The sequence below is a fragment of the Streptomyces sp. NPDC048182 genome (assembly GCF_043202555.1).
Taxonomy (GTDB): domain Bacteria; phylum Actinomycetota; class Actinomycetes; order Streptomycetales; family Streptomycetaceae; genus Streptomyces.
Window position 1 is genome coordinate 1 of the sequence record NZ_JBIDAQ010000008.1, and the last position, 55,271, is coordinate 55,271.

Annotated in this window: 52 protein-coding genes and 1 pseudogene; 29 read left to right on the plus strand and 24 right to left on the minus strand. The window is 73.7% G+C overall.

The features are described 5' to 3' along the window. Positions 1-364: 364 nt before the first annotated feature. Positions 365-1,834 (plus strand): AlkA N-terminal domain-containing protein, encoded by a 1,470-nt coding sequence (locus ACGFZL_RS17375; RefSeq protein WP_393692948.1) that lies wholly within the window; start codon positions 365-367, stop codon positions 1,832-1,834. A gap of 20 nt (positions 1,835-1,854) precedes the next feature. Then, the gene (locus ACGFZL_RS17380; RefSeq protein ID WP_393692560.1) at positions 1,855-2,346 is read left to right on the plus strand and encodes a methylated-DNA--[protein]-cysteine S-methyltransferase; all 492 of its coding nucleotides are present in this window, start codon (positions 1,855-1,857) and stop codon (positions 2,344-2,346) included. Here ACGFZL_RS17380 and ACGFZL_RS17385 read toward each other — a convergent pair. Beyond that, positions 2,343-3,080 carry an NAD-dependent deacetylase gene (locus ACGFZL_RS17385; RefSeq protein ID WP_393692562.1) on the minus strand — a complete coding sequence of 246 codons (738 nt, stop codon included), beginning with the start codon at positions 3,078-3,080 and terminating at the stop codon, positions 2,343-2,345. The genes ACGFZL_RS17380 and ACGFZL_RS17385 overlap by 4 nt on opposite strands. Positions 3,081-3,132: 52 nt before the next feature. Next, positions 3,133-3,627, minus strand: a complete 495-nt coding sequence (locus ACGFZL_RS17390; protein ID WP_393692564.1) for an NUDIX domain-containing protein — start codon at positions 3,625-3,627, stop codon at positions 3,133-3,135. Positions 3,628-4,073: 446 nt separating this feature from the next. On the opposite strand from ACGFZL_RS17390, the gene ACGFZL_RS17395 reads away from it, so the two are divergent. Continuing rightward, positions 4,074-5,192, plus strand: coding sequence for a glycerate kinase (locus ACGFZL_RS17395; protein ID WP_393692950.1), 1,119 nt, complete (start codon positions 4,074-4,076; stop codon positions 5,190-5,192). A 263-nt stretch (positions 5,193-5,455) separates the two neighbouring features. Here the strand turns inward: ACGFZL_RS17395 and ACGFZL_RS17400 are convergent, their stop codons facing one another. The 10 genes from ACGFZL_RS17400 to ACGFZL_RS17445 all read right to left on the minus strand — a co-directional run bounded on the left by ACGFZL_RS17400 (position 5,456) and on the right by ACGFZL_RS17445 (position 18,301). Beyond that, positions 5,456-7,240, minus strand: a complete 1,785-nt coding sequence (locus ACGFZL_RS17400) for an endo-1,4-beta-xylanase (protein WP_393692566.1) — start codon at positions 7,238-7,240, stop codon at positions 5,456-5,458. Between the two features lie 226 nt (positions 7,241-7,466). Further along, entirely contained in the window at positions 7,467-8,282 is an 816-nt protein-coding gene (gene pssA, locus ACGFZL_RS17405) for a CDP-diacylglycerol--serine O-phosphatidyltransferase (protein WP_393692568.1), read from the minus strand. A gap of 22 nt (positions 8,283-8,304) precedes the next feature. Further along, the gene (locus ACGFZL_RS17410) at positions 8,305-8,961 is read right to left on the minus strand and encodes a phosphatidylserine decarboxylase (protein WP_393692570.1); all 657 of its coding nucleotides are present in this window, start codon (positions 8,959-8,961) and stop codon (positions 8,305-8,307) included. Positions 8,962-9,142: 181 nt separating this feature from the next. Then, positions 9,143-10,348, minus strand: coding sequence for an acyl-CoA dehydrogenase family protein (locus ACGFZL_RS17415; protein ID WP_355170207.1), 1,206 nt, complete (start codon positions 10,346-10,348; stop codon positions 9,143-9,145). A 2-nt stretch (positions 10,349-10,350) separates the two neighbouring features. After that, entirely contained in the window at positions 10,351-10,863 is a 513-nt protein-coding gene (locus tag ACGFZL_RS17420; RefSeq protein WP_393692572.1) for a MaoC family dehydratase, read from the minus strand. A 5-nt stretch (positions 10,864-10,868) separates the two neighbouring features. Beyond that, on the minus strand, positions 10,869-11,831 hold the full coding sequence (locus ACGFZL_RS17425) for an HpcH/HpaI aldolase/citrate lyase family protein (protein ID WP_393692574.1): 963 nt from the start codon (positions 11,829-11,831) through the stop codon (positions 10,869-10,871). Continuing rightward, positions 11,828-13,879, minus strand: a complete 2,052-nt coding sequence (locus ACGFZL_RS17430; RefSeq protein WP_393692576.1) for a protein meaA — start codon at positions 13,877-13,879, stop codon at positions 11,828-11,830. Before ACGFZL_RS17430 ends, ACGFZL_RS17425 begins: the two co-directional genes overlap by 4 nt. Positions 13,880-13,886: 7 nt before the next feature. Then, the gene (gene ccrA, locus ACGFZL_RS17435; protein ID WP_393692952.1) at positions 13,887-15,221 is read right to left on the minus strand and encodes a crotonyl-CoA carboxylase/reductase; all 1,335 of its coding nucleotides are present in this window, start codon (positions 15,219-15,221) and stop codon (positions 13,887-13,889) included. A 307-nt stretch (positions 15,222-15,528) separates the two neighbouring features. After that, entirely contained in the window at positions 15,529-16,350 is an 822-nt protein-coding gene (locus tag ACGFZL_RS17440; RefSeq protein WP_393692578.1) for a TetR/AcrR family transcriptional regulator, read from the minus strand. Between the two features lie 136 nt (positions 16,351-16,486). After that, positions 16,487-18,301, minus strand: a complete 1,815-nt coding sequence (locus tag ACGFZL_RS17445; RefSeq protein WP_393692580.1) for a 3-hydroxyacyl-CoA dehydrogenase family protein — start codon at positions 18,299-18,301, stop codon at positions 16,487-16,489. 392 nt (positions 18,302-18,693) lie between these two features. Here ACGFZL_RS17445 and ACGFZL_RS17450 point away from each other — a divergent pair, with 392 nt between their 5' ends. After that, a complete protein-coding gene (locus ACGFZL_RS17450; protein WP_393692582.1) occupies positions 18,694-19,287 on the plus strand; it encodes an adenylosuccinate lyase in 594 nt (197 codons plus the stop codon). Between the two features lie 4 nt (positions 19,288-19,291). Here ACGFZL_RS17450 and ACGFZL_RS17455 read toward each other — a convergent pair whose 3' ends face one another. The 4 genes from ACGFZL_RS17455 to ACGFZL_RS17470 all read right to left on the minus strand — a co-directional run bounded on the left by ACGFZL_RS17455 (position 19,292) and on the right by ACGFZL_RS17470 (position 23,054). After that, complete coding sequence (locus tag ACGFZL_RS17455; protein WP_393692584.1) at positions 19,292-19,831, minus strand: GNAT family N-acetyltransferase; 540 nt, start codon at positions 19,829-19,831, stop codon at positions 19,292-19,294. Next, entirely contained in the window at positions 19,828-20,226 is a 399-nt protein-coding gene (locus ACGFZL_RS17460) for a RidA family protein (RefSeq protein WP_393692586.1), read from the minus strand. Before ACGFZL_RS17460 ends, ACGFZL_RS17455 begins: the two co-directional genes overlap by 4 nt. A 61-nt stretch (positions 20,227-20,287) precedes the next feature. Further along, positions 20,288-21,874 carry an alpha/beta hydrolase gene (locus tag ACGFZL_RS17465; RefSeq protein WP_393692588.1) on the minus strand — a complete coding sequence of 529 codons (1,587 nt, stop codon included), beginning with the start codon at positions 21,872-21,874 and terminating at the stop codon, positions 20,288-20,290. A gap of 148 nt (positions 21,875-22,022) precedes the next feature. After that, a complete protein-coding gene (locus ACGFZL_RS17470) occupies positions 22,023-23,054 on the minus strand; it encodes an Rv2578c family radical SAM protein (RefSeq protein ID WP_393692590.1) in 1,032 nt (343 codons plus the stop codon). Positions 23,055-23,214: 160 nt separating this feature from the next. On the opposite strand from ACGFZL_RS17470, the gene ACGFZL_RS17475 reads away from it, so the two are divergent. The 9 genes from ACGFZL_RS17475 to ACGFZL_RS17515 all read left to right on the plus strand — a co-directional run bounded on the left by ACGFZL_RS17475 (position 23,215) and on the right by ACGFZL_RS17515 (position 35,976). Next, positions 23,215-23,658: an SRPBCC family protein gene (locus tag ACGFZL_RS17475; protein ID WP_355170229.1), complete on the plus strand. Its 444-nt coding sequence runs from the start codon at positions 23,215-23,217 to the stop codon at positions 23,656-23,658. A 169-nt stretch (positions 23,659-23,827) separates the two neighbouring features. Then, complete coding sequence (locus tag ACGFZL_RS17480) at positions 23,828-26,242, plus strand: MFS transporter (protein ID WP_393692592.1); 2,415 nt, start codon at positions 23,828-23,830, stop codon at positions 26,240-26,242. Positions 26,243-26,320: 78 nt separating this feature from the next. Then, positions 26,321-27,154 carry a M55 family metallopeptidase gene (locus tag ACGFZL_RS17485; protein ID WP_393692594.1) on the plus strand — a complete coding sequence of 278 codons (834 nt, stop codon included), beginning with the start codon at positions 26,321-26,323 and terminating at the stop codon, positions 27,152-27,154. Next, complete coding sequence (locus ACGFZL_RS17490) at positions 27,147-28,490, plus strand: M20/M25/M40 family metallo-hydrolase (RefSeq protein WP_393692596.1); 1,344 nt, start codon at positions 27,147-27,149, stop codon at positions 28,488-28,490. Before ACGFZL_RS17485 ends, ACGFZL_RS17490 begins: the two co-directional genes overlap by 8 nt. After that, entirely contained in the window at positions 28,490-30,478 is a 1,989-nt protein-coding gene (locus ACGFZL_RS17495; protein WP_393692598.1) for a prolyl oligopeptidase family serine peptidase, read from the plus strand. Before ACGFZL_RS17490 ends, ACGFZL_RS17495 begins: the two co-directional genes overlap by 1 nt. After that, entirely contained in the window at positions 30,475-31,398 is a 924-nt protein-coding gene (locus tag ACGFZL_RS17500; protein WP_393692600.1) for an LD-carboxypeptidase, read from the plus strand. The genes ACGFZL_RS17495 and ACGFZL_RS17500 overlap by 4 nt, the downstream gene beginning before the upstream one ends. A 159-nt stretch (positions 31,399-31,557) precedes the next feature. Next, complete coding sequence (locus ACGFZL_RS17505) at positions 31,558-33,369, plus strand: CocE/NonD family hydrolase (RefSeq protein ID WP_393692602.1); 1,812 nt, start codon at positions 31,558-31,560, stop codon at positions 33,367-33,369. Between the two features lie 39 nt (positions 33,370-33,408). Further along, a complete protein-coding gene (locus tag ACGFZL_RS17510; protein ID WP_393692604.1) occupies positions 33,409-33,963 on the plus strand; it encodes a GNAT family N-acetyltransferase in 555 nt (184 codons plus the stop codon). Positions 33,964-34,008: 45 nt separating this feature from the next. Continuing rightward, the gene (locus ACGFZL_RS17515) at positions 34,009-35,976 is read left to right on the plus strand and encodes a DUF5107 domain-containing protein (RefSeq protein WP_393692606.1); all 1,968 of its coding nucleotides are present in this window, start codon (positions 34,009-34,011) and stop codon (positions 35,974-35,976) included. 5 nt (positions 35,977-35,981) lie between these two features. Here the strand turns inward: ACGFZL_RS17515 and ACGFZL_RS17520 are convergent, their stop codons facing one another. Continuing rightward, on the minus strand, positions 35,982-36,332 hold the full coding sequence (locus ACGFZL_RS17520) for a VOC family protein (protein ID WP_393692608.1): 351 nt from the start codon (positions 36,330-36,332) through the stop codon (positions 35,982-35,984). A gap of 34 nt (positions 36,333-36,366) precedes the next feature. Between ACGFZL_RS17520 and ACGFZL_RS17525 the strand changes: the two genes are divergently transcribed. After that, on the plus strand, positions 36,367-36,825 hold the full coding sequence (locus ACGFZL_RS17525) for a phage holin family protein (protein ID WP_393692610.1): 459 nt from the start codon (positions 36,367-36,369) through the stop codon (positions 36,823-36,825). A 7-nt stretch (positions 36,826-36,832) separates the two neighbouring features. Here the strand turns inward: ACGFZL_RS17525 and ACGFZL_RS17530 are convergent, their stop codons facing one another. After that, positions 36,833-37,792 (minus strand): LLM class F420-dependent oxidoreductase, encoded by a 960-nt coding sequence (locus ACGFZL_RS17530; protein ID WP_355170249.1) that lies wholly within the window; start codon positions 37,790-37,792, stop codon positions 36,833-36,835. A 163-nt stretch (positions 37,793-37,955) separates the two neighbouring features. Between ACGFZL_RS17530 and ACGFZL_RS17535 the strand changes: the two genes are divergently transcribed. The 13 genes from ACGFZL_RS17535 (at position 37,956) to ACGFZL_RS17595 (ending at position 47,939) form a co-directional block, all read left to right on the plus strand. After that, positions 37,956-39,710: an FAD-dependent oxidoreductase gene (locus ACGFZL_RS17535; protein WP_393692612.1), complete on the plus strand. Its 1,755-nt coding sequence runs from the start codon at positions 37,956-37,958 to the stop codon at positions 39,708-39,710. Next, positions 39,707-41,554, plus strand: coding sequence for a transketolase (locus ACGFZL_RS17540; protein WP_393692614.1), 1,848 nt, complete (start codon positions 39,707-39,709; stop codon positions 41,552-41,554). The genes ACGFZL_RS17535 and ACGFZL_RS17540 overlap by 4 nt, the downstream gene beginning before the upstream one ends. Continuing rightward, positions 41,551-42,495 (plus strand): non-homologous end-joining DNA ligase, encoded by a 945-nt coding sequence (gene ligD / locus ACGFZL_RS17545; protein WP_393692616.1) that lies wholly within the window; start codon positions 41,551-41,553, stop codon positions 42,493-42,495. Before ACGFZL_RS17540 ends, ligD begins: the two co-directional genes overlap by 4 nt. 87 nt (positions 42,496-42,582) lie before the next feature. Continuing rightward, the gene (locus ACGFZL_RS17550; RefSeq protein WP_393692618.1) at positions 42,583-42,960 is read left to right on the plus strand and encodes a gas vesicle protein; all 378 of its coding nucleotides are present in this window, start codon (positions 42,583-42,585) and stop codon (positions 42,958-42,960) included. A gap of 56 nt (positions 42,961-43,016) precedes the next feature. After that, positions 43,017-43,463 carry a gas vesicle structural protein GvpA gene (locus ACGFZL_RS17555; RefSeq protein WP_355170259.1) on the plus strand — a complete coding sequence of 149 codons (447 nt, stop codon included), beginning with the start codon at positions 43,017-43,019 and terminating at the stop codon, positions 43,461-43,463. Continuing rightward, positions 43,460-44,230, plus strand: coding sequence for a GvpL/GvpF family gas vesicle protein (locus tag ACGFZL_RS17560; protein WP_393692620.1), 771 nt, complete (start codon positions 43,460-43,462; stop codon positions 44,228-44,230). The genes ACGFZL_RS17555 and ACGFZL_RS17560 overlap by 4 nt, the downstream gene beginning before the upstream one ends. A 6-nt stretch (positions 44,231-44,236) precedes the next feature. Continuing rightward, positions 44,237-44,485, plus strand: a complete 249-nt coding sequence (locus tag ACGFZL_RS17565; protein ID WP_355170263.1) for a gas vesicle protein GvpG — start codon at positions 44,237-44,239, stop codon at positions 44,483-44,485. A 12-nt stretch (positions 44,486-44,497) separates the two neighbouring features. Beyond that, the gene (locus ACGFZL_RS17570; protein WP_355170265.1) at positions 44,498-45,103 is read left to right on the plus strand and encodes a DNA primase; all 606 of its coding nucleotides are present in this window, start codon (positions 44,498-44,500) and stop codon (positions 45,101-45,103) included. Continuing rightward, a complete protein-coding gene (locus ACGFZL_RS17575) occupies positions 45,103-46,335 on the plus strand; it encodes an SRPBCC family protein (RefSeq protein WP_393692622.1) in 1,233 nt (410 codons plus the stop codon). Before ACGFZL_RS17570 ends, ACGFZL_RS17575 begins: the two co-directional genes overlap by 1 nt. Then, on the plus strand, positions 46,332-46,688 hold the full coding sequence (locus ACGFZL_RS17580) for a gas vesicle protein (protein ID WP_393692624.1): 357 nt from the start codon (positions 46,332-46,334) through the stop codon (positions 46,686-46,688). Before ACGFZL_RS17575 ends, ACGFZL_RS17580 begins: the two co-directional genes overlap by 4 nt. Next, positions 46,685-47,473 carry a GvpL/GvpF family gas vesicle protein gene (locus ACGFZL_RS17585; protein ID WP_355170271.1) on the plus strand — a complete coding sequence of 263 codons (789 nt, stop codon included), beginning with the start codon at positions 46,685-46,687 and terminating at the stop codon, positions 47,471-47,473. Before ACGFZL_RS17580 ends, ACGFZL_RS17585 begins: the two co-directional genes overlap by 4 nt. After that, a complete protein-coding gene (locus tag ACGFZL_RS17590) occupies positions 47,470-47,658 on the plus strand; it encodes a gas vesicle protein (RefSeq protein WP_393692626.1) in 189 nt (62 codons plus the stop codon). The genes ACGFZL_RS17585 and ACGFZL_RS17590 overlap by 4 nt, the downstream gene beginning before the upstream one ends. Then, positions 47,655-47,939 carry a gas vesicle protein K gene (locus ACGFZL_RS17595; protein ID WP_355170275.1) on the plus strand — a complete coding sequence of 95 codons (285 nt, stop codon included), beginning with the start codon at positions 47,655-47,657 and terminating at the stop codon, positions 47,937-47,939. The genes ACGFZL_RS17590 and ACGFZL_RS17595 overlap by 4 nt, the downstream gene beginning before the upstream one ends. Positions 47,940-47,960: 21 nt before the next feature. Here ACGFZL_RS17595 and ACGFZL_RS17600 read toward each other — a convergent pair whose 3' ends face one another. Both ACGFZL_RS17600 and ACGFZL_RS17605 read right to left on the minus strand, forming a co-directional pair. Then, positions 47,961-48,776, minus strand: a complete 816-nt coding sequence (locus ACGFZL_RS17600) for a class I SAM-dependent methyltransferase (RefSeq protein WP_355170277.1) — start codon at positions 48,774-48,776, stop codon at positions 47,961-47,963. Between the two features lie 167 nt (positions 48,777-48,943). After that, a complete protein-coding gene (locus tag ACGFZL_RS17605) occupies positions 48,944-50,470 on the minus strand; it encodes a bifunctional phosphatase PAP2/diacylglycerol kinase family protein (protein ID WP_393692628.1) in 1,527 nt (508 codons plus the stop codon). A gap of 123 nt (positions 50,471-50,593) precedes the next feature. On the opposite strand from ACGFZL_RS17605, the gene ACGFZL_RS17610 reads away from it, so the two are divergent. Continuing rightward, positions 50,594-52,213 (plus strand): ATP-binding cassette domain-containing protein, encoded by a 1,620-nt coding sequence (locus ACGFZL_RS17610; protein WP_393692630.1) that lies wholly within the window; start codon positions 50,594-50,596, stop codon positions 52,211-52,213. 14 nt (positions 52,214-52,227) lie between these two features. Here ACGFZL_RS17610 and ACGFZL_RS17615 read toward each other — a convergent pair whose 3' ends face one another. Further along, positions 52,228-53,352, minus strand: a complete 1,125-nt coding sequence (locus tag ACGFZL_RS17615; protein WP_393692632.1) for a Vms1/Ankzf1 family peptidyl-tRNA hydrolase — start codon at positions 53,350-53,352, stop codon at positions 52,228-52,230. A 60-nt stretch (positions 53,353-53,412) separates the two neighbouring features. Between ACGFZL_RS17615 and ACGFZL_RS17620 the strand changes: the two genes are divergently transcribed. After that, positions 53,413-53,685, plus strand: a complete 273-nt coding sequence (locus tag ACGFZL_RS17620; protein ID WP_355170285.1) for a DUF6158 family protein — start codon at positions 53,413-53,415, stop codon at positions 53,683-53,685. A gap of 35 nt (positions 53,686-53,720) precedes the next feature. On the opposite strand, the gene ACGFZL_RS17625 is transcribed toward ACGFZL_RS17620, so the two are convergent. The 3 genes and pseudogenes from ACGFZL_RS17625 to ACGFZL_RS17635 all read right to left on the minus strand — a co-directional run bounded on the left by ACGFZL_RS17625 (position 53,721) and on the right by ACGFZL_RS17635 (position 55,099). Further along, positions 53,721-54,263 (minus strand): type 1 glutamine amidotransferase domain-containing protein, encoded by a 543-nt coding sequence (locus tag ACGFZL_RS17625; protein WP_355170287.1) that lies wholly within the window; start codon positions 54,261-54,263, stop codon positions 53,721-53,723. Between the two features lie 4 nt (positions 54,264-54,267). Continuing rightward, positions 54,268-54,687 (minus strand): CBS domain-containing protein, encoded by a 420-nt coding sequence (locus ACGFZL_RS17630; RefSeq protein WP_393692635.1) that lies wholly within the window; start codon positions 54,685-54,687, stop codon positions 54,268-54,270. Between the two features lie 3 nt (positions 54,688-54,690). After that, positions 54,691-55,099: pseudogene (locus ACGFZL_RS17635) on the minus strand (DUF2795 domain-containing protein). Positions 55,100-55,271 lie beyond the last annotated feature (172 nt).

Sequence of the window (55,271 nt, forward strand, 5' to 3'; positions counted from 1 at the left end):
CAGCTCCACCACACCGGAGGTCTTCGCCATGATCAAGCACCCACGCGTGTCAACAACGCTCGTGATCAATACACCTAGGGCGTGTCCGCAAAGTCGCGTCGTCCGCCCGTAGGGCGGGCCGCGCGGCGTCCGGTGCGTGCTCTCGGTGTGCCGGGCGGACGCCCGCGTACTGGTTGTACGCGGGTGTTCGGCCGGTGCGGCGAGTGGGGGTCCCCCCTGCTCGAAGAGCTTGGGGGAGCGTGCCGGGCGTCGCCAGGCAGGCGGGACTTTGCGGACACGCCCTAGCAGCCAGCGCCACCACGATGTCGGATTCTCGCCAGCCCGGCCCGCCCCGATGGGCGATCCTTGACCCATGCCTACGGGGATGCACACCGACACCGAGCGCTGCGCGCGCGCCGTGCGGTCCAAGGACGCGCGGTTCGACGGCTGGTTCTTCACGGCCGTCCTGACCACCGGGATCTACTGCCGGCCCAGCTGCCCGGTGGTCCCGCCCAAGCCCGAGAACATGACCTTCTACCCGAGCGCCGCCGCCTGCCAGCAGGCCGGCTTCCGGGCCTGCAAGCGCTGCCGCCCCGACACCAGCCCCGGCTCCCCGGAGTGGAACCGGCGCGCCGACCTCACCGCCCGCGCCATGCGGCTGATCGCCGACGGCGTCGTGGACCGCGAGGGCGTGCCCGGCCTCGCCGCGCGCCTCGGCTACAGCACCCGGCAGGTGGAGCGCCAGCTCCTCGCCGAGCTGGGCGCCGGACCGCTCGCGCTCGCCCGCGCGCAGCGCGCCCAGACCGCCCGGCTGCTCATCGAGACCACCCCGCTGCCCTTCGCCGACATCGCCTTCGCGGCCGGCTTCTCCTCCGTACGCACCTTCAACGACACGGTCCGCGAGGTCTTCGCCCTCAGCCCCGGCGAGCTGCGCGCCCGTGCGCCCCGGCGGCAGGCCGGAGCGGCGCCGGGCGCCCTCGCCCTCCGCCTGCCGTTCCGCGCGCCCCTCCACCCCGACAACCTCTTCGGCCACCTCGCCGCGACCGGCGTCCCCGGCGTCGAGGAGTGGCGGGACGGCGCCTACCGCCGCACCCTGCGCCTGCCGCACGGCCACGGCGTCGTCGCGCTCGCCCCGCGGCCGGACCACATCGCCTGCCGCCTGGTCCTGAGCGACCTGCGGGACCTGCCCGTCGCCATCAGCCGCTGCCGCCGGCTGCTCGACCTGGACGCCGACCCGGAGGCGATCGACGCGCAGCTGAGGACGGACGAGGTGATGGCGCCGCTGGTGGACAAGGCACCGGGCCGCCGCGTCCCGCGCACGGTCGACGAGGCGGAGTTCGCCGTGCGGGCCGTCCTCGGCCAGCAGGTCTCCACGGCGGCGGCCCGCACCCACGCCGCCCGCCTGGTCCTCGCGCACGGCGACCCGGTCGAGGACCCGGAGGGCGGCCTCACCCACCTCTTCCCGTCGGCCGAGGCGCTGGCCGGGGTGGACCCCGAGGCCCTGGCGATGCCCCGCACCCGCCGCACGACGCTCACCACCCTCGTCTCCCACCTCGCCGACGGCTCCCTCGCCCTGGGCCCGGAGAGCGACTGGCCGTCCGCCCGCGAACGGCTCCTCGCCCTGCCCGGCTTCGGCCCCTGGACCGCCGACGTCATCGCGATGCGCGCCCTCGGCGACCCCGACGCCTTCCTCCCCACCGACCTCGGCGTCCGCCACGCCGCCCGCGACCTGGGCCTGCCCTCGACCCCGGCGGCGCTGACCGCCCGGGCGGCGGCCTGGCGGCCGTGGCGGGCGTACGCGGTCCAGTACCTGTGGGCGACCGGCGACCACCCGGTCAACTTCCTGCCCGCCTGATCCCCGACCGAGGAGAACCCGTGCGCCACCACACCGTGATCGACAGCCCGTACGGCCGGCTCACCCTGGTCGCCGAGGACGACGCCCTGTGCGGCCTCTACATGCCCGACCAGCGCCACCGCCCCGCCCAGGAGACCTTCGGCCCGCGGTCGCCCGCGCAGGATCCGCCCTTCGCGGAAACCGCCGCCCAGCTCGGCGCCTACTTCACCGGCGACCTGACCACCTTCACCGTCCCCCTCACCCTCCAGGGCACCCCGTTCCAGCGCACCGTCTGGAACTCCCTGCGGGCCATCCCGTACGGCGAGACCCGCACCTACGGCGAACTCGCCGCCGCCCTCGGCAACCCGGCCGCCTCCCGCGCGGTCGGCCTGGCCAACGGCCGCAACCCGGTCGGCATCATCGTCCCCTGCCACCGCGTCATCGGCGCGAGCGGCTCCCTGACCGGCTACGGCGGCGGCCTGCCCCGCAAGCGCCGGCTGCTGGACCTGGAGCGCGGCACGGCCCTCTTCTAGCCGCCCTCCGCCGCCACCCGCCGCAGCAGCGCGGGCAGCGCGGTGCCGATGGGCTCCCGGACCACCTCGTCGGCGACCTCGTCGTACGGCGTCGGCTCGGCGTTGACGACGACGAGCCGGGCACCGTGGTCGGCGGCGACCCCCGCGAGCCCGGCCGCGGGCTGCACCTGGAGACTGCTGCCGACGGCGACGAACACCTGGCACGCCTTGCTGATGGCGACGGCCTGCCCCAGGACCTCCGGGTCGAGGCGCTCCCCGAACATCACGGTCGCGGACTTCAGGATCCCCCCGCACGCGAGGCACGGCGGATCGTCCTCACCGCCCGCGACCCGCCCGAGCGCGTCCTCCATCGGCCCGCGCACGTGGCAGCCGGTGCAGACGTACTCCCGCGCGGTGCCGTGCAGCTCCAGCACCTTGCGGGCGGAGAGCCCGGCCAGCTGGTGCAGCCCGTCCACGTTCTGCGTGATCACCCGCACCGGCACCCCGGCCCGCTCCAGCTCGGCGACCGCGCGGTGTGCCGCGTTCGGCTCGGCCCCCAGCGCCCGGCTGTCCCGGCGCATCAGCCAGGACCGCCGCCGGATCTCGGGATCGCCCATGTAGTACTCGTACGTCACGAGCTTCTCCGCCTCGGGATCCCGCCGCCACAGCCCGTTCGGCCCGCGGTAGTCGGGAATGCCGGAATCGGTGGAGATCCCGGCACCGCTGAGCACGGCGACGAGTGGCTTGGAGGTCATGCGGACGAGGGTAGGGCGCGGGGCCCCGCCCGGCGACGCGATATCCGCGACCTCACCGGTCCACCCGGCGGCCGTCCTCCAGCTCCGCCGGACCCGAGCCGTCCGCCAGGACGTCCAGGGCGGCCAGGACGCGCCCGCACAGGGCGTCGAGCAGGTAGCCGGACAGGTCCTCGCGGGGGACGGTCCGCCAGGAGTCCAGTTCCTCCTGCTGGAGCCGGATGGCGCCGAGCTGCTCGCGGGTGAGCACCCCGCCGTCGTAGACGTACGCCACCAGCGGCGGGCGCCCGGGCCCTGACACCCAGTCCACCGCGAGCAGCCGCCCCGGCGGGACGTCGAGCCCGACCTCCTCCAGCGCCTCCCGCCGCGCCCCCTCCCGGGGGGTCTCCCCGGTGTCCGACTCGATCGTCCCGCCGGGCAGCGCCCAGCCCTCCCGGTAGTTCGGCTCGACCACCAGCACGTGCCCCCGCTCGTCCCGGAACAGCACGGCGGCGCCGGCGAGGACGCGGGGGAGACCGGCGATGTACGTGGCGTAGTCAGCAGTGCTCATCCCGGCAGGGTAGCGAGGGCCGGTGTCACGGGGCGGACAGCGCGTCCAGCTCCGCGCCGAGCGCCGCCCGCAGTGAGTCGTGCCGGGAGCCGAGCCGGTGGCGGGGCTCGGTCCAGTGGCCGACCGGGCAGCGCCACAACGGGCAGGGGTCGAGGCGCCCGCAGACGTGGAGGAACGAACGTCCCCGATGACCGCGAAACCCGCCGCCAGGCGTCGCAGCACCGTGGGGTTCTCGCCCCGCAGCACGGCGCCGATCCGGTCCGTCCGCCAGTCGTCGGTCACGGTCGGAAGGGTGTCGGGGGCGGGTATCACGGTGCGGGCCGGGCATGACGGGGTGGGTGTCCTCCGGTTATGGTCGCTGCGGCGCGACTGCCTTGACGTGCGCAAGGCTCGGAGAGCAAGGGGAAATCAAGGTGGCTGACGCTTCAGTGGACGGGGCCCGCCGGGTGCTCGTCGCCGCGGACAAGTTCAAGGGCTCGCTCACGGCCGTGGAGGTCGCCCAGCGGGTGACCGCCGGGCTGCGCCGGGTCGTGCCGGACGTCGAGGTCGAGGCGCTGCCCGTGGCCGACGGCGGCGACGGCACGGTGGCCGCGGCGGTCGCGGCCGGGTTCGAGCGGCGGGAGGTCCGCGTCACCGGGCCCGTCGGCGACCAGGTCACGGCGGCGTTCGCGCTGCGGGACGGTACGGCGGTCGTGGAGATGGCCGAGGCGAGCGGGCTCCAGCGGCTGCCGGACGGCGTGCTCGCGCCGCTGACCGCGTCCACGTACGGCTCGGGCGAGGTGCTGCTCGCCGCGCTGGAGGCCGGGGCGCGGACCATCGTGTTCGGGGTCGGCGGCAGCGCCACGACCGACGGCGGCGCGGGGATGCTGGCCGCGCTCGGTGCGCGGTTCCTGGACGGGCGCGGGGAGCCGGTGGCGCCCGGCGGGGGCGGGCTCGCGGAGCTGGCCTCGGCCGATCTGTCGGGGCTGGACGCGCGGCTGTCCGAGGTCGAGCTGGTGCTCGCCAGCGACGTGGACAACCCGCTGACCGGGCCGAAGGGCGCGCCGGCCGTGTACGGGCCGCAGAAGGGTGCCTCCCCGCAGGACGTGGAGGCGCTGGACGCCGCGCTCGGGCACTTCGCGAAGGTGCTGGAGGGGGCGGTGGGTGCTCGGGCCGCCGAGTTCGCCGCGTCGCCGGGGGCGGGGGCCGCGGGTGGGATCGGGTTCGGGGCGATGCTGCTGGGCGCGCGGTTCCGGCCCGGAATCGACGTGATGCTCGACGTGCTGGGCTTCGCGCCCGCCGTGGAGCGGGCCGAGCTGGTGATCACGGGGGAGGGGTCGCTGGACGAGCAGACGCTGCACGGGAAGGCCCCCGCCGGGGTCGCGGCGGCGGCGCGGGCCGCGGGCAAGGAGGTCGTCGCGGTGTGCGGGCGGCTGGCGCTGCCGGTGGAGAAGCTGGGGCGGGCGGGGATCCGCCGGGCGTATCCGCTGACAGACGTCGAGCCGGACGTGGCGAAGTGCATCGCCGACGCCGGGCCGATCCTGGAGCGCGTCGCGGAGCGCATCGGCCGGGATTTCCTGAGCTGAGGCCGAGGAGGGCGGGCGCCGGGGGCTTCTTCTCGCCCCCGCCGCCCCTACCCTTCCCGTCCCCGGGGGCTGCCGCCCCCGGACCCCCGCTTCGGCCCTTGATGGGCCTCGTCCTCAAACGCCGGACGGGCTGAAGCCCTTGAACGCGGGGTGGGCTGAACGCCCTCGACCTCGCCCATGTCCCCACCCGCACGGGCGGTGGGTGGGCATAGGTCCGGGGGTCTGGGGGCGGCAGCCCCCAGTGACCCGCGCCTCGGGCAGGCTCAGGGCTCGATGCCGTGGACCAGCACCCCGTCCACGTACGCCGTCACCTTTGGCGCGTCCGCGTACGAAGACGCCACCCGGTAGCTGTGATCGTCGGCCTCGGTGAACGCCGACCAGTCGGCCTTGTTCACACGGAGCTGGATCTCCCCGGTGGAGGCCCCCGCGGCCAGGCTCCCCGAGGCGAACGACACCTCCAGGTAGTGGTCGGCCCCGGGCCGCCCGGCGGGCAGCGCGACCACCTTCTCCCGCACCGCCCCGCACCCGACCGCCGCGTAGTCGCACCACGCGCTGAAGGCGGACGACCCCCCGTCACCGGTGAACCAGTAGCGCAGCGTGACACGCGACAGGTCGGCAGCCGCACCACCCCGGTTCACCAGCCGCAGCCCCGGCTTGATCTGGTTGTCCGTCGCCGACTGGTCGTTCACACGGTGCTGGACGACGAGCCCCGGCCCCCCACCACCGCCGGCAGCCGTCGTGGCCGTCGCCTCCGCGGAGGCCGCCGAGACGTTGCCCGCGGCATCCCGCGCGCGCACCGTCCAGCGGTAGGCCGTGGAAGGGCTGAGACCCGTGTCGGTGTACGAGGTCGCGGCGGCCGAGCCGACGCGCGCACCGTCGCGGTAGACGTCGTACCCGGTCACCCCCGTGTCGTCGGTGGCCGCCTGCCAGGCGAGGGTCGCCGACGTGGCCCCGGCCGCCGTGGCGGTGAGACCGGTGGGAGCCGACGGCGCCCGGGTGTCGGGCGGCGTCGTGCTGCCGCCGAGGGCCTGGCGGACGGCGTCGTACGCGGCCTTGGGGCGGTACTGCTCGTCGTAGAGCGCGGCGGATCCCTGCCCGGGGAAGGCGGAGGGCACCCAGCTGTACTTGTCGGTGAAGTCCCACACCGTGACCGACTCGCACCGCGTCACGCCCAGGCACGCCTCCACGGCACGCCGGTAGTAGTCGTTCTGCACGGCCGTCTTCGCGGCGTCGACGGGCAGCGGCATGCGGACGTCCAGCTCGGTGATCGCCACGTCGAGGCCGAGGTCGGCGAAGCGCTGGAGGTTGGCCTGCATGCCGTACGGGAAGCCGTACTGCGTCGCCAGGTGGACCTGGAAGCCGACGCCGTCCAGCGGGACGCCCTGGGCCTTCAGGCGGCTCGCGAGGCGGTACATGGCGTCGGCCTTCGCCCCCGAGCCCTCGGTGTTGTAGTCGTTCAGGTAGAGCTTGGCGTCCGGGTCGGCCGCGCGGGCGGCGCGGAACGCGTACGCGATGTAGTCCTCGCCCATGGCGGCGTAGAAGGGGCTCGTGGTGCGGAAGGTGCCGTCGTCGTTGAAGGGCTCGTTCACCACGTCCCAGGTGTGGATCTTGCCCTTCCAGTGGCCGGCGACCTGCGCGATGTGGTTCTCCATCGCCCCGCGGACCTGGGCGGCGGGAAGCGCGGCCACCCAGCCGGGGAGCTGGCTGTGCCAGACCAGGGTGTGGCCGCGCACCTGCTGCCCGTGCGCGCGGGCGAAGTCGACCAGGGCGTCGCCCCGGGCGAAGGAGAACGCCCCCTGCCGGGGCTCGACGGCGTCCCACTTCATGGCGTTGGCGGGGGTGACGCGGCCGAATTCGCGGGCGGCGACGGTGGTGTAGGCGGGGTCGGCCAGCCCCGCGTCGTCGACGGCGGTGCCGAAGCGGCGGCCCTGGGCGGCGGCGAGGGCGTCGAGGGAGCCGGGCTCGGCGGCGCCGGCGGGCGCGAGTGGGGTGAGCAGCAGGGCGGCTCCGGCGGCCAGGGCCACCAGACGTAAGCGGGGTAAGGGCATGACAGTCCTCCGCGGCTCGGAAGAGGTGCTTGGGAGCGCTCCCACGGTGCGGGAGAGTCGTGCACCTGTCAATATGTGCGGGGCATTGCAGCACCGGTTGCTGGGGGCTCCGCCCCCAGACCCCCGGCCTGTGCCCACCCACCACCCGTGCGGGTTGGGAAATTGGCGCCCACAAACAGAAGAGCCCCGAACCTCACCCAGGTCCGGGGCCCCACCCAGCGGAGCGCTACGGCTGGGCCGCCCGCGCCTCCCGCCGGTTGTCGCGGAAGTTGTTCACCCGGCGGGCCGTGGCGAACAGCGGGATCACCGCGCCCATCACCAGCTGTAGCGCACACCCGGTCTGCAGCAGCAGCTGCCCGCTCGGCGCGTCGAACGCCCAGCCGGCCAGCAGCCCCATGGAGAGGACGATCCAGCCGAGCATCGCCACCGCGAGGCGCCCCCGCGGCTTCGGGTACTCCACCCGGCTCACCATCAGCCAGGCCGTCCCCAGGATGGCGAGGAGCGTCGCCGGGAACGGCAGCTCCAGGAGCACGATGGAGACCACCGTCAGCGCCCCGAAGGGCGACGGCATGCCCTGGAAGGTGCCGTCCTTGAGCGTGACGCAGGAGAAGCGCGCCAGGCGAAGGACCACCGCGAGGAGCACCACGATCGCGCCCACCGCCGCCACCCGCTGGTGCGCGTCGTCCGCCACCATGCCGTAGACGAGGACGAAGTACGCCGGGGCCAGGCCGAAGCTGATCAGGTCGGACAGGTTGTCCAGCTCCGCGCCCATCGGCGAGCTGCGCAGCTTGCGCGCGACCAGCCCGTCGAACAGGTCGAAGATCGCCGCGCACAGCATCAGGATGACCGCCGTGGCCGCGCTGTGCCGGGCCATGCCCGACTCCTGGCTGCCCATGAGGTGCGGGATCAGGATGCCGGTGGTGGTGAAGTACACCGCCATGAAGCCGCACGTGGCGTTGCCGAGGGTGAGGGTGTCCGCTATCGACAGGCGCATCGAGAGGGGCATCTCCTCCTCGTCGTCCACCTCGTCGGCGTCGGGCATCCAGCCACCCTTGGTCTGCGGATCAACCACGGTCAATGCGAGTCACCCCAGCCACCGTCTTCTGGCCCACCTCTACGTCTACTTCCACGCCCTCGGGAAGATAGACGTCGACGCGCGAGCCGAAGCGGATCAGACCGATCCGGTCACCCTGCTCGACCTTCGTGCCCTGCGGCACGTACGGGACGATGCGACGGGCCACCGCGCCGGCGATCTGGATCATCTCGATGTCGCCCAGCTCGGTGTCGAAGTGCCACACCACCCGCTCGTTGTTCTCGCTCTCCTTGTTGAAGGCGGGAACGAAGCCACCGGGGATGTGCTCGACCGACGTCACGGTGCCGGCCAGCGGCGCGCGGTTGACGTGGACGTTGAGCGGGCTCATGAAGATGGCGACGCGGGTGCGGCCGTCCTTCCACGGCATGATGCTCTGCACCACTCCGTCGGCGGGCGAGATGACCCGGCCCTGCGCGATCTCGCGCTCGGGGTCGCGGAAGAACCACAGCATCCCCGCCGCCAGCGCGGTGGCGGGGACGGCGACGGCCTTGGCCGCGCCGGATCGACGCGACCGGGCCAGGCTGAGGGCTGCGGTGGCGACGGTCGGCAGAAGCCACGGCGATGCTCCGCGCGCGAGGCGTACGCCGGCGAGGCTGTCGCGAAATGCAGAGGTTTGGCTGTGGGGCATGGATGACCTTCGTAGCGGATGATGCCGCGCTCTGACGGGGGACGGCGGCTTTTAGCCGATCGTAGCGGCTTCCTGTCGCAACTGGGTAAGCCAGGAAGCCGAGTCGGCGGCCGAAGAGTGCCTACGGGGTGTGACCTTCTTCTCCATCGAACCGCGATCAAACCACCCCGTATCGGGACATTCAGCCCTGGAATCGATACTCTTCGAGCAACCTGCGCCCGATGATCATTTTCTGGATCTCGGCGGTCCCTTCACCGATCAGGAGCATCGGGGCCTCGCGGTAGAGCCGCTCGATCTCGTACTCCTTGGAGAAGCCGTACCCGCCGTGGATCCGGAAGGCGTCCTCCACGACCTCCTTGCAGTACTCGGAGGCCAGGTACTTCGCCATCCCCGCTTCCAGGTCGTTTCGTTCGCCCGAGTCCTTTTTGCGTGCGGCGTTGACCATCATCGCATGCGCCGCCTCGACCTTGGTCGCCATCTCGGCCAGCTTGAACTGGATGGCCTGGTGCTGCGCGATGGCCTTGCCGAAGGTGTGGCGCTCCTGGGCGTAGCGAACGCCCAGCTCGAAGGCGCGCTGGGCCACGCCGCAGCCGCGGGCGGCGACGTTGACGCGGCCGACCTCGACGCCGTCCATCATTTGGTAAAAACCGCGTCCGGTGGTGCCGCCGAGGACGCGGTCGGCCGGGATGCGCAGGCCGTCCATGATCAGCTCGGTGGTGTCGACGCCCTTGTAGCCCATCTTGTCGATCTTGCCAGGGATGGTGAGACCCGGGCGGACCTCGCCGAACCCGGGCTCCTTCTCCACCAGGAAGGTCGTCATCGACTTGTGCGGGGCGGTGCCCTCGGGGTGACCCTCGTCACTGCGGACCAGGACGGCCACCAGGGAGGAGGTGCCGCCGTTGGTCAGCCACATCTTCTGGCCGGTCAGGACGTACTCGTCGCCGTCGCGGACCGCCTTCGACGTGATGGCCGACACATCGGAGCCGAGCGCCGGCTCCGACATGGAGAACGCGCCCCGGATGTCTCCGGCCGCCATGCGCGGCAGGAAGTGGTCCTTCTGCTCCTGCGTGCCGTGCTGCTTGAGCATGTACGCCACGATGAAGTGCGTGTTGATGATGCCGGACACCGACATCCAGCCCCGGGCGATCTCCTCCACGCACAGGGCGTAGGTCAGCAGCGACTCGCCCAGGCCCCCGTACTCCTCGGGGATCATCAGTCCGAAGAGGCCCAGCTCCTTCAGGCCGTCCACGATCTGCTGGGGGTACTCGTCGCGGTGCTCAAGCTCGGTGGCGACCGGGATGATCTCTTTGTCGACAAAGCCCCGGACGGTGGAGAGGATCTCCTGCTGGACGTCGGTCAGACCGGCGGTCTGCGCGAGACGGGCCATGGCTACTTCTCCTGCGCCTTCAGCTCCGGGCGGCCCGGCTGCTCGCCGCCGCGCTCCTTGATGTACGTCTCGGTCGGCACCATGACCTTGCGGCGGAAGACGCACACCAGGGTGCCGTCCTGCTTGTAGCCCTTGGTCTCCACGTGCACGATGCCGCGGTCGTCCTTCGACTTCGACGGCCACTTGTCCAGGACCGTCGTCTCGCCGTAGATGGTGTCGCCGTGGAAGGTCGGCGCCACGTGCTTCAGCGACTCGATCTCCAGGTTGGCGATCGCCTTCCCTGACACGTCCGGGACGGACATGCCGAGCAGGAGGGAGTAGACGTAGTTGCCGACCACGACGTTCTTACCGAAGTCCGTCGTCCGCTCCGCGTAGTGCGCGTCCAGGTGGAGCGGGTGGTGGTTCATGGTGAGGAGGCAGAAGAGGTGGTCGTCGTACTCGGTGACCGTCTTGCCGGGCCAGTGCTTGTAGACCGCGCCGACCTCGAACTCCTCGTAGGTGCGTCCGAACTGCATCGCGCTCAGACCTCCGGGATCTCGAACGTGCTGGTGCGCCGCATCCCGGCGGCGCGGCCCTTGCCGGCCACGACCAGGGCCATCTTGCGGCTGGCCTCGTCGATCATCTCGTCGCCGAGCATCGCCGAGCCCTTCTTGCCGCCCGCCTCGGACGTGCAGTACTCGTAGGCGTCCAGGATCAGCTCGGCGTGGTCGTAGTCCTCCTGGGAGGGCGAGAACACCTCGTTGGCCGCCTCGACCTGGCCGGGGTGCAGCACCCACTTGCCGTCGAAGCCGAGCGCGGCGGCACGGCCGGCGACCTCGCGGAAGCCGTCCACGTTCTTGATCTGGAGGTAGGGGCCGTCGATGGCCTGGAGGTCGTTGGCGCGGGCGGCCATGAGGATCTTCATCAGGATGTAGTGGTAGGCGTCCGCCGGGTAGCCGGGCGGCTGCTCGCCCACGACGAGGGACTTCATGTTGATCGACGCCATGAAGTCGGCCGGGCCGAAGATGATCGTCTCGATGCGCGGGGAGGCTTCGGCGATCGCGTTGACGTTGTTGAGGCCCCGGGCGTTCTCGATCTGCGCCTCGATGCCGATCCGGCCCACCTCGAAGCCCATGGTCTTCTCGATCTGGGTGAGGAGGAGGTCGAGGGCCACGATCTGTCCCGCGTCCTGGACCTTGGGCAACATGATGCAGTCAAGATTGGGGCCGGCACCCTCAACAACCGTCACGACGTCCCGGTACGTCCACTCTGTCGTCCAGTCATTGACGCGCACCACGCGTGTCTTGCCCGTCCAGTCGCCCTCGTTGAGGAACTTGACGATGGTGTGCCGCGCGTCCGGCTTGGCGAGGGGCGCGCAGGCGTCCTCCAGGTCGAGGAAGACCTGGTCGGCCGGGAGGCCCTGCGCCTTCTCCAGGAAGCGCGGGTTCGAGCCCGGCACGGCCAGGCAGGAGCGCCGGGGGCGAAGGCGGTTGACGGACGTCATGCGGGGACCTCCAGGGGGTCGAGCTTGTTGGCGCTGCGGATCTCGTCGACGATACGGCCGATGATCCCGGTGATGTCGAAGTCCTTCGGGGTGAAGACGGCGGCCACTCCGGCGGCCTTGAGCTGCGCGGCGTCGGCGTTCGGGATGATCCCGCCGGCGATCACCGGGATGTCGGTCGCGCCGGCCGCGCGCAGCCGCTCCAGGACGTCGGGGACCAGCTGGGCGTGCGAGCCGGACAGGATGGACAGGCCCACCGCGTGCACGTCCTCCGCGAGGGCGGCGTCCACGATCTGCTCCGGGGTGAGCCGGATGCCCTGGTAGACCACCTCGAACCCGGCGTCGCGGGCCCGCACGGCGATCTGCTCGGCCCCGTTGGAGTGGCCGTCAAGGCCGGGCTTGCCGACCAGGAAGCGCAGCTTGCCGACCCCGAGGTCGCGGGCGGTGGCGTCCACCCGGCTGCGCACCTCGCCGAGCGCGGAGCCCGCCTCGGCGGGGATCGCCACCGGCGCCGAGGACACCCCGGTCGGGGCGCGGAACTCGCCGAACACCTCGCGCAGCGCCCCGGCCCACTCGCCGGTGGTGACGCCGGCGCGGGCGCACTCCAGGGTGGCCTCCATCAGGTTCTCGGTGCCCTTGGCGGCCTCCTTCAGGCGGTCCAGGGTCTGCGAGACGGTCGGGTAGTGGAAGGGGTCGCCCATGCCCTGCCGGTCGGAGGACTCCTGGCGCGTGGTGCGCCACTCCTCGACGGCCTTGACCACCCGCGCCTCGGTCTGCGGGTCGACCGTCATGATGGCGGTGTCCAGGTCGGCGGTGAGCGGGTTGGGCTCGGTGCCCTCGAAGGCGTTGACCCCGATGATCTTCTCCTGGCCGGACTCGATCCGGGCCCGGCGCTCGGCGTGCGAGGAGACCAGCTGCGACTTGAGGTAGCCGGACTCGACGGCCGCCATCGCGCCGCCCATCTGCTCGATGCGGTCCATCTCCTCCAGGGCCGCGTCGACCAGCTCGTCCACCTTGGCCTCGACCACCTTCGAGCCCTCGAAGAGGTCGCCGTACTCCAGGAGGTCGCTCTCGTAGGCGAGCACCTGCTGGATGCGCAGCGACCACTGCTGGTCCCAGGGACGGGGCAGGCCGAGGGCCTCGTTCCAGGCGGGCAGCTGCACGGCCCGGGCGCGGGCGTCCTTGGAGAGGGTGACGGCCAGCATCTCCAGGACGATCCGCTGGACGTTGTTCTCCGGCTGCGCCTCGGTCAGGCCGAGCGAGTTGACCTGGACGCCGTAGCGGAAGCGGCGGTGCTTGGGGTTCGCGATGCCGTAGCGCTCGCGGGTGACGCGGTCCCAGATGCGCCCGAAGGCCCGCATCTTGCACATCTCCTCGACGAACCGCACGCCGGCGTTGACGAAGAAGGAGATCCGGCCGACCACGTCGCCCATCCGCTCCTCGGGCACCTGTCCCGAGTCGCGCACCGCGTCCAGGACGGCGACCGCCGTGGACATCGCGTACGCGATCTCCTGCACCGGCGTGGCGCCCGCCTCCTGGAGGTGGTAGCTGCAGATGTTGATCGGGTTCCACTTGGGGATGTGGGCGACCGTGTACGCGATCATGTCGGTCGTCAGGCGGAGCGAGGGCCCGGGCGGGAAGACGTGCGTGCCGCGGGACAGGTACTCCTTGACGATGTCGTTCTGGGTGGTGCCCTGGAGCTTGGTGATGTCCGCGCCGTGCTCCTCGGCGACCACCTGGTAGAGCGCCAGCAGCCACATGGCGGTGGCGTTGATGGTCATCGAGGTGTTCATCTGCTCCAGGGGGATGTCCTGGAACAGCCGGCGCATGTCACCGAGGTGGGCGACCGGCACCCCGACCCGGCCGACCTCGCCGCGGGCGAGGACGTGGTCGGAGTCGTAGCCGGTCTGTGTCGGCAGGTCGAAGGCGACCGACAGACCCGTCTGGCCCTTGGCGAGGTTGCGCCGGTACAGCTCGTTGGACGCCTCCGCCGTGGAGTGGCCGGCGTAGGTCCGCATGAGCCACGGCCGGTCCTTCTGGCGCTCGGTCATGGCGGCCTCAGATGTTCCGGAAGCGGTTGATGGCGTCGACGTGCTGGGCGCGCAGCTCGTGGTCGCGCACGCCCAGGCCCTCCTCGGGGGCGAGGCACAGCACGCCGACCTTGCCCTGGTGGAGGTTGCGGTGCACGTCGTGGGCGGCCTGGCCGGTCTCCTCCAGGGAGTACACCTTGGACAGGGTCGGGTGGATCTTGCCCTTGGCGATCAGGCGGTTGGCCTCCCACGCCTCGCGGTAGTTGGCGAAGTGCGAGCCGATGATCCGCTTCAGCGACATCCACAGGTAGCGGTTGTCGTAGACGTGCTCGTAGCCCGAGGTCGAGGCGCAGGTGACGATGGTGCCGCCCTTGCGGGTGACGTAGACGGAGGCGCCGAAGGTCTCGCGGCCGGGGTGCTCGAAGACGATGTCGACGTCCTCGCCGCCGGTCAGCTCGCGGATGCGCTTGCCGAAGCGCTTCCACTCCTTGACGTCCTGGGTGTGCTCGTCCTTCCAGAACCGGTAGTCCTCGGCCGAGCGGTCGATGATCAGCTCGGCGCCCATCTTCCGGGCGATCTCGGCCTTCTGCTCGCTGGAGACGACGCAGATCGGGGTGGCGCCGCCGGCCAGCGCGAACTGGGTGGCGTAGGAGCCGAGGCCGCCGCTGGCGCCCCAGATCAGCACGTTGTCGCCCTGCTTCATCTGGGCGCCGTTGCGGGAGACCAGCTGGCGGTAGGCGGTGGAGTTGACCAGGCCCGGGGCGGCGGCCTCCTCCCAGCTGAGGTGGTCCGGCTTGGGCATCAGCTGGTTGGACTTGACCAGCGCGACCTCGGCGAGGCCGCCGAAGTTGGTCTCGAAGCCCCAGATGCGCTGCTCCGGGTCGAGCATCGTGTCGTTGTGCCCGTCGCTGGACTCCAGCTCGACGGAGAGGCAGTGCGCGACGACCTCGTCACCGGGGTGCCAGGCGTTGACGCCGGGGCCGGTGCGCAGGACGACGCCCGCGAGGTCGGAGCCGATGATGTGGTAGGGCAGGTCGTGCCGCTTGGTCAGCTCGCTGACCTTGCCGTACCGCTCCAGGAAGCCGAACGTCGACATCGGCTCGAAGATCGAGGTCCACACCGAGTTGTAGTTCACCGAGGAGGCCATGACGGCCACCAGGGCCTCGCCGGGGCCCAGTTCGGGCAGCGGCACCTCGTCCAGGTGGATCGACTTGCGCGGGTCCTTGTCGCGGGTGGCGAGGCCCGCGAACATCTCGGTCTCGTCCTTGCGCACGGTGATCGCGCGGTACGACTCGGGGAGCGGAAGGGCGGCGATGTCGGCCGACGTGGCGTCGGACTGGATCGCGTCGAGGATGTCCTTCACGGTCACGGTGTTGCCTCCGGCGGTGAGCGCCCTGAGGGAGGGGCGCTTGGGGTTTGCGGCGGGTGCCTGTGACGCAGGCGCCGGACGCGCAGACGAGGGGTGGAGGTCTGCGGGGACAGCCCGGACACCTTCAACGTATGGCACCCCGTGTCACCTCGCAAGGCACTGCGTGCCAGAAGTTGCTCTCAGATGAAATCTTTACGCAACAGATGAGCGATGATCGATCGAATGGCCCGCCAAAAGGGTCCTGACATGCGAAAACGGCCACCCGGAGGGTGGCCGTCGTCACCAACGGAGGGGTGCGGGGTCAGCGCTCCTTGAGCGCCTGCTCGATGGTGCGCATGACCTCGTGCAGCGGCGCGTCGGTGCGGGCGACCGTCACCAGCACCTCGTCGTGCGCCGCGGCGGTGACCGCCGGGGCGCCCTCGGCCGGCTTCGCGTCGGCGGTGTGCCCCGCGCCGATGCCGGAGCCGAAGGTGCGGCGCACGATGGCGAAGGCGTGGTCGAGCTGCGCCTCCACGTCGCCCTGCCCGCCCGCGCGCAGCCAGCGCCGCAGCACGTGGTTGTGCGCGGTGACCACCGCGGAGGCGGCGACCTCCGCGAGCAGCGGGTCGTCGTTGGCGTCGTCGGCGTGCACGTGCTCGTCGAAGTGGCCGAGCAGGTAGCGGGTGAACAGCCGCTCGTAGCGGGCCACCGAGGCGATCTCCGCCTCCCGCAGCGTGGGCACCTCGCGGGTCAGCTTGTAGCGGGCCACCGAGATGTCGGGGCGCGCCGCGTACATCCGCATGACCTCCTTGATGCCCCGGCACACCGTGTCCAGCGGATGCTCGTGCGCGGGCGCGGCGTTGAGCACCGCCTCGGCGCGCACCAGGGTGTCGTCGTGGTCGGGGAAGATCGCCTCTTCCTTGGAGCGGAAGTGGCGGAAGAAGGTGCGGCGGGCGACGCCGGCCCGGGCGGCGATCTCGTCGACGGTGGTCGCCTCGTAGCCCTTGGCCGCGAACAGTTCCATGGCCGCCGCCGCCAGCTCCCGGCGCATTTTCAGCCGCTGGGCAGCGGCTCGGCCGCCGGCCGCGCTCTCCGGAGCGTCGGACCTGGCTGGGGTTCGTGAGGACTTGACGGCCTTGGGCATGACCCGAACGTACTGCATGCGTGCGGTGCGCTGCGCGGGACCGGGCGCCCCACCGGGCCCGGGAGCCGGGGCACTCCCGGTCGGATCGAGCAGCCCGCCCCAGTCGCGGGCCGCCCGGAACCGGCCGCCCGGCCGCTCAGCGCCGGGCATACTCGCGGAAGCCGCGCCCGGTCTTGCGGCCGAGGCAGCCCGCGGCCACCAGGTGTTCGAGCAGCGGCGCCGGGGCGAGCCCGGGGTCGCGGAACTCCCGGTGCAGCACCTTCTCGATGGCGAGCGAGACGTCCAGGCCGACCACGTCGAGCAGCTCGAAGGGGCCCATCGGATAGCCGCCGCCCAGCTTCATCGCCGCGTCGATGTCGTCCAGCGTCGCGTAGTGCTCCTCGACCATCTTCACCGCGTTGTTCAGGTACGGGAAGAGCAACGCGTTGACGATGAAACCGGCCCGGTCGCCGCAGTCCACCGCGTGCTTGCGGATCTTCGCGCAGACCTCCCGGACGGTGGCGTGCACGTCGGGGGCGCTCAGCACGGTGCGGACCACCTCGACCAGCTTCATGGCCGGAGCGGGGTTGAAGAAGTGCATGCCGATCACGTCCTGCGGGCGCGAGGTGGCGCGGGCGCAGGCGATGACGGGCAGCGAGGAGGTGGTGGTGGCAAGGACCGCGCCCGGCTTGCACACCTTGTCGAGGGTGGCGAACAGCTGCCGCTTGACCTCCAGGTCCTCGGCGACCGCCTCCACGGCCAGGTCCACCTCGGCGAAGTCGTCGTACGTGCCCGTCGGCGCGATCCGCTCCAGCGTCGCGGCGGCGGCCTCGGGGGTCAGCCGGCCCTTGGCCACCGAGCGGGACAGCGAGGCGCCCACCCGGGCCTTGGCGGCGTCCGCCTTCTCGGCGGTGCGGGCGGCGAGGACCACCTGGTAGCCGGCCTTGGCGAAGACCTCGGCGATGCCGGACGCCATGGTGCCGGAGCCGGCCACGCCCACCGAGCGGACGGGACGGCCCGGCAGCCCGGCGCCCTCCGGGTCGGGGGTCAGCGCGTCGGGCACGGTCACGGCGCTGCCGGGCGCCGCGTAGGTGTAGAAGCCGCGTCCCGCCTTGCGGCCGGTCAGGCCCGCCTCGCTGAGCTGGCGCAGGATCGGCGCGGGGGCGTGCAGGCGGTCGTGCGAGGCGGCGTACATCGCGTCCAGGACGGTGCGCGCGGTGTCGACGCCGATCAGGTCGAGCAGGGCGAGCGGGCCCATCGGCAGGCCGCAGCCGAGCCGCATCGCGGCGTCGATGTCCTCGCGGGAGGCGTAGTTCGCCTCGTACATCGCGGCGGCCTGGTTGAGGTAGCCGAACAGCAGCCCGTCGGCGACGAACCCGGGCCGGTCGCCGACCGCGACGGGCTCCTTGCCGAGGTCCAGGGCGAGGTCGGTGACGGCCGAGACGGCGGCCGGCGCGGTCAGCACCGAGGAGACCACCTCGACGAGCCTCATCGCCGGCGCCGGGTTGAAGAAGTGCAGGCCGAGGACCCGCTCGGGGCGGGCGGACTCGGCGGCGAGCCGGGTCACCGACAGCGCGTTGGTGCCCGTCGCGAGAATCGTGTCCGGACGGACCAGGGCGTCCAGCTCGCGGAAGACCTGTTGTTTGATCTCGTACGACTCCGGGACGACCTCGATCACCAGGTCGGCCTCGGCCGCCGCCCGCAGGTCGGCGCAGGTGCGCACCCGGGCCAGCAGGCCGGCGCGCTCCTCCTCGGTGAGGCGGCCCCGTTCGACCGCCCGGGCGGCCGACGCCTCCAGGGCGGCGGCGGCCCGGGCCGCCTGGGCCTCGCTGATGTCGATGCCGACGACGTCGCGGCCGGACCTGGCGAGGACCTCGGCGATGCCGGTGCCCATGGTGCCGAGGCCGACGACGGCGACGGTCCGGAACGGGGAGGAGGAGGGAGGGGTGGCGGACGACGGGGGAGTGGCCATCGCGGGACTCCAGGAATGAGGGTGACGACGGAAGCACGCCCGGGTGCGCCGAGGCGGCGCACCGGGTGCGTGCGGAGATGAGGGGTGCGAAGCGCGGGTGTGGCCGGGCTGACGAGCGCACACGCCCGGTGCCGTCCGAGGAGGGTGTGCACACGCCCTCGGGGCGGCGGTGTCCGACCGACAGCCCTGTCCCGGGGCCGGGTCGTCCTGCGGTGCCCGGAGGCACCGCACCGACTGGCACGCACGGCGGTTGCGTCACCAGACCGCCGTGCGGAAAGAGTGCGAGTGGGTGACTCGCTCGTCTGAGCTTAACCCGCCGGTAACGAGCGCGCCAGCCCCCGGTGTTCGCGAGGACGGTCCCGCCGGCCGCGGCGGAGCCCTAACCTCGTCACATGGACGAGGAGTTGCGGGCGCTCACGGAGCGCGCACGGGCCGAGGCGGCCGCGTCGGGCGGCCCGGAGGCCGTGGCGGCGTGCGAGCGCCTCGCGCGGGGCGCCGACACCGGCGCGCTGGCGGCGGTGCTCACCGAGTCCGGGCAGCCGCTGTGGGCCCGCGAACTGGCCGCGTTCCGGCTGGGGGTGGCCGGGGACCGGCGGGCCTTCGAGGCGCTGGTGCTGCTCCTCAACCACCGCGACCCGCCGCGCTGCGCCACCGCCGCCTACGCCCTGGCCCGCCTCGGCGACCCGCGCACCGCCCGGGCCGCCGCCGCCCTGGCCACCAACGAGCTGCGGGTCGCCTACGCGCTGCACCCGGTGCGGCTCCTGGTCGCGCTGCGCGCCCCCGAGTCCGTGCCCGCCCTCGTCACCACCCTGCGGCGGCGGCTGCGCCCGCACGACCCCTACCGCCGGGTCGCCCTCGCCTGTGTCGACGGGCTCGGCGAGCTGGGCGACGAGCGGGCCGCCCCGGTCCTCAACGACGCCCTCGCCCATCCGGCGCTGGCCGAGGCCGCCGTACGCGCCCTGGCCCGGCTGCCGGGCGGGCGGTAGGCCGTCAGCGGGTCGGTACGCCGGTGAGGTCGCGGGCGTACCGCACCTCCGGCACCTCGGTGCCCGCCACCTCGAACGGCTCCTCGGCCCCGTCCGCCCGGAAGCCGGCCCGCTCGTAGAACCGCCGGGCCCGGGCGTTGTCCCGCAGCACCCACAGCAGCATGCGCGCCCGCCCGGCCGCCGCGCACCGGCGCACCGACTCGGCGAGCAGGGCCCGGCCGACGCCGGTGCCGAGGTGCGCGGGGTCGACGTACACCGCGTACAACTCGGCGTCCGCGGTGCGCCGTCCGTCCTCCCGGTACGGCCCGTGGCAGGCCCAGCCGGTGAGCCGCCCGGCGGCGTCCTCCGCGACCAGGTTCACCACCGCCGGGTCGGCCCGGGCGAACAGCGCGCGGCGCCGCTCGGTCTCCTCGGCGAGGCCGAGCCCGTCCAGGTACGCCTGCGGCATCAGCCCCCGGTAGGCGTGCCGCCAGCCGCCGATCCGGATCGCGGCCACGGCCTCGCAGTCGGCGAGCGCCATCTCCCGCACCCGGGGCCCGCTCACGGCGCCACCACCGCCAGGGCCTCGACCTCCAACAGGAACTCCGGGCGGACCAGGGCGGCCACCTGGACCGCCGAGGCGGCCGGGAGGCGGTCGTCGGGTATGTGCGCGGCGCGGGCCGCGCGGACGGCCGGCATGTGGGCCATGTCCGTGACGAAGTAGGTCAGCTTCAGCACGTCGTCGAAGGTCGCCCCGGCCGCCGCCAGGCAGCGGCGCAGGTTCTCGAAGACCTGCCGGGCCTGCGCCCCCGCGTCGCCCGGGCCGACCAGGGCGCCGTGCTCGTCCAGCGCGAGCTGTCCGGAGACGGCCACAAGCCGCCCGGTGCCGGTGACGACATGGGTGTACTGGGTGGCGGGGGCGACGCCCTCGGGCGCGGCGATCCTGGTCGGCTCGGTCATGGCCCCATGCTGCACCACGGATCTGACAACGCCCGCATCGATTGACCGCGGTGACGCCCGCTCAGCCGCGGAAGCCGAGCAGCCCGTGCAGCGTGGAGCCGCGCGAAGACGTGGACGCCGCCTTGGACTGGAGCGGCTCGGGCTCCGGCAGCGCCGCGCACACCGCGTCCGCCGCGCCGCTCCCGGCCCGCGGCGGCAGGGTCCCGTCGGCCAGGTAGGCGGCGAGGCGGTCGTCCAGGCAGGCGTTCCCGCTGAGCGTGACGCCGTGGTTGCCGCCGCCCTCCTCCACCACCAGGCGCGAGCCGCCCAGCTCCCGGTGCATGCGCACGCCGCCCGCGTACGGGGTGGCGGCGTCGTCGGTCGCCTGGAACAGCAGTGCCGGGGGCAGTGCGTCGCTCGCGACGTCCACCGGTTCGGGGCGGGCGGGCACCGGCCAGAAGGCGCAGGGCGCGTTGTACCAGGCGTTGTTCCACGTCATGAACGGCGCCTTCTCGTAGGCGTCCCAGTTGTCCTCGCGCCAGTCGTCCCAGTCGCGGGGCCAGCGGGCGTCCCGGCACTGCACGGCGGCGTAGACGCTGTAGTTGTTGTCGCCGGCCGCGTCCACCGCCCCGAAGTCCTCGTACGCGTCGGCCAGCGGGCCCGTCTCGCCCCGCTTCGCGTACGCCGCGAACGCCTCGGCGAGGTAGGGCCAGTAGCCGTTGTAGTAGCCGCCGGGCACGAAGGTGTCCTCCAGCTCCGCGGCGCCCACCCGCCCCTCGGCGGGCCGCTTCGCCAGCGCCGCCCGCATGGCGTACCAGCGTGCCTCGACCGCCTCGGGGTCGGTGCCGAGCCCGTAGGCCGCGTCGTGCCGGGCGACCCAGGCCAGGAAGGCGCGATGCCGGTCGTTGAAGGCGGTGTCCTGGCTCAGGTTGGCCTCGTACCAGACGCCGTCGGGGTCCACCACGGAGTCGAGCACCAGGCGCCGCACCCGGTCCGGGTGCAGCCGGGCGTAGACGGCGCCGAGGTAGGTGCCGTACGAGTAGCCGAAGTAGCTGACCCGCTCGGCGCCCAGGGCCGCGCGGATCGCGTCCAGGTCCTCGGCGGCGTCGACCGTGCCGATGTACGGCAGCACATCGGCGTACTTCGCGCCGCAGGCGTCCGCGAACGCCTTCGCACGCGTGAGGTTCGCCCGCTCGGCGGCCGGCGTGTCCGGCAGGGTGTCCGGGCGGACCGGCGCGAAGTGGCCGGGCCGGCAGTCCAGGGCGGGCTCGCTGCGGCCCACGCCCCGGGGGTCGAAGCCGATCACGTCGTACTGGGCGGCCACCGCCTTCGGCAGCGAGGACGCCACGAACCCGGCCAGCGTCAGGCCGCTGCCCCCGGGGCCGCCCGGGTTCACCAGGAGCGGCCCCTGCGAGGCGGCGGCGGTGTGCGGGACGCGGGACAGGGCGAGGGTGATGTGCCGGCCGTCGGGGCGCCCGTGGTCGAGCGGCACCTCCAGGGAGGCGCACTGGAGCGTCGGGTAGTCGTCGGTGGCGCACGCCTTCCAGGCGAGGGGCGCGGGCGCCGGCGGGGCGACGGGCCGGGGGGCGCCCGCCTCGGCGGGGGCCGCCGCGAGGGTCCCGGCCACGACGGCGACGGCGGCGCACAGTGCGGCTGCGCGGTGTCTCATGGAGTCCTCCCAGGACGCTGCGGCGGCGGTCCGCGTGCTCGCGGTCCGCCCCGCCGCATCGTCCCGGGATGCGCGCCCCGGGGAACGTCTTCCGTGCCGACGTGACCCGTTCGGGTCGCCGGATGCCCTCGAATGCTGCCCGGACCCCTCAGAGCAGCGACAACTGCTCGGGGGCGGTGGCCCCGGGTTTTTCGGGCGCCGCGCGCCGCGCCTGACGGGTGCCGCCCGCGGGCCCGATGCCGTACTCGCGGGCCAGGTCGTGCACCTGGCGGGTGATCCGGCGCTGGTACCACTTCGGGGCGTAGGCGCCGTCCGCGTACAGCCGCTCGTAGCGGCGCACCAGGTGCGGATGGTGCCGGCCGAGCCAGGCCATGAACCACTCCCGGGCGCCGGGCCGCAGGTGCAGCACCAGCGGCGTCACCGAGGTGGCGCCGGCGGCGGCGACGGCCCGCACGGTGGCCCGCAGCTGGGCCGGCTCGTCGCCCAGGAAGGGGATGACCGGGGCCATCAGCACGCCGACCCCGATGCCGTGCTCGCCCAGGGTGCGCACGACGTCCAGGCGGCGCTCGGGCGCCGGGGTGCCCGGCTCCACGGTGCGCCACAGGTCGGTGTCGGTGAAGCCCACGGAGACCGAGATCCCGACGTCGGTCACCCGGGCCGCCCGGGTCAGCGGCTCCAGGTCCCGGAGGATCAGCGTGCCCTTGGTGAGGATCGAGAAGGGGTTGGCCCGCTCGGTCAGCGCCTCGATGATCCCCGGCATCAGCCGGTAGCGGCCCTCGGCCCGCTGGTAGCAGTCCACGTTGGTGCCCATCGCCACGTGCTCGCCCTGCCAGCGGGGCGAGGCCAGCTGGCGGCGGAGCAGCTCGGGCGCGTTCACCTTGACCACGATCTGCGAGTCGAAGCCCAGGCCGGTGTCCAGGTCGAGGTAGCTGTGCGTCTTGCGGGCGAAGCAGTAGACGCACGCGTGCGTGCAGCCCCGGTAGGGGTTCACCGTCCATTCGAACGGCATCCGCGAGGCGCCCGGCACCCGGTTGAGGATCGAGCGGGCCCGCACCTCGTGGAAGGTGATGCCGCGGAACTCGGGCGTGTCGAAGGTACGGGTGACGACCGCGTCCGCGTCGAACAGCGCGGCGTCTGCCGCCCGGGCGTGCCCGGAGTCGGTGAGGTTGTCCCAGCGCATGGCCGCCTCCTCGGTAGTGCTCGGTCCGACAATAGAACATGTGTTCCCATGATCGTGCGGGGGCGAGCGCGCGGCCGGGTCCGCGCCGCCGGATTTGGAGCCCGGTCGCGGGGGTGGTTGGCTGGCCCGAACATCGAGCAACAGGCCCTGGAGGAACCCGATGGCGCAGGTCGAGGCGGCGACGGAGCGGATCGTCGCGGCGGACGCGGAGAAGGTGTTCGACGCGCTCGCCGACTACAGCGGCACGCGCGAGCGGCTGCTGCCCGAGCACTTCAGCGAGTACGAGGTGCGCGAGGGCGGCGACGGCGCGGGCACTCTGGTGCACTGGAAGCTCCAGGCCACCAGCAAGCGGATCCGGGACTGCCTGCTGGACGTGAGCGAGCCCACCGAGGGCGAGCTGGTGGAGAGGGACCGCAACTCCTCCATGGTCACCACCTGGCGGGTCACCCCGGCCGGCGAGGGCCGGTCGCGGGTCGTGGTGACCACCACCTGGCAGGGGGCCGGCGGCATCGGCGGCTTCTTCGAGAAGACCTTCGCGCCCAAGGGGCTCGGCCGGATCTACGACGCGATGCTCACCAAGCTCGCCGCCGAGGTCGAGAAGTAGCCGTAAGCGACCAGAAGTCGCCAAGGAGGCCGAATCCGACCGGTGTTGAACGCCTCACCGGTTCGAGTGATCTCCGCCCGGTCGCGCCGTACGCCGTAACTCGCCGCACTTGTTCGTAGTTGACGCCTCAGGCGGCAATTGCGGACAAGTACGGCGACGGGAGCGGTACGTGGGCGGGATCACTCTGGTGCAGGACGACGAGCCGGTCACCGCCGTCCAGGCGGCCATCGCGCCGGTCGAACCGGACCCCGGACCCGGTCCGGAACTCGGCCCGCGCCGGGTGCGGCTGGTCTTCGTCGGCCTGATGCTGGCGCTGCTGCTCGCCGCCCTGGAGCAGATGATCGTCGCCACCGCGCTCCCGAAGATCGTCGGCGAGCTGCACGGCCTGGAGAAGATGTCCTGGGCGATCACCGCCTACCTGCTGACCTCCACCATCGGCCTGCCGATCTACGGCAAGCTCGGCGACCTCTTCGGGCGCAAGGGCGTCTTCCAGTTCGCCATCCTCGTCTTCGTCGTCGGCTCCGCGCTGGCCGGCCGGGCCCAGACGATGGACCAGCTCATCGCCTTCCGCGCGGTGCAGGGCACCGGGGCCGGCGGCCTGATGATCGGCGTGCAGGCGATCATCGCGGACATCGTGCCGCCCCGGCAGCGCGGCCGGTTCATGGGCCTGATCGGCGCCGCCTTCGGGCTCGCCTCGGTCGCCGGCCCGCTGCTCGGCGGGTACTTCACCGACCACCTGTCCTGGCGCTGGTGCTTCTACATCAACGTGCCCTTCGGCCTGCTCACCCTCGCCGTCGTCACCGCCGTGCTCAAGCTGCCCAAGCGGCGCGGCAAGCGGCGCCTGGACGTCCCCGGCGCGCTGCTGCTGGCCGCCGGCTCCACCTGCCTGGTGCTGCTGACCAGTTGGGGCGGGACCGAGTACGCCTGGGGCTCCGCCACCATCCTCGGTCTCGGCGCGGGAGCGGTCGCGGCCACCGTCCTGTTCCTGGTCGCCGAGCGCTTCGCACCCGAACCGCTGATCCCGCCGCGGCTGTTCCGCGACGCCGTCTTCAACGTCTCCGCCCTGGTCGGACTCGTCGTCGGCGTCGCCCTGTTCGGCGCCGCCAGCTATCTGCCGACCTACCTCCAGATGGTCGACGGCGCCAGCGCCACCGAGTCGGGGCTGCTGATGCTGCCCATGATGGGCGGCCTCGTCGTCGCCTCCATCGGCTCCGGCCAGCTGATCAGCCGCACCGGCCGCTACCGGGTCTACCCGGTCGTGGGCTGCGCGCTCGGCGCCCTTGGCATGTGGCTGCTCTCCCGGCTGGACATCGACACCCCCCGCTCGCACTACAGCCTCTGGATGGCCGTGCTCGGCGCCGGCATCGGCCTGGTCCTTCCGGTCCTGGTGCTCGCGGTGCAGAACTCCGTGCGCCCCGCCGACCTCGGCACCGCCACCAGCGCCAACAACTACTTCCGGCAGATCGGCGGCAGCGTCGGCGCCGCCGTCTTCGGCACCCTCTTCGCCGACCGGCTCACCGACGCCCTCGCCGACCGCGTCCCCGCCGGCGCGGGCACCGGGCTGCCCGACGCCGAGTCGCTCACCCCGCAGCTCGTCCACACCCTGCCGCCGGCCCTGCGCGACGCCTACATCGCGGCATACGCCGACGCCATGCCGCGGATCTTCCTGTACCTGGTGCCGGTCCTCGTCGTCGGCCTGCTCATCGCCTGCTTCCTCAAGGAGAAACCCCTGGTGTCCCACAACGCCCCCGTCACCGACCCGGACTCCGCGCAGCTCCCGCAGGCCGCGAACGGCCAGCTCCCGACCTCCCGCGCCGCGCACGCGGCCGGCGTCCCGGTCTGCGGCACCGTCCGGCACTCCGACGACACCGTGGTGCCCCGCGCCGCCCTCACCCTCATCGACGTGGCCGGCCGGCAGATCGGCCGGGGCGCCAGCGGCGACGACGGGCGCTACGCCCTGGCCACGCCGGGCGCCGGCTCGTACGTCCTGATCGCGGCGGCCGGCGGGCACCAGCCGCAGGCGGTCTCGGTGACCGTCGGCGAGCGCCCGGTCGACCTGGACGTGGTCCTCGGCGGCGCGGGGCGGCTGGCCGGCTGCGTGCTCACCGCCGACGGCAGCCCGGTGCGCGAGGCGACCGTCACGCTCACCAACGTGCACGGCGAGGTGGTGGCCACCACCCGCAGCGGTCGTGAGGGCGGCTACGTCATCACCGAACTCGTCGCCGGGGAGTACACCCTCGCCGCCAGCGCCCCCGCCTTCCGCCCGGCCGCGCTGCCGGTCAGCGTCCAGGCCGCCCGGGAGACCCGCCAGGACGTCGAGCTGGCCGGCGGCGCGGTGCTGCGCGGCACGGTGCGGGCCGGCGGCGGCCGGGCCGTCGAGGACGCGCGGGTGACCCTGCTCGACGCGGCCGGCAACGTGGTGGACACCCTCACCACCGGGCCGGACGGATCCTTCCGCTTCGTCGACCTCTCCTCCGGCGAGTACACGGTCATCGCCGCCGGCTACCCGCCCGTCGCCACCGTCCTCCAGGTCGCCGGCGGCGGTCGCACCGAACGGGACCTCCAGCTCGGCCACGCGGACTGACCCGGGCCCGCCACGAGGACCGGCCCGGGCGCCCCACCTCGTAGCCCTCCCGCGCCGCGACGCGTAACGTGGCGCCCCATGAAGATCCTCATCAGCGCCGACATGGAGGGCGCCACCGGCGTCACCTGGCCGGCCGACGTGCTGCCGGGGACGCCGCAGTGGGAGCGGTGCAGGGCGTTCTTCACCTCCGACGTGAACGCCGCCGTGCGGGGCTTCCACGACGGCGGCGCCGACGAGGTGCTCATCAACGAGGCGCACTGGACCATGCGCAACCTGCTCCTCGAACAGCTCGACGAGCGCGCCCAGATGCTCACCGGCCGGCACAAGGCGCTCTCCATGGTGGAGGGCGTCCAGCACGGCGACGTGGACGGCATCGCCTTCGTCGGCTACCACGCCGCCGCCGGCATGGAGGGCGTCCTCGCCCACACCTACCTCGCGGGCCAGATCACCGGCGTCTGGCTGAACGACGTCCGGGCCAGCGAGGGCCTGCTCAACGCGCACGTCGTCGCCGAGTACGGGGTGCCGGTGATCCTGGTCACCGGCGACGACGTGGCCTGCGAGGACGCCCTCGGCTACGCGCCCGAGGCACGGAAGGTCGCCGTCAAGGACCACGTCTCGCGCTACGCCGCCGTGTGCCGCACCCCCGCCAGGACCGCCGCCGACATCCGGGCCGCGGCCAAGGACGCGGCGGCGCTCGCGGTGCGCCACGAGCCGGTGCGCGGCGGGCCGTTCACCGTCGCCGTGGAGTTCGACGCCGAGCACCTGTCGGCCGCCGCCACCGTCGTGCCGGGCGTGGCCCGGATCGGCGAGCGCAAGGTGGCGTACACCCACGAGACCATGTACGACGCGATCCGGACCTTCAAGGCGGTCACCACGATCGCCTCGGCCGCGGTGGAGGAGCAGTATGGCTGAGCAGGCACAGGGCCTCGACGCACAGGCCGTCGAGGTGGACGGGCAGGCCCTCGACGAGGTCGTCCGCTTCACCTCGGACCTGATCCGCCTCGACACCACCAACCGCGGCGGCGGCGACTGCCGGGAGCGCCCGGCGGCCGAGTACGCGGCGGCGCGCCTCGCCGAGGCGGGGATCGAGCCGACGCTGCTGGAGCGCACCGAGGGCCGCACCAACGTGGTCGCCCGGATCGAGGGCACCGACCCGTCCGCCGACGCGCTGCTCGTCCACGGCCACCTGGACGTGGTGCCCGCCCAGCCCGCCGACTGGAGCGTCCATCCGTTCTCCGGCGAGATCCGCGACGGCGTCGTGTGGGGGCGCGGCGCGGTCGACATGAAGAACATGGACGCGATGATCCTGGCCGCCGTGCGGTCCTGGGCCCGGCGGGGCGTGCGGCCCCGGCGCGACATCGTGATCGCCTTCACCGCCGACGAGGAGGACAGCGCCGTCGACGGCTCCGGCTTCCTCGCCGACCGGCACGCCGAGCTGTTCGAGGGCTGCACCGAGGGCGTCAGCGAATCCGGGGCGTACACCTTCCACGACGGCGCGGGCCGGCAGCTCTACCCGATCGCGGCGGGGGAGCGGGGCACCGGCTGGATGCGGCTCACCGCGCGCGGCCGGGCCGGGCACGGCTCCAAGGTCAACCGGGAGAACGCGGTCAGCCGGCTCGCGGCGGCCGTCACCCGCATCGGCGAGCACGAGTGGCCGCTGCGGCTCACCCCGACCGTCGAGGCGGCCCTCGCCGAACTCGCCGCGCTCTACGGCGTCGAGACCTCGCCCGCCGACACCGACGCGCTCCTGGAGAAGCTCGGCCCGGCCGCCCGGCTGGTCGAGGCCACCGTCCGCAACAGCGCCAACCCGACCATGCTGGACGCCGGTTACAAGGTCAACGTCATTCCCGGCGAGGCGGTCGCGCACGTCGACGGGCGGTTCCTGGCCGGGTACGAGGAGGAGTTCCGGGCCACCCTGGACCGGCTCACCGGACCGGACGTGGACTGGGAGTTCGTGCACCGCGAGGTCGCCCTCCAGGCGCCGGTCGACGCCCCCGTGTTCGCGCGGATGCGGGCCGCCGTCGAGGAGTTCGCCCCGGAGGGGCACGTCGTGCCGTACTGCATGTCCGGCGGCACCGACGCCAAGCAGTTCTCCCGGCTCGGCGTCACCGGCTACGGCTTCGCGCCGCTGAAGCTGCCGGAGGGCTTCGACTACCAGGCGCTCTTCCACGGGGTGGACGAGCGCGTGCCCGTCGAGGCGCTGCACTTCGGGGTCCGCGTCCTCGACCGGTTCCTGCGCACGGCCTGATGGAGATCGACGAGAGGGAGGCGGGGCAGCCGGTGCGGACCCTGGCGTACGGATCATGGCCCTCGCCCGTCGACGCGGCGCTGGCCGCCGCGCACGACGGGCGTCCGGAGGACGTCGGCTTCGTCGGCGACGAGGTGTGGTGGACCGCGCCCCGGCCCGCCGAGGGCGGCCGGCGGGCCCTGGTGCGGCGGCGCGCGGACGGCACCGAGGAGACGGTGCTGCCCGCGCCGTGGAACGTGCGCAGCCGCGTCATGGAGTACGGCGGCCGGCCCTGGGCCGCCACCGCCACGGACGCCGGGCCGCTGGTGGTCTTCGTCCACCACGCCGACCAGCGGCTGTACGCGCTGCGGCCCGGCGAGAGCGACCCGCGCCCGCTCACGCCCCTGTCGCCGGTCGGCGGCGGACTGCGCTGGGTCGAGCCGCAGTTGCGCACCGAGCGCGGTGAAGTCTGGTGCGTTCTGGAGGAGTTCACCGGCGAGGGCCCCTCCGACGTGCGCCGGGTGCCGGTCGCCGTGCCGCTGGACGGCTCGGCCGCCGAGGACCGGGCCGCGGTGCGCGAACTGACCGCCGAACGGCACCGGTTCGTCACCGGCCCGCGCCTCTCGCCGGACGGCCGGCGCGTCGCCTGGCTGGCCTGGGACCACCCCCGCATGCCCTGGGACGGCACCGAGCTGATCGTCGCAGCCGTCGCCGCCGACGGCGTCTTCGCCGAGCCGCGCACCGTGGCCGGCGGCCCCGAGGAGTCCGTCGCCCAGGCCGACTGGGCCGCCGACGGCGCCCTGCTGCACGCCTCCGACCGCACCGGCTGGTGGAACCTGTACCGCGACGGGCGGCCCCTGTGCCCCCGCGAGGAGGAGTTCGGCGGGCCGCTGTGGAAGCCGGGCCTGACCTGGTTCGCGCCGCTGGAGAGCGGGCTGGTCGCCGTCGTGCACGGCCGCGGCGCCACCGCCCTCGGCATACTCGACCCCGAGACCGGCGAGGTGGTCGACGCGGCCGGGCCCTGGACCGAGTTCGCGCCCGCCCTCGCCGTGCACGGCGACCGGATCGCCGCCGTCGGCGCCGGCCCGCGCAGCGGCTACGAGGTGATCGAGCTGGACGCCCGCACCGGCCGCGCCCGGGTCGTCGGCGCCGCCCACGAGGACGCGGTCGACCCCGCCCACTGCACCGAGCCCGAGATCCGCACCTTCACCGGACCGGACGGCCGCGAGATCCACGCCCACCTCCACCCGCCGCACCACCCCGGGTACAGGGCGCCCGAGGGCGAGCTGCCGCCGTACGTCATCTGGGCGCACGGCGGACCCACCAGCCGCTCCCCGCTCGTCCTCGACCTGGAGATCGCCTACTTCACCTCCCGCGGCATCGGCGTCGCCGACGTCAACTACGGCGGCTCCACCGGGTACGGCCGCGCCTACCGCGAGCGGCTGCGCGAGCAGTGGGGCGTGGTCGACGTGGCGGACTGCGCCGCCGTGGCCCTCGCCCTGGCCGAGGAGGGCACCGCCGACCGGGCCCGGCTCGCCATCCGGGGCGGCAGCGCGGGCGGCTGGACCTCGGCCGCCTCCCTCGCCACCACCGACGTCTACGCCTGCGGCACCGTGATCTACCCGGTCCTCGACCTCACCGACTGGGCGGCGGACGGCACCCACGACTTCGAGTCCCGCTACCTGGAGACGCTGATCGGCCCCTACGCCGAGGTGCCCGACCGCTACGCCGAGCGCTCGCCCACCGAACACGCCGACGGGATCACCGCGCCCTTCGTGCTGCTCCAGGGACTGGACGACCCGATCTGCCCGCCCGCGCAGTGCGAGCGGCTACTCGCCAAGATGGCCGGCCGGGGCGTCCCGCACGCCTACCTCACCTTCGAGGGCGAGGGCCACGGCTTCCGCCGCGTGGAGACTCTGGTGCGCGCGTTGGAGGCGGAACTCGCCCTCTACGCCCGGGTGTTCGGTTTCGATGCGCCCGGCATCGCACCCCTGGAGATGACCGCGTGAAGGCCCTCCTCCGGCCCGAACGGCTCGCGCCCGGCGCCCGGGTGGCCGTCGTCGCACCCAGTGGGCCGGTGCCCGAGGAGCGGCTGGCGGCCGGACTCGACGTGCTGCGCGGCTGGGGACTCGACCCCGTCGTGGGCCCTCATGTCCTGGACCGGCACCCGGACTTCGGCTACCTGGCCGGCACCGACGCCGACCGGGCCGCCGACCTCCAGGCCGCCTGGTGCGACCCGTCCCTTTCCGCCGTGCTGTGCGCCCGGGGCGGCTACGGCGCCCAGCGCATGGTCGACCTCCTCGACTGGGAGGCGCTGCGCGCGGCGGGGCCCAAGGTGTTGCTGGGCTTCAGTGACATCACCGCGCTGCACGAGGCGTTCGCGGTCCGCCTCGGCCTGGTCACGCTGCACGGGCCGATGGCGGCCGGCGTCGACTTCCTCAAGAACGCCCGGGCGCAGGAGCACCTGAAGGCCACCCTGTTCGACCCGGAGAGCGTCCGCGTCATCGCCACCGGCGGCACGCCGATGGTCCCCGGCCGGGCGCGGGGCGTCACCCATGGCGGCTGCCTGAGCCTGCTCGCCGCCGACCTCGGCACCCCGCACGCCCGGCGCTCGGCGGAGGGCGGGCTGCTGTGCCTGGAGGACGTGGGGGAGGAGACGTACCGCATCGACCGGTACCTCACCCAACTCCTGCGCGCCGGTCGGCTCGACGGCGTGCGCGGGGTGCTGCTCGGGTCGTGGGAGGAGTGCGACGCCTACGAGGTGCTCCGGCCGCTTCTCGCCGACCGGCTGGGCGGACTCGGCGTGCCGGTCCTGGAGGACGCCGGGTTCGGGCACTGCGCGGACGCGCTGACGATCCCGTTCGGCGTCGAGGCCGAATTGGACGCGGACGGCGGCACCTTGACGCTGGCCGAGCCGGCGCTGCGCTGACCGGGTGCGGGAAGCCGCTTCGCTGAACTTCCGTCAAAGAACCACCGGCACGGTCATTGACCCCGCTCTGACACGTGTCACACCATGACGTCCGGCCGGTACCTACCGGTCGGTAAGCCGGGCTGCCCCCGACCCCGGGCCCTCAGCGTGGAGGTCTCCTTGCCCCGTCGTGTCCTCAAGCACCGCGCCCCGCACCCCCGCCACCCCGCCCGCACCGCCTGCGCCCTCGCGCTCGGCGCCGCGCTCACCGTGCCCCTCGGCCTCACCGCGCCCGCCGCCGCGGCGGCCGACCCCTACACGGTGACCGCGCTGAAGTTCACCGTCCGGGCCGGCGACCGCACCTGCGCGGTGGACGCCGACCTCTACCGACCGGCCGGCGTGGACGACGCCCACCCGGCCCCCGCCGTGCTCGCCACCAACGGCTTCGGCGGCAGCAAGTCCGACGGCGGGACCGCCGCCATCGGCAAGGCGTTCGCCTCGCGCGGCTACGTCTCGCTGGTCTACTCGGGGCTCGGCTTCGGCAAGTCCGGCTGCCTGGTCTCCCTGGACGACCCCGCCATCGACGGCGCCGCCGCCTCCCGGCTCGTCGACTTCCTGGCCGGAGACCGCGCCGCCGACGACGGCACCACGGCCGGCTACGTCACCCGGGACGGCGCCGGGGACCCCCGCGTCGGCATGATCGGCGGCTCCTACGGCGGCGCCGTGCAGCTGGCCACGGCCGCCGTGGACCACCGCGTCGACGCCCTTGTGCCGATGATCACCTGGCACGACCTCGCCTACGCCCTCGACCCCAACAACGCCACCGGCGCCCCCGACGTCCCCGGTGCCTTCAAGTGGCAGTGGTCCAACGGCTTCTACCTCATCGGCGAGGGCCAGCCGCTGCTCACCCCGAGCCTCGACCCGTCCCGCATCAACGGCCTGGCCTGCCTGCACTTCGTCACCCGGGCCTGCGACACCATCCGCACCCTCAACTCCGGCAGCTACCCGGCAGACAGGACCGCCGCCCTGCTGTCCTACGCGCGCAGCGTCTCCCCGGTGTCCTACCTGGACCGGGTGAAGGCGCCGACCCTGCTGGTGCAGGGCCAGACGGACAGCCTCTTCAACCTCAACGAGGCCACCGCCACCTACCGCACCCTCACCGCCCAGGGCACCCCCGCCAAGATGATCTGGCAGTCCGCCGGGCACAGCGGCGGCCTCACCGACCCCGCCACCGGTGAACTCAACATCGGCGCGGGCAACTTGGAGACCTCCTACGTCGGCCGCCGCATCCTCTCCTGGTTCGACCGCTACCTGCACGGCGACCAGGACGCCGACACAGGCCCCGCCTTCGCCTACTACCGGGACTGGATCGCCGACCCGCAGCAGACCTACGCCACCGCCGACCGCCTCCCCGCCGCCGCCCGCGAGCTGTACCTCTCCGGCGACGGCAAGCTCGTGGACAACCGGGCGAAGGTGGCCCGCGGCAGCCGCACCTACACCAACTGGCTGATCCCCACCAGCCACTCCGAGAGCAGCCTCGCCGGACTCATCGGCCTCCCCGACCCGGCCCCCTACGACACCCCGGGCACCCACCTAGACTGGACCGGCGAGCCGCTCGCCGCCGACCTCGACGTGGTCGGCGCCCCCGAGGCCACCCTGCGCGTCGTCTCCCCGGCGGCCGTGCGCGACCAGCGCTCCCGGGACGCCGCGGGCAAGCTGGTGCTCTTCGCCAAGCTGTACGACGTGGCGCCCGACGGCAGTCAGACGCTCGTGCACCGCCTCGTCGCCCCGGTCCGGGTGCCCGACGTGACCAAGCCGTTCACCGTGACCCTGCCCGGCATCGTGCACCGCTACCAGCAGGGGCACCGGCTGCGCTTCACCGTCGCGGCGAGCGACGACGCGTACTTCGGCAACCGGGGCGTCAAGCCGGTCACCGTGGTCAGCGCCCCCGGCGACACCGGGGTGCTCCGCCTCCCCGTCGCCGGGGACTGACGGAGGGCCCGCCCGGCGCACCCGTCGTAGGGTGGCGGCATGCCGCACAACGCATCCCGCCACCTCGCCGAGGGCCCCCGGGTGGGCATACGGCACTTCACCCTCGACGACGCCGAGGAGTTCACCGCCCGGGCCCGGGAGAGCAAGGACCTGCACCACCCCTGGCTCTTCCCGCCGGACGGCGCCGAGGCGTACGCCGCCTACGCGGGGCGCCTGATCCGCGAGCCGGACCGGGCCGGGTTCCTGGTGTGCGAGAAGGACGGCGGCGCCATCGCCGGCTTCGTCAACGTCAACAACATCGTCCAGGGCGGCTTCCGCAGCGGGGCCCTCGGCTACGGCGCCTTCGCGCACGCCGCCGGGCGGGGCCTGATGCGCGAGGGCCTCGGCCTGGTCGTGGCGCACGCCTTCGGGCCGATGCGGCTGCACCGCCTGGAGATCAACGTCCAGCCCGGCAACGCCGCCTCCATCGCCCTCGCCCGCGCCACCGGGTTCCGCCTGGAGGGCTTCTCGCCCCGCATGCTGCACATCGACGGCGCCTGGCGCGACCACCAGCGCTGGGCGCTGACCGCCGAGGACGCGACGACCAGGAGCTGAGACGGCTGGTCCTGCCCCTGTTCAGGGGGCCGGTGAGCGGCTTCCATGGAGATCGTGACGACGATCCGACGCGAGGTCCTGACCCTGCCCGCCGCGCCGCTCGGCCCGGACAACCCGCTGCCCCCGCTGCGCCCCCTGGACGAGGCCCACCGCATCGACGACCGCGACCGGGCCGCCCTGCCCCGCGACATGGCCCGCCAGGTCGGCTACGAGCCCCTGCGCAGCCTGCTGCCCGCCCCGGTCAGGGACGGCTACGACCGCGCCCGCACACCGGTGGACCTGGACGCCCTGGTCATCGAGAACGACCGCCTCAAGGCCACCGTCCTGCCCGCGCTCGGCGGCCGGATCGCCTCCCTGCGCCACAAGCCCGCCGACCGCGAACTCCTCTACGTCAACCCCGTCCTCCAGCCCGCCGACTTCGCCCTCAACGGCGCCTGGTTCTCCGGCGGCGTCGAGTGGAACATCGGCGCCACCGGCCACACCACCCTGTCCTGCGCCCCCGTCCACGCCGCCCGCGTCCCCGCCCCCGACGGCGGGGAGATGCTGCGCCTGTGGGAGTGGGAGCGGCTGCGCGACCTGCCCTTCCAGGTCGACCTGTGGCTGCCGGAGGGCTCGGACTTCCTCCACGTCGGCGTGCGGATCCGCAACCCGCACGAGCGGCCGGTGCCGACGTACTGGTGGTCCAACATCGCCGTCCCCGAGGACCGCCGCGTGCTCGCCCCGGCCGACGCCGCCTACCACTTCGGCTACGAGCGCCGGCTGCGCCGCATCCCCGTCCCCGAGCACGAGGGAGCCGACCGCACCCACCCCCTGAACAGCGTCTACGCCGCCGACTACTTCTACGACGTGCCGGACGGCCGGCGCCGCTGGATCGCCGCGGTGGACGGGGACGGGCACGGCCTGGCGCAGACCTCCACCGACGCGCTGCGCGGCCGCAAGCTGTTCGTGTGGGGCTCCGGACCCGGCGGCCGGCGCTGGCAGGAGTGGCTCACCGAGCCCGGCACCGGCGGCTACTGCGAGATCCAGGCCGGCCTCGCCCGCACCCAGTTGGAGCACGTGGAGCTGGAGCCCGAGAGCGAGGTCAGCTGGCTGGAGGCGTACGGGCCGCTCGACACCCCGGCCGGCGGGAGCGACTGGGCCGGTGTGCTGCGCACCGCCGAGGAGCGCCTGGCCGACGCCCTGCCGCGCGCCGCCGTGGACGCGGCGTACCGGGCATGGCAGCCGTACGCCGACGCCGACCCCGGCGAGCGGCTGGCCGACGGGTCCGGCTGGGGCGCCCTGGAGGTGCTGCGCACCGGCTGGAAGCTGCCCGGCACGCCCTTCGCGGAGCACACCCTCGGCGACGAGCAACAGCCCTGGCTGCACCTGCTGCGCGCCGGGTCGCTGCCCGCCGCCGCGGTGAGCCGACCGCCCGGCCCCACGCTGGTGGCCCGGCCCTGGCGGGACATGCTGGAGACCGCCCCCGCCACCCCGGACACCGAGTACCACCTCGGCGTCGCCCAGTGGCACGCCGGCGACCGGGCGCAGGCCGAGCGCAGCTGGGAACGCGGCCTGCCGGCCGCCGAGGCGCGCTGGCCGCTGCTGCGCTGCCTCGCCGTCGCCGACCGGGAGGGCGGCCACCCCGAGCGGGCCGCCGACCGGTACGCGGCGGCCTTCGACGACCTGTGCGGCGGGGCGGCGGAGGACGGCGGGCCGCACGAGCCGGTCGCCGCCGCGCTGGGCAGGGAGGCGATCGAGGCGCTGCTCGCCGTCCGGCGCACCGCCGACGCGCGCGCCGTCTTCGACCGCCTGCCGGCCGCGACGCGGGCCCGCGGCCGGTTCCGGCTGATCGAGGCGGGACTGCTGGCCGCCGAGGGCCGCCGCGAGGAGGCCCGGGCCGTCTTCGCGGCGGGCTTCGAGGTCGCCGACCTGCGGGAGGGCTCGGAGGCGATCGGCGAGCTGTGGGCGCGGGTCGGCGACGGGCCGCTGCCGGCCCGCCACGACTTCCGGATGCGGCCGGACGACGCCGGCTGAGGTGCCTACCCGGTGCGGCGGTCCACGTACTCGTAGACCGTGCCGTCCGGGTGGCGCGCGATGAGGTTGCGGCCCGCCGGGGTCGGCACCGGGCCCGCGATGATGTCGGCCCCGAGCGCGCTCAGCGTCCGGTGGGCCTCCTCCACGTCCGACACGGCGACGGTGGCGGTGACCTTGCGCAGCAGCTCCAGCTCCGACTCGGGGCCGCTCATCAGCAGGAAGCAGCCCACGGCGGCGACTTGGACGCCGCCTCGTCCGAAGCGCAGCGCGGGGCCGCCGGCCAGGCCCTCGTAGAAGGGGATCGCCCGGTCCAGGTCGTCGACGTAGACGCGCAGTGTGGCTCCCAGAATCTCCATGCGGCGAAGCCTAGTTGGGGGGTATCCGTAGGGCATGGACCGCATGGAGCAGATGCCGCAGCCGGACAGACGGCTGGTCGAGGAACTGGCGCGGGTGACCCGTGAGACCGTGCGCGAGGAGCTGCGCGAGCAGACCCGCAAGCAGCGCCGCACGGCCCTGCTGTACGCCGCCTCCGGCGCCACCGCGCTCTACGCCGGCGCGGCCGTCGCCCTCGCCGTCGGTCTGGCCCTCGCGCTCGGGCTGCCGGACTGGGCGGCGGCGCTGGTCACCGCGGCCGTCCTGGGCGTGGCCGCCTACCTGCTGCGCAACGCGGCCCGCCCGCACGCCGGGAAGCCGGGCCACACCGCGGGTGGCGACGCGCCCGGCGCCCCGCCGAGCGGGCTCGGCACGGCCTACCCGCCGATGCCGGCGGCTCCGCCCGCGGCGGACGAGGCCGGTCCGGCGGCGCCCCGGCAGGACGACGTCGACCCGGAGGCGCGCGAGCGCGAGTGAGGCCGGGTCAGGCGCCCTGGAGCTGCGGCAGCACCTTCGTGCGGTACAGGTCGAAGAAGCCGCGCAGGTCGGGCCCGATCTGGTTGACGTAGACCCGGTCGAAGCCGGCGTCGGCGAACTGCCGCAGTTCGGCGACGTGTTCGTCGACGTCGTCGCCGCACACCCGGTTCTCCCGCACCATGTCCTCGGTGACCAGGGTCTGCGCCTGCTCGAAGTGCTTGGGGGAGGGGAGCACCTGGGGCAGCTCACCGGGCAGCAGCTCGTTGGCCCACAGCCGGTGCACGGTGCGCACCGCCTCCTCCCGGTCCTGGTCGTAGCAGACCTTCGTGCCGCCGCTGACCAGGTGCGAGCCGCCCCCGCCCTTGCGGTACTGCTCCACCATCGAGGCGTCCGGCATCATCGTGATGTAGCCGTCGCCCACCCGGGAGGCCAGCGCGGTCGCGGCCGGGCCGAAGCCGGAGATGTCGATCGGCACGGGCTCGTCGGGCACGGTGTACAGGCGGGCGTTCTCCACCGTGTAGTGCGTGCCGTGGTGGCTGACCTCCTCGCCGGTCAGCAGCCGGCGGATCACCTGGACGGCCTCCTCCAGCATCTCCAGGCGCACATGCGCCTGCGGCCAGGCGTCGCCGAGGATGTGCTCGTTGAGCGCCTCGCCGGTGCCGAGGCCGAGCCGGAAGCGGCCGTCCGTCATCACCGCGCTGGTCGCCGCGGCCTGCGCCACCACCGCGGGGTGGATCCGCACGGTCGGACAGGTCACCGCCGTCTCGATCGGCAGGGACACCGCCTCGGACAGCGCGCCGATCACCGACCACACGAAGGGGCTCTGGCCCTGCGCGTCGTTCCAGGGGTGGTAGTGGTCGGAGATCCACAGCGCCTGGAAGCCGGCCTGCTCGGCCATGCGCGCCTGCTCGACCAGCTCGGCGGGGCCGAACTGCTCGCAGGAGAGGAAGTAGCCGTACTCGGGCATCGGGGAGCGCCTCTCGGGTGTCGGGCGGACGGAACCCGGGCCGGGTTACCCGGGGGCGGGGCCGGAAACCGGCGCCGGGGGCGGCGCGGCGCGTGTTTGGGCGCCCCCGCCCCGGGGACGCGGATGGCCTGCCGACGTCCACGCGACAGCCCGGAGGCGCACCGTGAGCGGACCCCGCATCGTGATCATCGGTGCCGGCTTCGCCGGATACCGAACGGCCCGCGAACTGTCCCGGCTCTCCCGGCACCAGGCCGACATCACGCTGCTCAACCCGACCGACTACTTCCTCTACCTCCCGCTGCTGCCCCAGGTCGCCGCCGGGGTGCTCGAACCGCGCCGGGTCACGGTGTCCCTGTCGGACACGCTGCCGCACGTCCGGCTGGTGCTCGGCGAGGCGGACGGCCTCGACCTGGACGGGCGGACCGTGCGCTACACCGGCCCCGAGGGGCGGACGGGCACCCTGTCCTACGACCGGCTGGTGCTCGCCGCGGGCAGCGTGAACAAGCTGCTGCCCATCCCCGGCGTCGCCGAGCACGCGCACGGCTTCCGGGGCCTGCCCGAGGCGCTCTACCTGCGCGACCACGTGACGCGGCAGATGGAGCTGGCCGCCGCGAGCGACGACCCCGCGGAGTGCGCCGCCCGGTGCACCTTCGTCGTGGTCGGCGCCGGGTACACCGGCACGGAGGTCGCCGCGCACGGGCAGATGTACACCGACGCGCAGGTGCGCAGGCAGCCGCTGCGGGCCGGGATGCGGCCCCGCTGGATGCTGCTCGACGTCGCGCCCCGGGTCCTGCCCGAGCTGGACGAGCGGCTCTCCCGCACCGCCGGCCGGGTGCTGCGGCAGCGGGGCGTCGACGTGCGGACGGGGACCTCGGTGCGGGAGGCCACGCACGACGGGGTGCTGCTGACCGACGGCACGAAGGTGGACACCCGCACGCTGGTGTGGTGCGTGGGGGTGCGGCCCGACCCGCTCGCAGGGTCCCTCGGACTGCCTCTGGAGCGCGGCCGGCTGCTGGTCGACCCCTACCTCCAGGTGCCGGGCCGCCCCGAGCTGTTCGCCTGCGGCGACGCCGCCGCGGTGCCCGACCTCGCGGACCCGGGCCAGTACACGCCGATGACCGCGCAGCACGCCTGGCGGCACGGCAAGGTCTGCGCGCGGAACGTCGCCGCGTCGCTGGGCGTCGGCGAGCGCAGGCCCTACCGCCACCGCGACCTCGGCTTCGTCGTGGACCTGGGCGGCACCCAGGCCGCCGCCAACCCGCTGGGCGTCGCCCTGTCGGGCCCGGTGGCCGGCGCGGTCACCCGCGGCTACCACCTCGCGGCGATGCCGGGCAACCGCGTCCGCGTCGCCGCGGACTGGCTCCTGGACGCGGTCCTGCCCCGTCAGGCGGTCCAGCTGGGCCTGGTCCGCGGGTGGGCGGTCCCCTTGGAGTCGGCGTCACCGGAACTGGCCCGGTCCCCGCAGGCCGCCGCGGGCCGTCCCGGTGGGGAGCCGGCCAAGGGGCATGCCGGTGGGAAGCCCGCCAAGGAGCACTCCGGGGGCGAGACCGCCCCAGGGCATCCCGGCGGTGAGCCCGCGCAGGGACGTTCCGGTGGCGAGTCCGGCAAGGGGCGTCCCGGCGAGGCGCCTGCCGAACGGCATCCCGGTGGCAAGCCCGGCAAGGGCCGCCGTGCCCAGCCCGCCAAGCAGCATCCCGGGGGCGAACCGGCCAAGTCGCACCCCGGGAGTGAGCCCGCGAGGCAGCACCCGGGCGGGAGCGGGAAGAAGGAAGGCGGCGGCGCGTCCGCCGGTGGGCCGCGGCACGGCGCCGTGCCCGGCCCCGACCTCGAACCCCCGGCCGACCAACCGCCCCCCGGACCAGACATCGCACCCGGCCCCGTCAAACGACACGACGGCCGCACGCAAGGAGACTCATGAACACCGACGAACTCGTCGAACTCGGCCAGCAACTGCGCGTGGACAGCGTCCGGACGTCCAACGCCGCGAACTCGGGGCACCCCACGTCCTCGATGTCCGCCGCCGACCTGATGGCCGTGCTGCTCGCCAACCACCTCCGCTACGACTTCGAGCGCCCCGCCCACCCCGGCAACGACCGCTTCATCCTCTCCAAGGGCCACGCCTCGCCCCTGCTGTACTCCGCCTACAAGGCGGCCGGCGCCATCGACGACGAGGAACTGCTCACCTTCCGCAAGCTGGGCAGCCGGCTCGAGGGCCACCCCTCCCCGCAGCGGCTGCCGTGGGTCGAGACGGCCACCGGCTCGCTCGGCCAGGGGCTGCCCGTCGGCGTCGGCATCGCCTGGGCCGGCAAGCGCCTGGACCGCGCCGACTACCGGGTGTGGGTGATGTGCGGCGACAGCGAGCTGGCCGAGGGCTCCATCTGGGAGGCCGCGGAGCACGCCGGACACGAGCAGCTGGACAACCTGATCGTGATCGTCGACGTCAACCGCCTCGGCCAGCGCGGCGAGACCCGGCACGGCCACGACCTGGACGCCTACGCCCGCCGCTTCCGGGCCTTCGACTGGCACACCATCGAGATCGACGGCCACGACGTGGACAAGATCGACCGCGCCTACGGCGAGGCCCTGTCCACCACGGGCCAGCCCGTCGCCATCATCGCCCGCACCCTCAAGGGCAAGGGGGTCAAGGCCGTGGAGGACCAGGAGGGCAAGCACGGCAAGCCGCTCCCGGACGCCGACGAGGCCATCGCCGAGCTGGGCGGGCAGCGCGACATCCACGTCAAGGTGCACGAGCCGCCGTCCGCGCGGTCGCTGCACTCGACCGGTTCCGGGGAGATCGAGCTGCCCCGCTTCGACAAGGGCGACGAGGTGGCCACCCGCGACGCCTTCGGCAAGGCGCTGGCCGCCCTCGGCACCGCCCGCGGCGACGTCGTCGCCCTGGACGGCGAGGTCGGCGACTCCACCCGCGCCGGGCTGTTCGCCGAGGACCACCCCGAGCGCTACTTCGAGTGCTACATCGCCGAGCAGCAGATGGTCGCCGCCGCGGTCGGCATGGCGGCCCGCGGACGGGTGCCGTTCGCCACCACCTTCGCCGCCTTCCTGACCCGCGCCTACGACTTCGTCCGGATGGCAGCGATCAGCGGCTCCGGCATCAACCTGGTCGGCTCGCACGCGGGCGTCGCCATCGGCGAGGACGGGCCCAGCCAGATGGGCCTGGAGGACCTGGCGATGATGCGCGCCCTCCAGGACACCACCGTGCTCTACCCGGCCGACGCCAACCAGACCGCCCGCCTGGTCGCCGAGATGGCCGGCCTGGAGGGCATCCGCTACCTGCGCACCTCGCGCGGCGAGAGCAAGGTCATCTACGGGCCCGACGAGGAGTTCCCGGTCGGCGGCAGCAAGGTGCTGCGCTCCTCCGGCGACGACCGGCTGACCGTCGTGGCCGCCGGCGTCACCCTGCACGAGGCGCTGGCCGCCGCCGACACCCTCGCCGCCGACGGCATCCCGGTCCGGGTGATCGACCTGTACTCGGTCAAGCCCGTCGACCGGGAGACCCTGCGCAAGGCCGCCGAGGAGACCGGCTGTCTGCTCACGGTGGAGGACCACCGGCGCGAGGGCGGCATCGGCGACGCGGTCCTCGACGCGTTCCTCGACGGCCGCCCGGTCCCGCGCCTGGTCCGGCTCGCCGTCGGCACGATGCCCGGTTCGGCCTCCCCCGACCAGGAGCTGCACGCCGCCGGCATCGACGCCGAGGCCATCACCGCCGCCGCCCGGATGCTGGTGGAGCAGGCGATCGTGCCGTGAGCGACGACCCCGCGCGCACCGTCCGGGCCGGCCGGCACTCCGTGCGGGTGCACCGCCCGGACAAGGTGCTGTTCCCGGGCGGTGCCGGCGGGGACGGGGGCGGCGCGGGGGAGGAGTACACCAAGGGCGACCTGGTCGACTACTACCGGTCGGTCGCCCCGCTCATACTGCCCCACCTGCGCGGACGCCCGCTGATGCTGGAGCGCCACCCGGACGGCGTCGGCGGGCCGCGCTTCATGCAGAAGAACACCCCGGACCACTACCCGGAGTGGATCGAGCGGGCCGAGGTCGGCAAGGAGGGCGGCACCGTCCGCCACACGGTGTGCGAGGACACCGCCACCCTCCTCTACCTGGCCGACCAGGCCGCGCTCACCCTGCACCGCTGGCTGTCCCGCGCGGCCCACCCCGACCACCCCGACCGGCTGGTCTTCGACCTGGACCCGGCCGGCGACGACTTCGAGGCGGTCCGCGAGGCGGCCGGCCTGCTGGGGGAGCTGCTGGACGAACTCAAACTGCCTTCGGCGCTGATGACCACCGGCTCCCGCGGCCTGCACGTGATCGTGCCGCTGGACGGGAGCCGGGACTTCGACACCGTGCGCGGGTTCGCCCGGGACGTCGCCGACACGCTCGCCGCCGCCCACCCCGACCGGCTGACCACCGCCGCCCGCAAGAAGGACCGCGGCGACCGCCTCTACCTCGACGTGCAGCGCAACGGCTACGCGCAGACCGCGGTCGCCCCGCTCACCGTCCGGGCCCTGCCCGGCGCACCCGTCGCCACCCCGCTGGCCTGGGACCAGCTGGCCGACCCCGCGCTGCACGCCCGCCGCTGGACCATCGCGGACGCCGCCGAGCAGGCCCGCACCCGGCCCTGGGAGGGGATCACCCGCCGGGCCCGTTCGCTGGGCCCGGCCCGCCGCCGCCTGGACGCCCTGCGCGGCTGACCGGCGTCGCCGCGTCACCCGTACAGACCAGTCGGCACGTGGAGGTTTGGCGAACACACTTGCGGCCACACGGGAGGGGAGGTGGCCATGTCGAACACAAGAAACACATCGAACTCGGCCGACGCAGAAGAGTCGGAAGAGGGTTCACAAGACACACGAGAGACACACAAGACCCAAAAGGAGCAGGAAGCGCGCAAGCCCCGGCGGCCCAAGCCGATGGAGGTGCTGCGCGAGGCACGCGCCCAGCTCGCCGAGCTGACCGGCATGACGGCCGAGTCCGTCTCGTCCTTCGAGCAGACGGAGGACGGCTGGTCGCTCCTGGTCGAGGTCCTGGAGCTGGAGCGGGTGCCCGACACCATGAGCCTGCTGGCGAGCTACGAGGTCGAGCTGGACGAAGAGGGCCAGCTCACCGGCTACCGCCGGGTCAAGCGCTACGAGCGCGGGCGCTCCGACAACCGCCGCTAGGGCCGTTCGTCCGGAGCCGCTCCCACACCCTTGAACACGATGGAGGGACACCAAGAATGTCAGTCGTACCGGCACAGCAGTCCGGCGGCGGAGGCGGCAGCAGCGGCCTCTACGACGTGCTGGAGCTCGTTCTCGACCGGGGGCTCGTCATCGACGCCTTCGTGCGCGTCTCCCTCGTCGGCATCGAGATCCTGAAGATCGACGTCCGTGTCGTCGTCGCCAGTGTCGACACCTACCTGCGCTTCGCCGAGGCCTGCAACCGCCTCGACCTGGAGGCCGGTGGGCGCAAGGACCCGGGCCTGCCCGACCTGGTCGGCCAGATGACCGAGTCCGGCGCCAAGGGCAAGTCGAAGGGCGCCCTGTCCGGCGCCGCCGAGACCATCTCGGACGCCTTCAAGCAGTCCCGCGAGGAGGGTGAGTCCGAGCGCTCCGAGCGCCAGACCACCTCGCGTCCGCGCGCCCGCAAGACCGCCGCCTCGCGCCGCAAGGAGGAGCAGGAGTGAGCACGTACGTCTACGGCATCACCGCCGTCTCGCACACCCTCCCCGAGGGTCTGACCGGTGTCGGCGACCCGGCCCGCGAGGTGCGCGTGCTGGAGGCCGGCGAGCTGGCGGCCGTCGTCAGCGACGCCCCGGAGGACCTGCGCCCCAAGCGCCGTGAGCTGCTCGCCCACCAGAACGTGCTGAGCGAGGCGGGCACGGGCGGCTGCGTGCTGCCCATGCGGTTCGGCAGCGTCGCCCCGGACGACAACGCGGTCACCGCGGTCCTCCAGGAGCGCGCCGAGCACTACCAGGAGCGGCTGGCGGCGCTCGACGAGCGCGTCGAGTACAACATCAAGGCCACGCACGTCGAAGAGGCCGTCCTGCACCACGTGATGGCCGAGAGCCCGGAGATCCGGTCCCTCGCCGAGTCCAACCGGTCCTCCGGCGGCGGCAGCTACGAGAACAAGATCCAGCTCGGTGAGCTGGTCGCCGCCGCCGTCAAGGACAAGGAGGCCGAGGACGCCCGCGCGCTGGAGAGCGCCCTCGAGCCGGCCGCCGACGCGGTCAGCGTCGGCCCCGAGTCCACCGGCTGGCTCGCCAACATCTCGTTCCTGGTGCCGCAGGACTCCGCCGAGGAGTTCCTGGCCGCCGTGGAGCGGGTCCGCAGGGAGCTGCCGCACCTGGAGGTGCGGATCAACGGCCCCCTGCCGCCGTACAGCTTCGTCGAGCCCGGGCCGGCCGAGCCGGCGGGCGCCGCGGCCGGCGGGGCGGACGCCGGATTGGGGTGAACCGACGTGGGACTGCTCTCGGAGATCCTGCTGCTGCCGCTCGCCCCGGCGCGCGGCAGCGCCTGGGCCATCAAGCAGGTGGTGAAGGAGGCCGAGCGGATCTACTACGACCCCGGGACGGTGCGAGCCGAACTCGCCCGTCTGGAAGAGCAGTTGGACGCCGGTGAGATCACTGAGGAGGAGTTCGACCGGCAGGAGGACGAGCTTCTCGACCGGTTGGAAATCGCTTCGCGCCAACAGCGCGGGATTGGATAACGGTACGGCGCCATGAATCGAGTGGGACTGGGCCTCGCGGTAGGGGCCGGATACTTGCTGGGACGCACGAAGAAGCTGAAACTGGCCGTCGCCGTGGGCACGATGGTGGCCGGCAAGAAGATGAACCTCACGCCCAAGGGCATCGCCGAGCTGGTGTCCGGGCAGCTCCAGAACAACCCGCAGTTCAAGGAGATAGGCGACCAGCTCCGCGGCGACCTGCGCGGTGTCGGCAAGGCCGCCTCGGGCGCCCTGGTCGAGCGGCAGATCGACGCCCTGGCGAGCCGCCTCTCCGGGCGGACCGCGCAGATGCGCGAGCAGCTCGCCGGCGGCGGTTCCCGCGACTCCGGGGTCTCGGAGGACCCGGAGGAGTACGCGGAGGACGACGAGCGCGACGAGCCGGACGAGGGCGAGGAGCGCGAGGAGCGGCCGCAGCGCGCCGCCAAGAAGACCGCGCGCAAGACGGCACCCGCGAAGAAGGCCGCCGCCAAGGCGCCGGCCAAGAAGACCGCGGCCAAGCGGGCCCAGCCCGCCAAGAAGGCGGTCGCCAAGAAGACCTCCGGAGCACGGGGCGCCGCGCGCGGCACCCGCTCCGCGCGGTCGAAGGACGGTGGTGAGTGATGACCGAGGCCATCGGTTCCGCGGCCTCCACGGCGGGCAAGGCGGCGAAGAAGAACCCGCTCTCGGACGTGGCGAAGAGTGAGGCCGCCGACCGGCTGAAGTCGGAGCTGCAGGAGTACGTCGCCGCCCAGGCCACCCGCATGCTCACCGGCGTGGGGCGCAAGCTCGGCGAGACCACCGGCAAGCTCAACGACATCGCCGAGGGCAACAGCCCCGGCTTCGCCAAGCTCGCCCTGGACGGCGGGCGCAAGCTCGCCGAGGGCAAGAGCCCGATGCGGGCCGCCTTCGAGGTGGGGGCCGGCAAGGTGAAGGACAGCGTCACCGGCGCCTTCAAGAACCTCACCGGCGGCCGGGGCCGCAAGAAGGGCGGCGGCGGGCAGAAGCCGACCGTCATCATCGAGTACGTCGACGTCGGCGTGCCGGTCCGCACCGCCTACGACCAGTGGACCCAGTACCAGGACTTCAGCACCTTCGCCAAGGGCGTCAAGAGCGCGAGCCGCGGCGACGACACCTCGTCCGACTGGCAGATGAAGGTCTTCTGGTCCAACCGCAGCTGGAAGGCGAAGACCACCGAGCAGGTGCCGGACGACCGGATCTCCTGGTCCTCGGAGGGCGCCAAGGGCACCACCAAGGGCGTCGTCAGCTTCCACGAGCTGGCGGACAACCTCACCCGGGTGATCCTGGTCATCGAGTACTACCCCAAGGGGCTGTTCGAGAAGACCGGCAACATCTGGCGCGCCCAGGGCCGCCGCGCCCGGCTCGACCTCAAGAACTACGTCCGGCACATCACCCTCAAGGGCGAGGCCGACGACGGCTGGCGCGGGGAGATCCGCGACGGCGAGGTCGTCAAGAGCCATGAGGACGCCGTGGCGGAGGAGGAGGAAGAGCGCGAGCGCGACGAGCAGGAGCAGGGCGAGGGCGAGGAGCCCGAGGGCGAGTACGAGGAGGGCGAGGAGCCGGAGGACGGCGAGGAGCCGGACGCCGAGTACGAGGAGGGCGAAGAACCCGAAGAGGGCGAGGAGCCCGAGGCCGAGTACGAGGAGGGCGAGGAGCCCGCGGAAGGCGACGAGCCGGAGGCCGAGTACGAGGAAGAGCCCGAAGAGGGCGAGTATGAGGAGGAGACCGAGGAACCCGAGGGTGAGGAGGCCAAGGCCGCCGAGTCCGAGGACGAAGAGTACGAGCCCGCCGAAGAGGAAGAGGGCGAGTACGCCGAGCGCGGGAGTCGTCGATGACCACACCCAGCCGACTGCCCGACCCCTATGGACAGGGGCAGAGCGCCAACCTCGCGGACATCCTGGAGCGGGTGCTCGACAAAGGTGTCGTCATCGCCGGCGACATCAAGATCAACCTGCTCGACATCGAGCTGCTGACCATCAAGCTGCGGCTCGTCGTCGCGTCCGTCGACAAGGCCAAGGAAATGGGCATCGACTGGTGGGAGAGCGATCCCGCGCTCTCCTCGCGGGCCCGGCGCGACGAGCTCGCCGCCGAGAACCGCGAGCTGCGTGACCGGCTGAGGGAACTGGAGGGCGGCCACGTGGCGCCCCGTGAGGTGGAACGCGAGACGGAGCGGGAGGAAGAACGATGAGCGGACTGCGGTACGTCTACGCCGTCTGCCGCCCCTTCGACGCCCCCCTCCAGACCCAGCTGTCCGGCGTGGCGGGGGACCCGCCGCGCCTGCTCCACCACGGCGGCCTGGTCGCCGTGGTCAGCCACGTGCCCGGGTCCGTCTTCTCCGAGGACGGACTGCGGGCGCACCTGGAGGACCTGGACTGGCTGGCGGCGACCGCCAGGGCGCACCAGCAGGTCATCGACGCCCTCACGGCCGTCACCACCCCGCTGCCGCTGCGGCTGGCCACGGTCTTCCGTGACGACAGCGGGGTGCGCCAGATGCTCCAGGACCGCGCCGAGGCGTTCGGCTCCACGCTCGACCGGCTGGCCGGGCGGGTGGAGTGGGGCGTCAAGGTGTACGTCGAGGCCGCGCCCGAGCCGGCTCCGCAGGCCGCGGCGAAGCCCGCCTCCGGGCGGGACTACCTGCGGCAGCGCCGCATGCAGACCCGGGCGGGGGACGACCTGTGGACGCGCGCGGAGCAGTTCGCGACGCGGCTGCACGAGACGCTGTCCGCCCGCGCCGACGACGCGCGGCTGCACGCCCCGCAGAACCCCAAGCTCTCCGGTTCCACCGACCGCAACGTGCTGAACGCGGCCTACCTGGTGCCCCGGGCGGTCTCGGAGGAGTTCGTGGAGGCCGTGGACCGCACCAAGGACGACGCCCCCGGCATCCGGGTGGAGCTGACCGGCCCCTGGGCGGCCTACTCCTTCGCGGACGACGCCGGCGAGGCCGCCGCGCGCGCCGAGGGGGCGGTCGAGTGACCGTCGTCGAACGCCGCGAGATCGCCCTCGTGGACCTCCTCGACCGGCTGCTGGCCGGCGGTGTCGTCATCACCGGCGACGTCACCCTGCGCATCGCCGACGTGGACCTGGTCCGCATCGACCTCAACGCGCTGATCAGCTCGGTCAACAGCAACGTCCCCTCACCGTTCGGAGACCTGGAGTGACCGAACGCCGCAAGCACCTCGACCTGGAGCCCGACACGGTCGAGCGCGACCTGATGAAGCTTGTGCTCACCGTGGTGGAACTGCTGCGCCAGCTCATGGAGCGCCAGGCGCTGCGCCGGGTGGACGAGGGCGACCTCAGCGAGGACCAGGAGGAGCGCATCGGGCTCACCCTGATGCTCCTGGACGAGCGCATGACCGAGCTGCGCGACCGCTACGGGCTGCGGCCCGAGGACCTGAACCTGGACCTCGGCCCGCTCGGCCCGCTGCTGCCCCGCGACTGACCGGCCCGGCTCCGTGTCCGGTCACTTACGGCACAGGATCTCCCCGTGCAGTACGGCGAACCAGCCGTCCGGCTGGTTCGCCCACGCACGCCAGGCCGCCGAGATGCCCCGCAGCTCCTCGTGCGTCGCGTACCCGCCCTCGACGGCGTGCCCGGCGTACGCCGAGGCCAGGGTGCGGTCGGCCCACAGCCCGCCCCACCACTGACGCTCCTCCGGCGTGCTGAACGTCCAGGCCGAGGAGGTCGCCGTCACCTCGGTGAACCCCGCTTCGAGCGCCCACGCCCTCAGCCGCCGCCCCGCGTCCGGCTCGCCCCCGTTGGCCCGGGCCACCCGGCGGTACAGGTCCAGCCAGCCGTCCAGGCCCGCGGAGGCCGGGTACCAGGTCATGGCGGCGTAGTCCGAGTCGCGCACGGCGACGATCCCGCCCGGCTTCACCACCCGGCGCATCTCCCGCAGCGCCGCCACCGGGTCGCCCACGTGCTGGAGCACCTGGTGGGCGTGGACCACGCAGAACGTGTCGTCCGGATGGTCGAGCGCGTGCACGTCCGCCACCTCGAAGTCCACGTTCGTGAGCCCGCGCCCGGCGGCGGTCGCCCGGGCCTGCTCCAGGACGTCCGCCGCCCGGTCCGCGCCGGTGACGTGGCCGTCCGGTACCAGAGCGGCGAGGTCGGCGGTGATGGTGCCGGGGCCGCAGCCGATGTCCAGGATCCGCATGTGCGGCTTCAGGGCGCCGAGGAGGTACCCGGCGGAGTTGGCGGCGGTGCGCCAGGTGTGCGAGCGGAGCACCGACTCGTGGTGCCCGTGCGTGTAGACGGCGGTCTCCTGCGGCTTGGTCATGGCGGATCCCATCCCTTCTCCGGCAGCTCTTCCGGCAGCCCGGCACACGCCGGAGCGCGGGGTACGGCACCCCGCCCGGCGGCAGGATCACCGTACGCCCGCGCTCCGTATGCTGAGACCGGCGTTTCGGAATATGGACTGACGGACCAATATGGACTGACGGTCCGTCACTTCCTCGGGTCGGCGCGGTGGGCGCCGTGGCCGCCCGGCAGCGGCCGGTACACGGTCAGCGCCTCGGGCAGCTTCTCCAGCGTCAGGTCGCCCTGCGTCTCGGTGATCTCGCCGTCGTAGGCCAGCAGCGTGCCCGGCGCGACGCCGGCCAGCTTCAGCCGGCCCACCTGCACCGCCGCGTGCGCGGGGGAGCGGGTCAGCGGCCCGGCGAGGGCCGCGGAGAGCAGCCGCAGGGCGGGGCGGCGCCCGCCGTGCACCACCCGGACGTCCAGCTGCCCGTCCGCCAGGTCCACCCGGCGGCCCGGCGCCAGGCCCAGGCGGTGGTAGGTGCCGTTGCCCGCGAAGAGCATCCACAGCGGGCGCCGGCGCCCCTGCACCTCCGCCTCCAGCGGATGCCGGTCGGCGCGCAGCACCCGCACCGCGGCCAGCACCCCGGCCGGCCAGCCGCCGATCTTCGAGGACCAGTGCTCCCGCTCGCGCACCAGTTCCGGGTAGACGCCGAGGCTGAAGGTGTTCAGGAAGATGCCGCTCAGCGAGCCCGAGGTGAACCGGCCGACGTCCACCAGGACGCCCTCGCCCCGCTCCAGGGCCCGGGCCAGGCCGCGCGCGTCCTCCACGCCGAGGTCGTAGGCGAAGTGGTTGAGGGTGCCGCCCGGCAGCACCGCCAGCGGCACCCCGTGGCGCAGGGCGATGCCGGCCGCGGCGTTCACCGTGCCGTCGCCGCCGCACACCCCGAGCACCACGGCCCGCTCCGCCGCCTTCTCCAGCTCGGCCGGGACGTCGCCCGGCTCGCACTCGATCACCTCCGCCCGGGGCAGCGCGTCGCACAGGGCCCGCACCCGGTCCGAGGTGCCCGAGGCGACGTTCGCCACCATCACCAGGCCCTCGCCCTCCGGCAGCGCCGGCACCGGCGCGACCGGCCGGGCCGGCGCCACGTGCTGGGCCCGGGTCGGCACCATGCCCCGCACCGCGAACGCGGCCCCCGCGCCCAGCGCCGCGCCGGCCAGCACGTCGCTCGGGAAGTGCACGCCGGTGTAGACCCGGGAGAGGGCCACCGCGCCCGCCAGTGGCGCCACCGCCGCACCCCAGCCGGGCGACTCGAGGGCCACCCCGGTCGCGAACGCGGCGGCGGACGCGGCGTGCCCCGACGGGAACGACGTGGTGATCGGCTGCCGCTTCAGCTGCCGGGCCAGCGGCACCGGGCCGAGCCCCGGACGCGGCCGGCGCACCGTGCGCTTGCCCAGGGTGTTGATCGTCAGCGAGGCCAGGCTCAGCGAGGCAAGGCCCCGGGCGGCGGCCCGGCGGGCCCGGGGCGTACGCGCCACGGCCATCCCCGCCGCCGCCGCGAACCACAGCACCCCGTGGTTGGCGCCGCGGCTGAGCCTGGGCAGCAGCGGGTCGGCGCCGGGCCAGTGGCGGGCGGCGACGGCCTCGAACACCCGCTGGTCCAGGCGCAGGAAGCCGTTGCGCACCGGATGCGGCCCAGGGGTCTTCGGCAGGGTGAGGTCTATGTCGGGGCTCATGGCCTCCGCCTACCCGGCGCGCGCCGAATCCTGCGGGGCCGGTGACGTGGCGCACCCCACCCTGCCCGGCGCCGCCGTAACCAGCTTGCCGCGGACCCGGCCGGACCCGCAGAATCCGGTCCCATGGGTCATCTCGAAGCCGCACACCTGGAGTACCACCTGCCCGACGGGCGCACCCTGCTGGGGGACGTGTCCTTCCGGGTCGGCGAGGGCGCGGTGGTGGCCCTGGTCGGGCCCAACGGCGCCGGCAAGACCACCCTGCTGCGGCTGCTGTCCGGCGAGCTGAAGCCGCACGGCGGAACCGTCACCGTCGGCGGCGGCCTCGGCGTGATGCGCCAGTTCGTCGGCTCCGTGCGCGACGAGTCCACCGTGCGCGACCTGCTGGTCTCCGTCGCGCAGCCCCGCGTCCGCGAGGCCGCGGCGGCCGTCGACGCCGCCGAGCACGCCCTGATGACCGTGGACGACGAGGCCGCCCAGCTCGGCTACGCCCAGGCGCTGGCCGACTGGGCCGAGGCGCGCGGGTACGAGGCCGAGACGCTGTGGGACATCTGCACCACGGCAGCGCTCGGCGTCCCCTACGAGCAGGCCCAGTGGCGCCAGGTGCGCACCCTGTCCGGCGGCGAGCAGAAGCGGCTGGTCCTGGAGGCCCTGCTGCGCGGCACCGACGACGTGCTGCTCCTGGACGAGCCGGACAACTACCTCGACGTGCCCGGCAAGCGCTGGCTGGAGGAGCGGCTCGCCGAGACCCGCAAGACGGTGCTGTTCGTCTCGCACGACCGCGAACTGCTCGCCCGCGCCGCCCAGAAGATCGTCTCGGTCGAGCCCGGCCCCGCCGGCGCCGACGCCTGGGTGCACGGCGGCGGCTTCGAGGGCTTCCACGAGGCCCGCCGCGAGCGCTTCGCCCGCTTCGAGGAGCTGCGCCGCCGCTGGGACGAGAAACACGCGCAACTGAAGAAGCTGGTGCTGACCCTGCGTCAGGCCGCCGCCGTCAGCCACGACATGGCCTCCCGCTACGCCGCCGCCCAGACCCGGCTGCGCAAGTTCGAGGAGGCCGGGCCGCCGCCCGAGCCGCCGCGCGAGCAGGACATCCGGATGCGCCTGAAGGGCGGGCGCACCGGCGTGCGCGCCCTCACCTGCGAGCGCCTCGAACTGACCGGCCTGATGCACCCCTTCGACCTGGAGGTCTTCTACGGCGAACGGGTCGCGGTGCTCGGCTCCAACGGCTCCGGCAAGTCCCACTTCCTGCGCCTGCTGGCCGGCGAGGACGTCGCCCACACCGGCACCTTCCGGCTCGGCGCCCGCGTGGTGGCCGGCCACTTCGCGCAGACCCACGCCCACCCCGAGCTGACCGGCCGCACCCTCCTCGACATCCTCTGGACGGAGCACGCCCAGGACCGCGGCGCCGCCATGTCCCGGCTGCGCCGCTACGAGCTGACCCTCCAGGCCGAGCAGCCCTTCGACCGGCTCTCCGGCGGCCAGCAGGCCCGCTTCCAGATCCTGCTCCTGGAGCTCCAAGGCGTCACCGCCCTGCTCCTGGACGAGCCGACCGACAACCTCGACCTGGAATCGGCCGAAGCCCTCCAGGAGGGCCTGGAGGGCTTCGAGGGCACGGTCCTCGCGGTCACCCACGACCGCTGGTTCGCCCGCTCCTTCGACCGCCACCTCGTCTTCGGCAGCGACGGCCGGCTCCGCGAGACCCCGGAGCCGGTGTGGGACGAACGGCGGGTGGAGCGGGCTCGGTAGTCCACCGCCAAGGCTCAGCGCCAGCGCAGCAGCGCGCCCAGGCCGCCCACCGGCACGTCGTCCGGCGTGTCCTCGTCCGGCAGGGCCGGGGTCACCGCGATCGCCGGGGCGCCGGTCGCCACCGCCGAGCGCAGCAGGGCGTCGTCCGCGCGGGCCGCGAAGGAGTTCTGCTCGCCGAGCGTCCTCAGCTCCGTACGGCGCACCGCCAGCTGGTCGGGGTCCTCGCCGATCCACACCTCACGGTGGGTGTCGGGGCCGTCCGGGATGACCAGGAGTTCGTCGATACGGTGCTCGCGCGCCGCCTCGACCAGCGCCGGCACGCCCTCCGCGGCGGCGGCCCGGCCCGCGTCGTCGGGGGCCCGCGCGGCCAGGAAGCGGTCCAGGTCCTCCCGGGCCCGGGCGTGCACATGGTCCTCGCGCAGCCCCGCCACATCCTCGTCGAGCAGCCGGCTGCCCGCCCCGTGGACGGCCTCCACAACCCGGCCCGCCAGCCGCTTCGGCAGCCGCTCGTGCACACTGCGCCGCTCGCGGTCCTCGCCCACCAGGATCACCAGGTCGGCCCCGGTCTCCTCCTGGCACACCGCGAGGGCGTCCGCGATCTCCGCCGCGTTGTGCTCCCAGGTGTTCTCCACCCGCAGCTGGAAGTGGCGCTCCGACCAGTCGGCGCTGCTGGTGCGGTGCACCGGCCACTGCCGGCCGGTCACCCCGCCCGCGTCCCGGTCGCCCAGCGCGCTGCGCAGCTCGAAGTCGGCGCCCCTGCGGTCGACGTAGGCCACCACGCACACCGGGTCCTCGCCCGCCAGCTCCAGGAGCGGCGCGACATGCGGCAGCGGCGCCCAGTCGGCCGAGGTCCCGCCCGGCGGGGTCCGGGCCAGCGGCGGGTCCAGAACCACCTGCCCGGCGTGCGCGAACAGGGCCCGCCCGTGCGGGTCGGAGGCGTGGCGCAGCGCCTCCACCGCCTCCCGCACGGCCGCGCAGGTCGCCTCGTCCGCGCCCCGCCCGGCCAGCTCCCGGGCGACCGCGGCGGCGGCCAGTTCCCGCTGGTGGGCGGTGTCCTCCGCGTTCTGCGACAGGTCGACGTAGATGGACGCCCACGGGCCCTCGTGGTCGTAGAGGGGCTGGAGAAAGGCGAGATTCATGGTTGCCTCCCGGATACCGCTCGGGGGTGGTTGTGCTCGCGGGGCGGGTACCCGGGCCGCATGAACGAACACGACACGCGGGAGGCCGGCGGGGTGGATCCGGGTCGTCTGGACGACCAGCAGCTCATGAAGGAGCTGGAGACCATCCACCGCACGCGCCACGACACGCTGCTCTACGGGTCGAACGACGCACTGCGCGTCCACAACGACCGGATGGCCCGCCTGGAGGGCGAGTGGCTGCGGCGCAACCCCCGCCGCCCCGTCGCCGCGGGCCGCACCCGCGAGGGCGCCCGGGAGCGCGGCTGCGGCAACGGGGCGACGCCGGGCGGGTGAGCCCCTGCCCGGCGTCGCCCCACTCGTGCGCGTCCTCAGCCGGCGGCCTTCGCGAACTCCGCGAGGAAGGTCTCGCAGAACGCCTTGAGGTCGTCCGGCTTGCGGCTGGTGACCAGCACGTTGCTGCCGCCGTCGCACACCTTGACCTGCTCGTCCACCCAGGTCGCCCCGGCGTTCTCCAGATCCGTCCGCAGGCTCGGCCACGAGGTGAGCGTCCGGCCGCGCACCACGTCCGCCTCGACCAGCGTCCACGGGGCGTGGCAGATGGCGGCCACCGGGCGGCCCTGCGTGAAGAAGTCCTTCACGAACGCCACGGCCTTCTCGTCGGTGCGCAGGAAGTCCGGGTTGGCAACGCCGCCCGGCAGGACCAGGCCGCCGAACGAGCCGGCCGACGCCTCGCCGACCACCTCGTCCACGGGGAAGGTGTCCGCCTTGTCGAGGTGGTTGAAGCCCTGGATCTCGCCGGACTGCGTGGAGACGAGCACCGGCTCGTGTCCCGCGTCCTTCGCCGCCTGCCACGGCTCGGTCAGTTCGACCTGCTCCACGCCCTCGGGCGCGCTGAGAAATGCGATACGCATCCGTCTACGCTTCCTTTCCTGTTCCGTCCCCGCCGAGACCGGTACCGTCGCTGCCGAGCGCGTCCGCCAGGTCGCCGAGGCTGACGATGCCCACCGGCAGGCCGTTCTCCACGACCGGCAGCCGGCGCACGGAGTGCTCCCGCATCAGCGCGATCGCGTCCGTCACCGGGTCGTCCGGCGAGATCACCACCGGGTCGGGGGTGCACACCGCACGCACGGCCACCGCCATCGGGTCCAGGCCCTCGGCCACGGCGCGCACGGTGATGTCCCGGTCGGTGAGCACACCGACGACTTCCTGTCCGTCCGCCACCACCACATCGCCGATGTCCTGGGTGCGCATCAGCTGCGCCGCCTCCACCAGCGAGGACTCCGGGCGGACGGCGGCCACGCCCGGAGTCATCACGTCCTTCACGTATACGGCCATGGCCTACAGGTTCCCCGGCCCCGGGAAGTCAGGACGTCCGGAATCGGTCAGGGCCACCGCCAGTTCCTGGACATTGCCATAGCGCGCCTCGTCCGGCAGCCGCTGCATGCCCTCGACCAGGGCGTCGGGGGCGTTGCCCCGGCGCAGGGCCCGGCCCAGCTCCTTCGGTCCGGCCGGGAAGGTGCCCCGGGTGAGGTTCCGGGCCAGTTCCAGCCGGAGGGCCTCCAGGTAGGTGGGCCCGCGGCCCGGGGTCACCGGCCCGGACGCGACGTCCGGGCTGTCCTCGGCGACGGGGTTCCGGATCGTGCCACTCCTCGGTGCGGGTCGGGTGCCCGGACCGGAGCAGGCCCTGGAGTTCGTGCTTCATCTCGTCGTCGCGGTGGGCGCTCATCCGGTCGCTGCCTCGCTGCATGTCTCCCTCCACATCCTTCGGGACATCCTTGGGGCTGCCGACCGCGTACCCGGCCACCGCGAGCCGACACGACCCGGGCCCGCCTCGTTCCGCATCGGCGCGCACGGCGGGTCCGGCGTGCGGGTTTGTGCCGCGACCGCCGGGAACCCGGACCGCCCGCACATCCCCGCGC

What these genes read in the sequence shown, in the direction of transcription:
- ACGFZL_RS17580 (WP_393692624.1), top strand. Translation starts at nt 46,332, where the DNA reads ATGACCACACCCAGCCGACTGCCCGACCCCTATGGACAGGGGCAGAGC.
- ACGFZL_RS17525 (WP_393692610.1), top strand. Translation starts at nt 36,367, where the DNA reads ATGGACCGCATGGAGCAGATGCCGCAGCCGGACAGACGGCTGGTCGAG.
- ACGFZL_RS17485 (WP_393692594.1), top strand. Translation starts at nt 26,321, where the DNA reads ATGAAGATCCTCATCAGCGCCGACATGGAGGGCGCCACCGGCGTCACC.
- ACGFZL_RS17570 (WP_355170265.1), top strand. Translation starts at nt 44,498, where the DNA reads ATGAATCGAGTGGGACTGGGCCTCGCGGTAGGGGCCGGATACTTGCTG.
- ACGFZL_RS17620 (WP_355170285.1), top strand. Translation starts at nt 53,413, where the DNA reads ATGAACGAACACGACACGCGGGAGGCCGGCGGGGTGGATCCGGGTCGT.
- ACGFZL_RS17470 (WP_393692590.1), bottom strand. Translation starts at nt 23,054, where the DNA reads ATGCGCTGGGACAACCTCACCGACTCCGGGCACGCCCGGGCGGCAGAC.
- ACGFZL_RS17575 (WP_393692622.1), top strand. Translation starts at nt 45,103, where the DNA reads ATGACCGAGGCCATCGGTTCCGCGGCCTCCACGGCGGGCAAGGCGGCG.
- ACGFZL_RS17550 (WP_393692618.1), top strand. Translation starts at nt 42,583, where the DNA reads ATGTCGAACACAAGAAACACATCGAACTCGGCCGACGCAGAAGAGTCG.
- ACGFZL_RS17555 (WP_355170259.1), top strand. Translation starts at nt 43,017, where the DNA reads ATGTCAGTCGTACCGGCACAGCAGTCCGGCGGCGGAGGCGGCAGCAGC.
- ACGFZL_RS17520 (WP_393692608.1), bottom strand. Translation starts at nt 36,332, where the DNA reads ATGGAGATTCTGGGAGCCACACTGCGCGTCTACGTCGACGACCTGGAC.
- ACGFZL_RS17445 (WP_393692580.1), bottom strand. Translation starts at nt 18,301, where the DNA reads ATGGCCACTCCCCCGTCGTCCGCCACCCCTCCCTCCTCCTCCCCGTTC.
- ACGFZL_RS17605 (WP_393692628.1), bottom strand. Translation starts at nt 50,470, where the DNA reads ATGAGCCCCGACATAGACCTCACCCTGCCGAAGACCCCTGGGCCGCAT.
- ACGFZL_RS17465 (WP_393692588.1), bottom strand. Translation starts at nt 21,874, where the DNA reads ATGAGACACCGCGCAGCCGCACTGTGCGCCGCCGTCGCCGTCGTGGCC.
- ACGFZL_RS17415 (WP_355170207.1), bottom strand. Translation starts at nt 10,348, where the DNA reads ATGGCCCGTCTCGCGCAGACCGCCGGTCTGACCGACGTCCAGCAGGAG.
- ACGFZL_RS17425 (WP_393692574.1), bottom strand. Translation starts at nt 11,831, where the DNA reads ATGACGTCCGTCAACCGCCTTCGCCCCCGGCGCTCCTGCCTGGCCGTG.
- ACGFZL_RS17430 (WP_393692576.1), bottom strand. Translation starts at nt 13,879, where the DNA reads ATGACCGAGCGCCAGAAGGACCGGCCGTGGCTCATGCGGACCTACGCC.
- ACGFZL_RS17400 (WP_393692566.1), bottom strand. Translation starts at nt 7,240, where the DNA reads ATGCCCTTACCCCGCTTACGTCTGGTGGCCCTGGCCGCCGGAGCCGCC.
- ACGFZL_RS17510 (WP_393692604.1), top strand. Translation starts at nt 33,409, where the DNA reads ATGCCGCACAACGCATCCCGCCACCTCGCCGAGGGCCCCCGGGTGGGC.
- ACGFZL_RS17375 (WP_393692948.1), top strand. Translation starts at nt 365, where the DNA reads ATGCACACCGACACCGAGCGCTGCGCGCGCGCCGTGCGGTCCAAGGAC.
- ACGFZL_RS17460 (WP_393692586.1), bottom strand. Translation starts at nt 20,226, where the DNA reads ATGACCGAGCCGACCAGGATCGCCGCGCCCGAGGGCGTCGCCCCCGCC.
- ACGFZL_RS17540 (WP_393692614.1), top strand. Translation starts at nt 39,707, where the DNA reads ATGAACACCGACGAACTCGTCGAACTCGGCCAGCAACTGCGCGTGGAC.
- ACGFZL_RS17625 (WP_355170287.1), bottom strand. Translation starts at nt 54,263, where the DNA reads ATGCGTATCGCATTTCTCAGCGCGCCCGAGGGCGTGGAGCAGGTCGAA.
- ACGFZL_RS17515 (WP_393692606.1), top strand. Translation starts at nt 34,009, where the DNA reads ATGGAGATCGTGACGACGATCCGACGCGAGGTCCTGACCCTGCCCGCC.
- ACGFZL_RS17615 (WP_393692632.1), bottom strand. Translation starts at nt 53,352, where the DNA reads ATGAATCTCGCCTTTCTCCAGCCCCTCTACGACCACGAGGGCCCGTGG.
- ACGFZL_RS17390 (WP_393692564.1), bottom strand. Translation starts at nt 3,627, where the DNA reads ATGAGCACTGCTGACTACGCCACGTACATCGCCGGTCTCCCCCGCGTC.
- ACGFZL_RS17610 (WP_393692630.1), top strand. Translation starts at nt 50,594, where the DNA reads ATGGGTCATCTCGAAGCCGCACACCTGGAGTACCACCTGCCCGACGGG.
- pssA (WP_393692568.1), bottom strand. Translation starts at nt 8,282, where the DNA reads ATGCCCGACGCCGACGAGGTGGACGACGAGGAGGAGATGCCCCTCTCG.
- ACGFZL_RS17490 (WP_393692596.1), top strand. Translation starts at nt 27,147, where the DNA reads ATGGCTGAGCAGGCACAGGGCCTCGACGCACAGGCCGTCGAGGTGGAC.
- ACGFZL_RS17475 (WP_355170229.1), top strand. Translation starts at nt 23,215, where the DNA reads ATGGCGCAGGTCGAGGCGGCGACGGAGCGGATCGTCGCGGCGGACGCG.
- ACGFZL_RS17440 (WP_393692578.1), bottom strand. Translation starts at nt 16,350, where the DNA reads ATGCCCAAGGCCGTCAAGTCCTCACGAACCCCAGCCAGGTCCGACGCT.
- ACGFZL_RS17420 (WP_393692572.1), bottom strand. Translation starts at nt 10,863, where the DNA reads ATGCAGTTCGGACGCACCTACGAGGAGTTCGAGGTCGGCGCGGTCTAC.
- ACGFZL_RS17410 (WP_393692570.1), bottom strand. Translation starts at nt 8,961, where the DNA reads ATGCCCCACAGCCAAACCTCTGCATTTCGCGACAGCCTCGCCGGCGTA.
- ACGFZL_RS17385 (WP_393692562.1), bottom strand. Translation starts at nt 3,080, where the DNA reads ATGACCTCCAAGCCACTCGTCGCCGTGCTCAGCGGTGCCGGGATCTCC.
- ACGFZL_RS17450 (WP_393692582.1), top strand. Translation starts at nt 18,694, where the DNA reads ATGGACGAGGAGTTGCGGGCGCTCACGGAGCGCGCACGGGCCGAGGCG.
- ACGFZL_RS17600 (WP_355170277.1), bottom strand. Translation starts at nt 48,776, where the DNA reads ATGACCAAGCCGCAGGAGACCGCCGTCTACACGCACGGGCACCACGAG.
- ACGFZL_RS17630 (WP_393692635.1), bottom strand. Translation starts at nt 54,687, where the DNA reads ATGGCCGTATACGTGAAGGACGTGATGACTCCGGGCGTGGCCGCCGTC.
- ACGFZL_RS17585 (WP_355170271.1), top strand. Translation starts at nt 46,685, where the DNA reads ATGAGCGGACTGCGGTACGTCTACGCCGTCTGCCGCCCCTTCGACGCC.
- ACGFZL_RS17530 (WP_355170249.1), bottom strand. Translation starts at nt 37,792, where the DNA reads ATGCCCGAGTACGGCTACTTCCTCTCCTGCGAGCAGTTCGGCCCCGCC.
- ACGFZL_RS17495 (WP_393692598.1), top strand. Translation starts at nt 28,490, where the DNA reads ATGGAGATCGACGAGAGGGAGGCGGGGCAGCCGGTGCGGACCCTGGCG.